At 57.7% G+C, this 57,671-nt stretch carries 50 protein-coding genes (2 of these 50 cut by a window edge); 31 read left to right on the forward strand and 19 right to left on the reverse strand.

The annotated features are described in order from the left end of the window. From ileS to dld, 5 genes are all read left to right on the forward strand, one after another. On the forward strand, window positions 1-1,665 hold the 3' portion of the coding sequence (ileS, locus tag J4P41_RS10615; protein WP_426067109.1) for an isoleucine--tRNA ligase. Its footprint begins 1,182 nt before the window's first position; 1,665 of the gene's 2,847 nt are visible here — the last part of the coding sequence; its start codon lies off the left edge, out of view; its stop codon occupies window positions 1,663-1,665. Then, complete coding sequence (lspA, locus tag J4P41_RS10620) at window positions 1,665-2,177, forward strand: signal peptidase II (protein WP_211569186.1); 513 nt, start codon at window positions 1,665-1,667, stop codon at window positions 2,175-2,177. Before ileS ends, lspA begins: the two co-directional genes overlap by 1 nt. Before the next feature lie 49 nt (window positions 2,178-2,226). Then, complete coding sequence (locus J4P41_RS10625; RefSeq protein WP_426067110.1) at window positions 2,227-2,802, forward strand: DUF3035 domain-containing protein; 576 nt, start codon at window positions 2,227-2,229, stop codon at window positions 2,800-2,802. A gap of 40 nt (window positions 2,803-2,842) precedes the next feature. Then, the gene (gene mutL / locus J4P41_RS10630) at window positions 2,843-4,711 is read left to right on the forward strand and encodes a DNA mismatch repair endonuclease MutL (protein ID WP_426067161.1); all 1,869 of its coding nucleotides are present in this window, start codon (window positions 2,843-2,845) and stop codon (window positions 4,709-4,711) included. A 182-nt stretch (window positions 4,712-4,893) separates the two neighbouring features. Continuing rightward, a complete protein-coding gene (gene dld, locus J4P41_RS10635) occupies window positions 4,894-6,609 on the forward strand; it encodes a D-lactate dehydrogenase (RefSeq protein WP_426067111.1) in 1,716 nt (571 codons plus the stop codon). Window positions 6,610-6,642: 33 nt separating this feature from the next. Here the strand turns inward: dld and J4P41_RS10640 are convergent, their stop codons facing one another. Next, window positions 6,643-8,805: a TonB-dependent receptor gene (locus tag J4P41_RS10640; RefSeq protein WP_426067112.1), complete on the reverse strand. Its 2,163-nt coding sequence runs from the start codon at window positions 8,803-8,805 to the stop codon at window positions 6,643-6,645. 410 nt (window positions 8,806-9,215) lie between these two features. Between J4P41_RS10640 and J4P41_RS10645 the strand changes: the two genes are divergently transcribed. The 7 genes from J4P41_RS10645 to J4P41_RS10675 all read left to right on the forward strand — a co-directional run bounded on the left by J4P41_RS10645 (window position 9,216) and on the right by J4P41_RS10675 (window position 16,376). Next, window positions 9,216-10,253 carry an NAD(P)-dependent alcohol dehydrogenase gene (locus tag J4P41_RS10645; protein WP_023944529.1) on the forward strand — a complete coding sequence of 346 codons (1,038 nt, stop codon included), beginning with the start codon at window positions 9,216-9,218 and terminating at the stop codon, window positions 10,251-10,253. A 14-nt stretch (window positions 10,254-10,267) separates the two neighbouring features. Further along, on the forward strand, window positions 10,268-11,281 hold the full coding sequence (locus J4P41_RS10650) for a helix-turn-helix domain-containing protein (RefSeq protein ID WP_426067113.1): 1,014 nt from the start codon (window positions 10,268-10,270) through the stop codon (window positions 11,279-11,281). 19 nt (window positions 11,282-11,300) lie between these two features. Next, window positions 11,301-12,071: an SDR family NAD(P)-dependent oxidoreductase gene (locus J4P41_RS10655; RefSeq protein ID WP_426067114.1), complete on the forward strand. Its 771-nt coding sequence runs from the start codon at window positions 11,301-11,303 to the stop codon at window positions 12,069-12,071. 99 nt (window positions 12,072-12,170) lie between these two features. Beyond that, a complete protein-coding gene (locus J4P41_RS10660; protein WP_226993286.1) occupies window positions 12,171-13,091 on the forward strand; it encodes a substrate-binding domain-containing protein in 921 nt (306 codons plus the stop codon). A gap of 36 nt (window positions 13,092-13,127) precedes the next feature. After that, the gene (locus J4P41_RS10665; RefSeq protein WP_426067115.1) at window positions 13,128-14,675 is read left to right on the forward strand and encodes a sugar ABC transporter ATP-binding protein; all 1,548 of its coding nucleotides are present in this window, start codon (window positions 13,128-13,130) and stop codon (window positions 14,673-14,675) included. Further along, window positions 14,659-15,624: an ABC transporter permease gene (locus J4P41_RS10670; RefSeq protein WP_426067116.1), complete on the forward strand. Its 966-nt coding sequence runs from the start codon at window positions 14,659-14,661 to the stop codon at window positions 15,622-15,624. The genes J4P41_RS10665 and J4P41_RS10670 overlap by 17 nt, the downstream gene beginning before the upstream one ends. Window positions 15,625-15,647: 23 nt before the next feature. Continuing rightward, complete coding sequence (locus J4P41_RS10675; protein ID WP_211569178.1) at window positions 15,648-16,376, forward strand: SDR family oxidoreductase; 729 nt, start codon at window positions 15,648-15,650, stop codon at window positions 16,374-16,376. A gap of 29 nt (window positions 16,377-16,405) precedes the next feature. On the opposite strand, the gene J4P41_RS10680 is transcribed toward J4P41_RS10675, so the two are convergent. The 3 genes from J4P41_RS10680 to J4P41_RS10690 all read right to left on the reverse strand — a co-directional run bounded on the left by J4P41_RS10680 (window position 16,406) and on the right by J4P41_RS10690 (window position 19,959). Beyond that, window positions 16,406-17,302: an EamA family transporter gene (locus tag J4P41_RS10680; RefSeq protein WP_426067117.1), complete on the reverse strand. Its 897-nt coding sequence runs from the start codon at window positions 17,300-17,302 to the stop codon at window positions 16,406-16,408. Between the two features lie 2 nt (window positions 17,303-17,304). After that, window positions 17,305-19,320: a DNA topoisomerase IV subunit B gene (gene parE, locus J4P41_RS10685; protein ID WP_062017691.1), complete on the reverse strand. Its 2,016-nt coding sequence runs from the start codon at window positions 19,318-19,320 to the stop codon at window positions 17,305-17,307. A gap of 78 nt (window positions 19,321-19,398) precedes the next feature. After that, window positions 19,399-19,959, reverse strand: coding sequence for a hypothetical protein (locus J4P41_RS10690; protein ID WP_426067118.1), 561 nt, complete (start codon window positions 19,957-19,959; stop codon window positions 19,399-19,401). 199 nt (window positions 19,960-20,158) lie between these two features. Between J4P41_RS10690 and J4P41_RS10695 the strand changes: the two genes are divergently transcribed. Beyond that, the gene (locus J4P41_RS10695) at window positions 20,159-20,821 is read left to right on the forward strand and encodes a hypothetical protein (protein WP_426067119.1); all 663 of its coding nucleotides are present in this window, start codon (window positions 20,159-20,161) and stop codon (window positions 20,819-20,821) included. A gap of 130 nt (window positions 20,822-20,951) precedes the next feature. On the opposite strand, the gene J4P41_RS10700 is transcribed toward J4P41_RS10695, so the two are convergent. From J4P41_RS10700 to gltX, 9 genes are all read right to left on the reverse strand, one after another. Next, window positions 20,952-22,100 (reverse strand): OmpA family protein, encoded by a 1,149-nt coding sequence (locus J4P41_RS10700; RefSeq protein WP_010503656.1) that lies wholly within the window; start codon window positions 22,098-22,100, stop codon window positions 20,952-20,954. 141 nt (window positions 22,101-22,241) lie between these two features. After that, on the reverse strand, window positions 22,242-22,580 hold the full coding sequence (locus J4P41_RS10705) for a DUF1491 family protein (protein WP_034880894.1): 339 nt from the start codon (window positions 22,578-22,580) through the stop codon (window positions 22,242-22,244). 28 nt (window positions 22,581-22,608) lie between these two features. Further along, window positions 22,609-24,315 carry a S41 family peptidase gene (locus tag J4P41_RS10710; RefSeq protein WP_426067120.1) on the reverse strand — a complete coding sequence of 569 codons (1,707 nt, stop codon included), beginning with the start codon at window positions 24,313-24,315 and terminating at the stop codon, window positions 22,609-22,611. A gap of 148 nt (window positions 24,316-24,463) precedes the next feature. Next, window positions 24,464-27,169 carry a type I DNA topoisomerase gene (gene topA / locus J4P41_RS10715; RefSeq protein WP_426067121.1) on the reverse strand — a complete coding sequence of 902 codons (2,706 nt, stop codon included), beginning with the start codon at window positions 27,167-27,169 and terminating at the stop codon, window positions 24,464-24,466. A 20-nt stretch (window positions 27,170-27,189) separates the two neighbouring features. After that, window positions 27,190-28,377 carry a DNA-processing protein DprA gene (dprA, locus tag J4P41_RS10720; protein ID WP_426067122.1) on the reverse strand — a complete coding sequence of 396 codons (1,188 nt, stop codon included), beginning with the start codon at window positions 28,375-28,377 and terminating at the stop codon, window positions 27,190-27,192. Between the two features lie 41 nt (window positions 28,378-28,418). After that, the gene (gene plsY, locus J4P41_RS10725) at window positions 28,419-29,048 is read right to left on the reverse strand and encodes a glycerol-3-phosphate 1-O-acyltransferase PlsY (protein ID WP_426067123.1); all 630 of its coding nucleotides are present in this window, start codon (window positions 29,046-29,048) and stop codon (window positions 28,419-28,421) included. Further along, window positions 29,045-30,319, reverse strand: coding sequence for a dihydroorotase (locus J4P41_RS10730; protein ID WP_426067124.1), 1,275 nt, complete (start codon window positions 30,317-30,319; stop codon window positions 29,045-29,047). The genes plsY and J4P41_RS10730 overlap by 4 nt, the downstream gene beginning before the upstream one ends. Then, complete coding sequence (locus J4P41_RS10735) at window positions 30,316-31,257, reverse strand: aspartate carbamoyltransferase catalytic subunit (protein ID WP_426067125.1); 942 nt, start codon at window positions 31,255-31,257, stop codon at window positions 30,316-30,318. Before J4P41_RS10735 ends, J4P41_RS10730 begins: the two co-directional genes overlap by 4 nt. Beyond that, window positions 31,250-32,653, reverse strand: coding sequence for a glutamate--tRNA ligase (gene gltX, locus J4P41_RS10740; protein ID WP_426067126.1), 1,404 nt, complete (start codon window positions 32,651-32,653; stop codon window positions 31,250-31,252). Before gltX ends, J4P41_RS10735 begins: the two co-directional genes overlap by 8 nt. A 212-nt stretch (window positions 32,654-32,865) precedes the next feature. Here gltX and J4P41_RS10745 point away from each other — a divergent pair, with 212 nt between their 5' ends. The 3 genes from J4P41_RS10745 (at window position 32,866) to J4P41_RS10755 (ending at window position 36,415) form a co-directional block, all read left to right on the forward strand. Continuing rightward, window positions 32,866-33,453 (forward strand): cupin, encoded by a 588-nt coding sequence (locus J4P41_RS10745; RefSeq protein WP_426067127.1) that lies wholly within the window; start codon window positions 32,866-32,868, stop codon window positions 33,451-33,453. After that, window positions 33,450-34,175, forward strand: coding sequence for an NADPH-dependent F420 reductase (locus J4P41_RS10750; RefSeq protein WP_426067128.1), 726 nt, complete (start codon window positions 33,450-33,452; stop codon window positions 34,173-34,175). The genes J4P41_RS10745 and J4P41_RS10750 overlap by 4 nt, the downstream gene beginning before the upstream one ends. A gap of 158 nt (window positions 34,176-34,333) precedes the next feature. After that, a complete protein-coding gene (locus J4P41_RS10755) occupies window positions 34,334-36,415 on the forward strand; it encodes a ComEC/Rec2 family competence protein (RefSeq protein WP_426067162.1) in 2,082 nt (693 codons plus the stop codon). Window positions 36,416-36,422: 7 nt separating this feature from the next. Here the strand turns inward: J4P41_RS10755 and nth are convergent, their stop codons facing one another. Continuing rightward, window positions 36,423-37,103 (reverse strand): endonuclease III, encoded by a 681-nt coding sequence (gene nth, locus J4P41_RS10760; protein WP_426067129.1) that lies wholly within the window; start codon window positions 37,101-37,103, stop codon window positions 36,423-36,425. Between the two features lie 121 nt (window positions 37,104-37,224). Here nth and J4P41_RS10765 point away from each other — a divergent pair, with 121 nt between their 5' ends. The 3 genes from J4P41_RS10765 (at window position 37,225) to J4P41_RS10775 (ending at window position 41,289) form a co-directional block, all read left to right on the forward strand. Continuing rightward, on the forward strand, window positions 37,225-39,063 hold the full coding sequence (locus J4P41_RS10765) for an ABC transporter ATP-binding protein (RefSeq protein WP_426067130.1): 1,839 nt from the start codon (window positions 37,225-37,227) through the stop codon (window positions 39,061-39,063). 90 nt (window positions 39,064-39,153) lie between these two features. Beyond that, on the forward strand, window positions 39,154-40,524 hold the full coding sequence (locus tag J4P41_RS10770) for an amidohydrolase family protein (protein WP_426067131.1): 1,371 nt from the start codon (window positions 39,154-39,156) through the stop codon (window positions 40,522-40,524). Between the two features lie 333 nt (window positions 40,525-40,857). Then, on the forward strand, window positions 40,858-41,289 hold the full coding sequence (locus J4P41_RS10775; RefSeq protein WP_426067132.1) for a hypothetical protein: 432 nt from the start codon (window positions 40,858-40,860) through the stop codon (window positions 41,287-41,289). Window positions 41,290-41,297: 8 nt separating this feature from the next. Here J4P41_RS10775 and rdgB read toward each other — a convergent pair whose 3' ends face one another. Together rdgB and rph are read right to left on the reverse strand one after the other, a co-directional pair. Further along, window positions 41,298-41,897 carry an RdgB/HAM1 family non-canonical purine NTP pyrophosphatase gene (rdgB, locus tag J4P41_RS10780; protein WP_426067163.1) on the reverse strand — a complete coding sequence of 200 codons (600 nt, stop codon included), beginning with the start codon at window positions 41,895-41,897 and terminating at the stop codon, window positions 41,298-41,300. Then, window positions 41,897-42,607, reverse strand: a complete 711-nt coding sequence (rph, locus tag J4P41_RS10785; protein ID WP_426067133.1) for a ribonuclease PH — start codon at window positions 42,605-42,607, stop codon at window positions 41,897-41,899. The genes rdgB and rph overlap by 1 nt, the downstream gene beginning before the upstream one ends. Before the next feature lie 83 nt (window positions 42,608-42,690). Here rph and hrcA point away from each other — a divergent pair, with 83 nt between their 5' ends. The 9 genes from hrcA (at window position 42,691) to J4P41_RS10830 (ending at window position 53,074) form a co-directional block, all read left to right on the forward strand. After that, a complete protein-coding gene (gene hrcA / locus J4P41_RS10790; protein ID WP_426067134.1) occupies window positions 42,691-43,761 on the forward strand; it encodes a heat-inducible transcriptional repressor HrcA in 1,071 nt (356 codons plus the stop codon). Between the two features lie 63 nt (window positions 43,762-43,824). Continuing rightward, a complete protein-coding gene (locus J4P41_RS10795) occupies window positions 43,825-44,709 on the forward strand; it encodes an aldo/keto reductase (RefSeq protein WP_426067135.1) in 885 nt (294 codons plus the stop codon). Window positions 44,710-44,800: 91 nt separating this feature from the next. Then, on the forward strand, window positions 44,801-47,431 hold the full coding sequence (locus J4P41_RS10800; protein WP_426067136.1) for a penicillin-binding protein 1A: 2,631 nt from the start codon (window positions 44,801-44,803) through the stop codon (window positions 47,429-47,431). 38 nt (window positions 47,432-47,469) lie between these two features. Further along, a protein-coding gene (prfB, locus tag J4P41_RS10805) for a peptide chain release factor 2 (protein WP_211569159.1) occupies window positions 47,470-48,601 on the forward strand; the annotation gives its coding sequence in 2 pieces (ribosomal slippage) (window positions 47,470-47,538 and window positions 47,540-48,601; 1,131 coding nt in all). A gap of 393 nt (window positions 48,602-48,994) precedes the next feature. Continuing rightward, window positions 48,995-49,663, forward strand: coding sequence for an energy transducer TonB (locus J4P41_RS10810; protein WP_010503623.1), 669 nt, complete (start codon window positions 48,995-48,997; stop codon window positions 49,661-49,663). A 140-nt stretch (window positions 49,664-49,803) separates the two neighbouring features. Next, window positions 49,804-50,889: a MotA/TolQ/ExbB proton channel family protein gene (locus J4P41_RS10815; protein ID WP_211569158.1), complete on the forward strand. Its 1,086-nt coding sequence runs from the start codon at window positions 49,804-49,806 to the stop codon at window positions 50,887-50,889. 4 nt (window positions 50,890-50,893) lie between these two features. Continuing rightward, window positions 50,894-51,319: an ExbD/TolR family protein gene (locus J4P41_RS10820; RefSeq protein ID WP_010503621.1), complete on the forward strand. Its 426-nt coding sequence runs from the start codon at window positions 50,894-50,896 to the stop codon at window positions 51,317-51,319. Window positions 51,320-51,388: 69 nt separating this feature from the next. Next, window positions 51,389-51,823 carry an ExbD/TolR family protein gene (locus J4P41_RS10825; RefSeq protein WP_010503620.1) on the forward strand — a complete coding sequence of 145 codons (435 nt, stop codon included), beginning with the start codon at window positions 51,389-51,391 and terminating at the stop codon, window positions 51,821-51,823. A 3-nt stretch (window positions 51,824-51,826) separates the two neighbouring features. After that, on the forward strand, window positions 51,827-53,074 hold the full coding sequence (locus J4P41_RS10830) for a hypothetical protein (protein WP_426067137.1): 1,248 nt from the start codon (window positions 51,827-51,829) through the stop codon (window positions 53,072-53,074). A 60-nt stretch (window positions 53,075-53,134) separates the two neighbouring features. On the opposite strand, the gene flgH is transcribed toward J4P41_RS10830, so the two are convergent. After that, window positions 53,135-53,881 (reverse strand): flagellar basal body L-ring protein FlgH, encoded by a 747-nt coding sequence (gene flgH, locus J4P41_RS10835; protein WP_426067138.1) that lies wholly within the window; start codon window positions 53,879-53,881, stop codon window positions 53,135-53,137. 284 nt (window positions 53,882-54,165) lie between these two features. Between flgH and J4P41_RS10840 the strand changes: the two genes are divergently transcribed. Together J4P41_RS10840 and J4P41_RS10845 are read left to right on the forward strand one after the other, a co-directional pair. After that, window positions 54,166-54,333 (forward strand): hypothetical protein, encoded by a 168-nt coding sequence (locus J4P41_RS10840; protein ID WP_010503616.1) that lies wholly within the window; start codon window positions 54,166-54,168, stop codon window positions 54,331-54,333. A 205-nt stretch (window positions 54,334-54,538) separates the two neighbouring features. Next, on the forward strand, window positions 54,539-55,444 hold the full coding sequence (locus J4P41_RS10845; RefSeq protein WP_426067139.1) for an NAD-dependent epimerase/dehydratase family protein: 906 nt from the start codon (window positions 54,539-54,541) through the stop codon (window positions 55,442-55,444). A 4-nt stretch (window positions 55,445-55,448) separates the two neighbouring features. Here J4P41_RS10845 and J4P41_RS10850 read toward each other — a convergent pair whose 3' ends face one another. Continuing rightward, window positions 55,449-56,483, reverse strand: a complete 1,035-nt coding sequence (locus tag J4P41_RS10850; RefSeq protein ID WP_426067140.1) for a D-glycero-alpha-D-manno-heptose-1,7-bisphosphate 7-phosphatase — start codon at window positions 56,481-56,483, stop codon at window positions 55,449-55,451. Beyond that, a complete protein-coding gene (locus J4P41_RS10855) occupies window positions 56,480-57,115 on the reverse strand; it encodes a D-sedoheptulose 7-phosphate isomerase (protein WP_062504102.1) in 636 nt (211 codons plus the stop codon). The genes J4P41_RS10850 and J4P41_RS10855 overlap by 4 nt, the downstream gene beginning before the upstream one ends. 203 nt (window positions 57,116-57,318) lie before the next feature. On the opposite strand from J4P41_RS10855, the gene J4P41_RS10860 reads away from it, so the two are divergent. Beyond that, window positions 57,319-57,671 carry the beginning of a glycoside hydrolase family 13 protein gene (locus J4P41_RS10860; protein WP_426067141.1) on the forward strand. Its footprint extends 1,393 nt past the window's final position, so only the first 353 of its 1,746 coding nucleotides appear in the window; its start codon is at window positions 57,319-57,321; its stop codon lies off the right edge, out of view.

Here is a 57,671-nt window from a genome sequence, read left to right on the forward strand (position 1 = left end):
GGTATCCATGTCTTCAAGGCCGCCGATCCGGTCTGCGATCTGCTGACGGAAGCCCGTCAGTCCGCCGAACATGATGACGCCCCTGCGACTGGCCTTATGGCCCGCAGCAAGATCCGTCATTCCTATCCGCATTCCTGGCGCTCCAAAGCTCCGATCATCTTCCGCGCCACGCCCCAGTGGTTCATTGCGATGGATGGCGAAACCAAGCTGCGCGAGAAAGCCCTCAAGGCGCTTGATCCCGTCACCTTCGTCCCGGAAGCCGCTCGTCGCCGTCTGACCTCCATGGTCGAGCAGCGGCCTGACTGGTGCATCTCCCGTCAGCGCGCCTGGGGCGTGCCGATTGCCGTGTTCGTTGAGAAGCGGAGCGGTGAAGTCCTGCGTGACGCCGAGGTCATGGACCGTATCGTCCAGGCCTTCAACGAAAAGGGCGCGGACGTCTGGTATGATACGGACCCCGCTGTTTTCCTTGGCCCGAACCGTGATCCGGCAGATTACGAGCAGGTCTTTGATATCGTGGATGTCTGGTTCGAATCCGGCTCATCACACCAGTTCGCGCTGGGGCAGGAAGGCCTGAACTTCCCGGCAGACCTGTATCTTGAAGGCTCTGATCAGCATCGCGGCTGGTTCCAGTCGTCCCTGCTGGAAAGTGTCGGGACACGCGGCGTCTCTCCTTACAAGGCTGTTGTGACGAACGGCTTCGTGCTGGACGAGCAGGGCCGCAAGATGTCCAAGTCCCTCGGCAACGTCATTGCTCCGGCAGATGTGACGGACTCGCTGGGCGCTGACATTCTGCGGTTGTGGGTTCTGAACTCCGACACCAACGAAGATCTGCGGATCGGTAACGAGATCCTCAAGCAGCAGGGTGAACTCTATCGCCGCCTGCGCAATACGCTTCGTTGGCTGCTGGGCGCGTTGGATGGCTTCACAGAAGAGGAAGCTGTTCCTTACGCCGAAATGCCGCCGCTTGAGCAGTATATCCTGCACCGCCTGTCGGAACTGCGTGGCCTGATCAGCAAGGCAGTTGAGACGCACCAGTGGGTCGGCGTCTACCCGGCGCTGCACGGTTTCTGCACAACAGATCTGTCGGCCTTCTATTTCGACATCCGCAAGGACGCGATCTACTGCGATGCGCCGTCTGACCCAACGCGCCGTGCGGCCCGCACGGTTCTGGACATCCTGCACCGCGCGCTCTGCACATGGCTTGCTCCGGTGCTGGTCTTCACAGCGGAAGAAGCTTGGAACGCCCGTTTCGGCGAAGAAAGCAGTATCCATCTGGAGCAGTTTTTCGAGCCGGACGCTGAGTGGAACAATCCAGAACTCGGCGCCAACTGGGACGAAATCCGCGCCTATCGTCGCCTTGTCACGACAGAGCTGGAAACAGCGCGTCGTGACGGTACGATCGGGGCTTCCCTTGAAGCCAGTGTCACTTTGCCGATCTCGCAGGAAGAAGCCGCGTCTCTCACGGGGATCGACTGGGCCGAACTGCTCATCACCTCCCATGCAGAGATCGAGCTTCTACCCGGCGAAACCGCCCATGGCGGCCCTCAGGTTGAGCGTGCGCCCGGCCACAAATGTGCCCGCTGCTGGAAGGTTCTGCCTGATGTTGGCGAAAATGCCGAGCATCCGGCCCTGTGCCGCCGCTGCGTCAGCGTGGTGAGTGCCTGATGTCCCTCTGGCAGGAAGGTATGAGCCGCATGGGGCGGCTCGTTCTTGGGCTCGCCCTGCTGGTTCTGGTCCTGGTTCTGGATCAGGCCAGCAAGGACTGGATTCTCTACGGCTATAATTTGCCAGAGAAAGGGTCCGTCCAGATTCTGCCATTCCTGAACTTCACCATGGTCTGGAACCATGCCGTGACGTTTGGGATGTTCGGCGGTCTGGGTAGAAAAGGCCCGCTGGTGTTCTGCACGGTTTCGCTGCTGGCCGTTGGATTGCTGGTCTGGACCATGACGAAGACCCGCCGCACGCTGGTAGCCGGAGCCTGTGGCGCCATCGCTGGTGGCGCCATCGGTAACGTCATTGACCGCCTGCGCTATGGCGCGGTTGTGGACTTTCTGCACGCGCATGCGTTTGGCTGGTCCTGGTATGTGTTCAACGTGGCGGATGCCGGTATCGTCTGCGGCGTAGCCGTCTGGCTGATCGACTCCCTTCTTGCTGAACGTAACAGTCAGCCGCGCTGAACAAGCGGAGCTTGCCCCCACGCGGCGTGGACTGTAGGACTATCCCATCATGATCGCGTCCCAGGGTCTCTCAATGCGCCGTAACCGTCTCCCAGTTGCCCGTCTCAGCGTACAGATGGGTGCAATCGCTTCATTTGGCCTGATGCTGTCCGGTTGCTCAGGGAGTGATCTGGAGCGCGCCTTCGGCATGGAACGCTACATGCCGGACGAATACACCGTCACGACGCGTGCACCGCTCTCCATGCCGCCCTCAGAGAAGATGCAGCTTCCGGGCGCTGATGATGCACATCGTCCAGACGAGAGCCCGCGTATGCAGGCGCTGGAAACCCTCTCGCCTGATACGGCTCTCCACCCGATTACAGGTGAGAACAGCAGCGGTCAGTCCGCGCTGGTTGGTCAAGCGGACAAGGCCTCCAATGCGCCGAACAATGCGGAACTCGGAGCAGCCGACGCTGGTTTCGTTGATAACCTGATGTTCTGGAAGGGCGGTCAGGCTGGTTCTGTTGTGGATGGAGACGCCGAAAACCGTCGTATCCGTGAGAACTCGGCTCTGGGGCGCAATCCTGCTACAGGCGCCACACCGACGGTCAAGAAAAAGGCCACGCATTTTCTGGGTGTGCTGTAAGGCAGCACGCTCCTTCTCTTCAGGATCGTGAGACACAGTCCTGTCTGAAAAATCGTCAATTCTTCGTCCTGTTATCCGCCGCCTCTCAGGTCATGTCGTTGACCTGATTGCGGCCGGCGAAGTCATCGAACGTCCTGCGGCAGCGCTCAAGGAGCTTGTCGAAAACGCCATTGATGCCGGGGCCACCCGCCTTGTCGTCGCCTTGCGCGCAGGGGGCACAGACCGCATCGACGTGACCGATAATGGTTGCGGCATGACGCCTGAAGAGCTGGAAATGGCTGTTCAGCGTCACTGTACCTCCAAATTGCAGGACGAACGGCTTGTCCAGATCCGTACGCTCGGGTTCCGTGGAGAAGCACTCCCTTCCATCGGCGCCAGTGCCCGGCTGTCCATAACCTCCCGCACGTCTGAGTCCGATACGGCATGGTGTCTCCGTGTCGATGGCGGCATCATCACGCCACCGCAGCCGTCTTCCGGCCCTGTCGGGACGCGGATCGTGGTGACAGACCTCTTTTTCGCCACACCTGCCCGCCGGAAGTTCCTTAAAAGCGCCCGCGTCGAGAACAGTCACGCCGAATCCGTCATGCGGCGTCTGGCTCTGAGCGCACCGCAGTGCGCCATGCGGGTGACTCTGGACGACAAGCTTCTGTTCGATCTGCCAGAACAAAGCCCGGTTGCCCGGGCCGCTGCGATTCTCGATACAACGCCTGATACACTGATTCCGCTGGACGAAGAGCGGGGCCATATCCGCCTGTCCGGCTTTGCCTGCGGCCCGGCCAAAACCCGTGCGACCGGATCGGGCCAGTTCATTCTCGTGAATCACCGCCCGGTGACAGACCCGATGCTCCGGACGGCGATCCGTGTCGCCTATCGTCCTGTCATTGAGCGTGGCCGCTTTCCCGTGATGGCGCTCCACCTCAAGGTGCCGCTGGAACGGCTGGACGTGAACGTCCATCCCGCCAAAACGGAACTGCGCTTTGCCGACGAAGCGGAAGTGAAGGCGCTGGTGATCGGCGGACTGGGCCGCGCCCTGGGGCATGGTTCCAGCGGGGGCGGTGGTATTCATGCCAGCTTCGGCATCCGTCCTTCGCGTCCGTCCATTTCCTATCCGCCCCGTTTGGACGTGCCGGTCAATCCGCCTGTTCGCGCTGATGCTCCGGCCACACTCCCTTTTGCCGCTCCTTCACTTTCCCGCCCTTCTACTTCACCGCTACCGCAGACTGAGCGTTCAGGGTTTGCAGAGCAGGACGCCGGGTTTACCCCTGCCGCGCGTCCTCCCCAGTCTGTTCCGGAACATCTGGACCCAGCCTTTCCGCTGGGGGCCTCCGTCGCACAGGTTTTCGATACCTACGTCATTGCGGTCGCTCCGGATGGTGATCTTGTTCTTGTGGATCAGCACGCAGCGCATGAACGTCTGACGCATGAGCGCCTGCGGGAACAATACGCCAGTGGAGCGCTTCGTTCGCAGGCGCTCCTTCTGCCGGAAGTCATTGACCTTCCCCGCCGTGAGGCAGAGGCGCTGCTGGCACGTTCCGAAGACCTGTCCCGACTGGGAATGGATCTGGAGTCTTTCGGACCGGGGAGCGTATTGCTGCGCTCCGTTCCCGCCCTTTTAGGGACGAAGGATGTTCAGGGCCTTCTGCGGGATGTCGCGGATGAACTGGCCAATGATCCAGACCTTGAGGCTGGCAATACGGACAGCTTCTCCAACCGGCTGGACGCTATTCTGGCTCGCATGGCGTGTCATGGCAGTATTCGGGCCGGGCGGCGCCTGAAACCTGAAGAAATGGATGCTCTTCTGCGGGAAATGGAGCGCACGCCCCGCGCCAATACCTGTTCTCATGGTCGTCCAACCTGGTTGAAGCTGACGCGGAGCGAAATCGAGCGACTGTTCGGGCGTATCAAATAGCGGCCATAATCCTCTCTTAATCGTGACATGCGTCTTTGACCTGAGGCATGGACGATACGCGTTGCAGAGGCTTGTTTTGTGGCTTTGCCTTTCGACAGATGTTTACCTCTGAACTCAACACGCCCTGACAGCCCTGTGGTTAATTCTACGGGGCTGTCTGTGGCATAAGGAACATTCCAGACATGTCGACCACGTCCAGCGATAACGCGGCTTTCCTCGACACTCTTCGCTCGGTCGTGGGCCGACGCCATGTTCTCACAAAGCCCAACGCGACATACCGTTTTCGCAAAGGTTACCGTTTCGGTCTTGGAGACGTTCTGGCCGTTCTTCAGCCGGGAAATCTTGTCGAACTCTGGAAAGCCTCCAAGCTTTGTGCGGAGAGCGGCAAAATCATCATCATGCAGGCCGCCAATACGGGTCTGACGGGTGGTTCCACGCCGGACGGGAATGATTATGACCGCGAGATCGTCATCATCAGCACAAACCGGCTGGATGGTATCCATCTGATCGGTGAGGGCAGGCAGGTTGTTTGTCTGCCAGGCTCCTCCTTGCACGATCTTGAAGAAAAACTCGCCAAAATCGGTCGTGAACCGCATTCCGTGATCGGGTCTTCCTGCATCGGTGCCTCCGTTCTGGGGGGCGTCAGCAACAATTCCGGTGGCGCCCTTGTCCAGCGTGGGCCGGCTTTCACGGAAATGGCCTTGTTCGGTCAGATGGGAACAGATGGAAAGCTGCATCTCGTCAATCATCTGGGCATCCGGCTTGAGGGTGATCCGGAGCACATTCTGTCTGCCGTACAGAACGGGAAGTTTCCTGAAAATTCCATCGACTGGAACGCGGGCCGCGGTCATGACGCGGGGTATGCCCAGCACGTCCGGGACGTGGATGCCGAAACCCCCGCGCGATTCAATGCGGACCCGAACCGCTGGCATGAAGCCGCAGGCTGTGCAGGCAAGCTGGTGGTCTTTGCTGTTCGCCTCGATACGTTCAAGGCCAACAGAAACCCGGCCGTGTTCTACATCGGCACCAACAGCACGCAGGACCTTGAAGATCTGCGCCGTCATATCCTGACCAGCTTCGATGAATTGCCGATTGCGGGCGAATACATTCATCGCGATGCGTTCAACATCGCCGAGGTGTATGGCAAGGATACAACCGCCATCATTCGCTATATGGGGACGCGATTCCTGCCGACGTTCTTCGGCATGAAATCCCGGTTCGACATTGCCGTGCAGCGTATTCCCGGTATTTCCGGCCATCTGAGCGATCTGCTGCTTCAGGCATTCAGCAAGATCATTCCCAAGCAGCTTCCGGCCCGGATGTGTGAGTTCCGGGACCGCTTCGAGCATCATCTGATGCTCAAGGTCTCTGCTGAACTGGCCGCTCCCGTAAAAGCCTATCTGGAAAACTGGCGCTCACAAACGGGAGGGGATTTCTTCGCCTGTACGCCAGAAGAAGGAAAGCTGGCCTTCCTGCATCGTTTTGCAGCAGCCGGAGCCGCCATCCGCTATCGGGCCATCCATTCAAAGACGGCAGAAGACATTGTGGCGCTTGATGTGGCACTGCGTCGGAATGACCAGGACTGGTTTGAGATGCTGCCTCAGGACATCGAAGACAAAATCATTGTCAAACTCTATTACGGTCACTTTTTCTGCCATGTGATGCATCAGGATTACGTGGTGAAGAAAGGCTACAATGCCATGGCCGTGGAACATTCCATGTTGCCTGGGCTGGACGCGCGCGGGGCACGATATCCAGCCGAGCATAATGTCGGTCACCTCTATGACGCACCGGAAGAGATGATCGAGCATTACCGCAGTCTCGATCCCTGCAACTGCTTCAATCCTGGCATTGGCAAGGCGACCAAAAAGCGGAATTGGGTGGCTGAAAGCGTCTGAGCATAATGCCCCTGTTTCGAAGGCGTAGAGTGCTCAGAAACCGACCTCAATGCCCACACGAACAGTGCGTCCCTGTCCCCATGACACACGCAGGGGCGTTCCTGCCGTGGACACGAAATACGCCTTGTTTGCAAGGTTTACGGCGTTGACCTGTAGGGAGGTGTCATGTCCAAGCAGTCGGCCTGTGTGCCACGAGGCAAAGGCATCCACAGTTGTATAGCCGGGGAGCCAGAATGTATTATTCAGATCACCCGGGCGACGACCAACATAACGCGCACCAGCACCAATGCGCATGGTTGTCCTGAGCCAGGGCAGACCCGTCTCATAGGTCAGATAGCCACCGCCTGTATGCTTGGCGACATTGGCAATCAGTTTGCCTTCATCCGCTGGCGTATCCCGCAGAATACGGGCATAGGTGAAGGCATAATTGGCCAGAATGTTCCAGTGCCTGTTCAATTTCCCTGTCAGGCTGGTTTCCACCCCCTTGGACCCGACCAGACCAGCGAGGCGCTGAAGCGTATTTCCGGTCTCGTCCAGCCCGGCTGATTGTTGAACATTTTTCTTGTGGATATTGTAGAAAGCCACATCAGCCGTCAGGAAGCGATCCTGATAACGTGCTCCAACTTCAAACTGCCGCCCCATGGTGGGTTTGTACGTGCCCTCAAGAACACTGCCGGCATCAAGCTGATTGGGCGTAAAGGATTGAGAGTAATCTCCGTAAAACGAGACATGCTTTCCGGGTTGGTACACCAGCGCCACGAAGGGCAGGGGCTTGGTGTAGGATGCGTCCGTTGTCTGTACATAGGGGCGACGTCCTCCATACGTGATGTGGAAGAACTGATAGCGTAGGCCGGGAGCCAGAATTAGGCCATGCCCCAGATGAATGTTATCCTTCAGGTATCCTGAGGCACTGTTGATGTGCTGGCGCCAGTCGCTGTTGTTCACGTTAACAGGGCCAATCGGCTTGAGCATCCCATACACGGGATCTGACGGGACAAAGCCGCCTAGTCTTGGGCCGTCAATAAAAGCCCCCTGATTTTGCTGGCGGTTTTCGTAGTCTGCGCTAATCACCAGGTCATGCTTCATGCCCAGCAGTCTGTGATCGGAAATGTAATCCAGAGCAGTATAACCATTGGCACGCACTGTTCCGGTATTGCTGCGATAGCGCCGGGTCAGAACACCTGTGATAGCGCTGTAAGCTGACGGGTCAGCCTGTCGATCATGGTAATTGTCCCGGTTCCAGCCCCCTGACAGGCGAATTCGGTCATGGCCTGACAGGCGATACTGGAAGGTGGTGGAAAGCAGATGGCGGGTGCCAAAAGATTTCGCCCAGCTTTCGTCCAGGCGTTTTTCAGGGCCGCTGATGACTTTCCCATTCGAGAAGACCGCACCGCGGTCCAGAGTATTGTCGTATTGCGCCCATTCATAGGAGACATCCGCTGTAAACGCTCCGCGCTCGAAACGCAGGGACGGGGAGACCAGCTTTTGTCTGTTAGAGCCAAAGTTGCGCCAGTAATTCTCGTTTTTGTAAGCTCCTACAAGCCTGAATGTCAGACCACGCGCCAGAGGGCCTCCTACATCCAGATGACCATATCCGCCTCCAAGAGAGGCCCATGTCGTTCCAAGGCTGGCTCCCCATGTCTTGCGGGGCTGCTTGGTAATGACGTTAATCACGCCACCCGGTTCCTGCATGCCGTAGAACAGAGAAGCAGGCCCCTTCAGAACTTCAACCCGATCTGTCGTTGCCAGATCGAAGTTCCGCCCTGTCGGCATACGAACGCCATTTCGCAGGATTGAGCCGTCGTCTGTAGCCCCGAAGCCCCGTTTCATCAGGTTATCCTGTGTGCCACCAAAATTATTACCAATTGAAAGGCCTGGTACATACTTGGCCACATCTTCCATCGTCTGGGGTGTCATGTCTTCAATGACCTGGTGTGTCACAACATTCGTTGTCTGGGTCTGTTGCAGAAATGTGGTTGGAAGCTTGTCCGCAATGCTGCTGGTTGTGGCCGCATAAGAGTTGGGGTCTGCATGAACGCGAATGCGTTCTGTCTTGCGTTGCTGGGTAACGGACTGTGACTTCCGGATTGGGCTTTTGTTATCATTCTCCGGGGACGACGGTGCACCTTCAGCACTATATCCGCTGAAAACAGACAATCCTGCGCATGCAAAAGCTACCGTCCTGAAGAAAGCCATCTGATTTTTCCGCAAATAATAATTACTCTCATTTACGTTTGTTGCATTGGCGATGTCATCGAAAGAGTTATGACAAACGATATCGATGGTTTTCCAAAATCAGATCTCGCAGTTCGCGTCATAGGGGTGGAAGAGGGCCTCTGAGCGATGTGAGACAATCCAGATCATATTTTTGTTATTTATGGCGTAAAATTTTCCGCCTTCTGAAGAAAAGTACCCGTAAATAAAACAGATATAAATCAATTAGTTAATATATAACTTCAAGCAAAAATTGTTCGATTCCGAAACTGAAAAACGGAAAATAGTATCAGTTGTGATAAAAAAATAATCTATTAAGTGTTATATATAACATATAATCCGTACTTCTGATCACATCTGATGATAAAACGTGCGACAGGAGACGGTTGGGTATGGCTCAGGCACTGGTACTTGAAAAGAAAGGTGAGCTCTCTCTGCGGGAGATCAGCCTGCCGTCCGAGCTTGGACCGAACGACGTCCGTATCGCTATTCATACGGTGGGTATCTGCGGCAGCGATGTGCATTACTACACGCATGGTGCCATCGGGCCTTTCGTGGTTCGCGAACCTATGGTTCTGGGGCACGAAGCCTCTGGGACGATTACAGAAATCGGAAAAAATGTCCGATCTCTGAAAGTTGGCGACCGGGTATGCATGGAACCCGGGATTCCAGATCCGCAGTCTCGCGCAACACTGATGGGTCAGTACAATGTCGATCCTGCTGTTCGTTTCTGGGCGACGCCCCCCGTTCACGGCTGTCTGACGCCTTCAGTCGTGCATCCAGCAGCTTTCACATTCAGATTGCCTGACACTGTCAGTTTTGCTGAAGGGGCGATGATTGAGCCGCTCGCCGTTGGCGTGCATGCTTCAGTGAAAGCTGCTCTCAAACCCGGTGATATTTGCCTTGTGACAGGATGTGGTCCCATTGGCATCATGACGGCACTGGCGGCTCTGGCTTCCGGGGCAGGTCAGGTTTTCATCACGGATCTTGCGCCTGCCAAGCTTGCTATCGCAGCACAGTATGACGGCGTTACAGCAATCAATGTTCGCGACGAGAAACCGCGTGATGTGGTGGATGGAACCTGCGGCGCAGACTGGGGCGTAGATGTCGTCTTTGAAGCGAGCGGTTTTGCAGGCGCTTACGATGACGCCCTGTCCTGTGTACGCCCTGGCGGCACCATCGTTTTCGTCGGTATGCCTGTTCAGAGGATTCCATTCGATATCGTGGCGGCCCAGGCCAAGGAAATCCGCATGGAAACGGTATTCCGCTACGCCAATGTTTATGATCGTGCCATCCGTCTTGTTGGTGCAGGGAAAATCGACCTCAAACCATTGGTGTCCGAAACATTCTCTTTCGATCAGGGCATTGCCGCCTTTGAACGCGCTGCCGAAGCACGGCCAGGCGATGTCAAACTCCAGATCGTTCTCTGAGAGGCTGTAACAGAATGTCTGCACCCCAGAAGATACCCAGGCAGGGCCCATTCTCCCCGATTGCCAGCCGACCCTCTGCTCTTGGAATGGTGAGTTCCCTGAAGGCGAAGACGCCTGTTTCTGAAGGGAATACGCGTCCGGTTTACGAGACGATTCATGCGGAGCCAAATGCCAGTTTTCGTTGGCACCAGCATGACTATCCTGGCCCTCTGGCACGCTGGAACCATCATCCGGAATACGAACTGCACCTGATCACGCAGAGTGAAGGGAGAGCGATTATCGGGGATCATATCGGGAGTTTCGGAGCCCGTCAGCTTGTGCTGGTCGGACCTGACCTGCCGCATGGCTGGTTCAGCCCGCTCAAGCCGGGGGAAGTGCTGGTCGGACGAGATGTTGTCCTTCAGTTTAGCGCTAAATGGATCGAAAGCCTGATGGCGCTTTGTCCAGAACTGGTCGGACTGAGAAACCTGCTCCAGGCGTCTTCTCTCGGCGTGGAATTCACCGGCCCTGAAGCGCTCCGCCTGGGAGAGAAGCTCGAAGAGATCGGAACTTTCCATGGTGCGGGGAAGCTGGCCGGATGCCTGGATCTTTTTGCTGACCTGACAGGCGCACCTTTCAGAACGCTCTCCCTGAAAGGCGAGACCAAAGCGCTTAACAGCCCTGAAATGCAGCGGATAAGCGGTGTTATCACATCCCTGATGGCCATGGACCCGTCCGAAATTCGGCACGACCATCTGGCGCAGGATCTGGGGCTGTGCGCCTCAACGTTCTCTCGCCAGTTCCGGGCTGCGACGGGCGACACGTTCATGTCTTTCCTGCATCGGCTGCGGGTGTGTCATGCGTGCCATCTGCTGGCCAGTTCGCCTCTTTCAATCACCGAAATCGGTGCAGCTTCCGGCTTTAACAATCTTTCCAATTTCAACCGCATTTTCCTGCGTTTGCGTGGTTGCACACCACGAGATTACCGCCGCCATGCTCGCGAAATGACAGCTCTTTCGCTGACAGACGCCGCAGATTTTTTGAACTGATCGATAGGGAAAACAGACCATGCCAACACTTCCACAACGCTTTTCCCTCGATGGTCGCAAAGCTCTTGTCACGGGTGCCTCCCGCGGGCTTGGCGTCACGATCTGCGATGTTCTGAGTGCTGCCGGGGCCGATATTGCCGCCGTTGCGCGGTCTGAAGCCGATATGACTGAAACACGCCGGATCGTGGAAGGCCATGGACGTCAATGCCTCACGGTTGTTGCTGATCTCAGTGATCCGACTGTCCCTGACGCTGTCGCCCAGACAGTGGCGGCTGCGTGGGGTGGTGTGGATATTGTCGTCAACAATGCTGGCGTCAGTTTTCCTCGGCCGCTGGTGGAACAGACCGTTGAGGAATGGGACACCGTGCAGGCCATTAATCTGCGTGCGCCATGGCTTCTCGCCCGTGCTTTTGCGCAGGGGATGATCGATCGCAAACACGGCAAAATCATCAACATCAGCTCTCAGGCCAGCTCTGTCGCGCTGATTGACCATGGTGCTTACGTCGCTTCCAAAGCCGGTCTGAATGGTCTCACCAAGGTCATGACGGCGGAGTGGGCGGCTCACAACATCCAGGCCAATGCCATCTGCCCCACAGTCGTCTGGACGCCCATGGGCGAACGCGTCTGGAGCGTCGGCAACAAGCTGGAAAAGCTTCTGGAAAAAATCCCCGCTGGTCGTGTCGCAACACCGGAAGATGTCGCGGATACAGTTCTGTATCTCGCCTCAGATGCTTCGAGCATGGTCAACGGGCAGGAAATATTTGTCGACGGCGGATACACGGCTCTCTAGGTCGCCCCATCCTCAAATAAAGACATGTGATTTTACGGTTTTGACAAGGCCATGTGCAGGAAATGGCCTGCACAGTGCATGCAGATCAACAGGTGTAACATGAAGATCAAGACGCTTCCGCTGGCCCTTCTGTCTCTCGCTCTTGGCGGGACGGCCCTGTCACAGCCGGCTGCCGCAGCCGGAACACCGCTGAAAATTGGCGTTTCCTTTCAGGAAATGAACAATCCGTATTTCGTCACTATGAAGGATGCCTTGCAGGAGGCCGCTGCCACGATCGGCGCCAACGTCATCATCAGCGATGCGCATCATGACGTGTCCAAGCAGGTGAGTGACATTGAGGACATGATCCAGCAGGGCGCGCAGATCATCATCATCAACCCGACCGATACCGTAGGTGTCACGTCCGTCGTAAAGACCGTTCATGACAAGAATATCCCGATTGTCTCGGTAGATGCTCAGGCTGGTGGTCCGCTGGATGCGTTTGTCGGCTCCAAGAACTACGATGCCGGCTTCAAAGCCTGCGAGTATCTCGCCACAACGATCAAGACCGGTAATATCGGTATTATCGACGGCATCCCGGTTGTGCCGATCCTTGAGCGTGTCAAAGGTTGCAAGGACGCTATCGCCAAGCATTCCGACATCAAGATTGTCAGCGTTCAGAACGGCAAGCAGGAGCGCGATCAGGCTCTGACTGTGGCAGAGAACATGCTTCAGGCGAACCCGGATCTTAAGGGCATCTTCAGCGTCAATGACAATGGATCCCTCGGTGTGCTGTCCGCCATTGAATCCAATGGCTCGGACGTGAAGCTGGTCAGCGTTGATGGTAACCCGGAAGCCGTGAAGGCCATCAGCAAGCCGGGCTCGCATTTCATCGCCACGGCAGCGCAGTTCCCCCGGCAGGAAATCCGTTTGGCACTGGCACTCGCCCTTGCCAAGAAATGGGGTGCAGAAGTGCCGAAGGTTCTGCCAGTCGATGTCGAACTGATCGACGCGACGAAAGCCAAGACGTTCAGCTGGTAAATGCCAAGGTCGGCCCCGGATTCCGGAGGGAACATCATGACAGAACCCAGTCAGATATTGTCGGAGCCTATTCTAGAGCTTGAAGGAATCTCCAAGAGCTTTCCAGGAGTTCGGGCGTTACGGAATGTCAGCCTCAGCCTGGAGCGTGGAGAAATCCACGCTCTTCTGGGGGAGAATGGTGCTGGAAAATCTACGATCATCAAGATCATGGGCGGTATTCAGTCTCAGGATGAAGGACAGATCTTTCTCAAAGGAAAAGAATGCCACTTCTCCAGCTACAAGGACGCCATCGGTGCGGGGATCGGAATTGTTTTTCAGGAATTCAGCCTAATTCCTGAACTCGATGCCGTGGATAATATTTTCCTCGGGCGCGAGATGCGGAACGCTCTCGGATTTTCCCGCAAAAACGACATGACGCGCATAGCGCAGGGAATTTTCGAGCGTCTGGGAGTGAAAACGCGGTTTGATGTGCCTGTTGCGCGTCTCAGTGTCGCGGAACAGCAGTTCGTGGAAATTGCGAAAGCCCTGTCGCTGGATGTGCAGGTTCTCATCCTCGACGAACCAACCGCGACCCTGACCCCGACGGAAGCCGAACTACTTTTCAACGTTATGCGACAGCTTCGGGATCAGGGGATCGGAATTTTCTTCGTGTCACATCATCTCGAAGAGATTTTCGAAATCTGCGACCGCATTACGGTGCTGCGTGACGGCGCCCATGTAGGCGTTCTGAAAACTGCCGAATGCACCATGGATCATCTGGTTGAGCGGATGGTCGGCCGAAAAATTGAGAATACGTTCCCGCCCAAGCCCGCCCTTCATACTGCCGAGCGCATTCTGGAAGCTGAAAACATTCGTTTTGCGAGTAACGGGCACCCCAACAGTTTCTACCTGCGAAAAGGTGAAATCCTCGGTTTCGCCGGACTTGTCGGCTCAGGCCGAACGGAAACGGCTCTGGCGTTGATTGGTGCACTGCCATGCCCCGGAAAAACGGTGCGGATTGAGGGCAGGGAAGTGTCGATGGGGAACCCGGCACAGGCTCTGCATCAAGGCATCGGGATTCTGCCGGAAAGCCGGAAAACCGAGGGACTGATCCTCGGCTTCAGCATTCGGGACAACATCTCCATCAACAACCTGCCGCAATATACCCGCCCGACCGGCACGATCGACACCGCGCGTGAGAAGCGGAAGACACAGGAACTGATGTCCGCGGTTCGCATCAAAGCCCCTTCGGACGAAACAACCGTAGTGAGCCTTAGTGGCGGAAATCAGCAGAAGGTTGTGATTGCGCGTTGGCTGAACCGGCGAAGCAAGATCCTGATCTTCGATGAGCCCACCCGCGGCATTGATGTCGGGGCCAAGGCGGAAATCTACACACTCATGCGGAACCTCACGGCAGAGGGATACGCCATCATCATGATCTCATCCGAGCTTCCAGAGGTCGTCGGAATGTGTGACCGCGTGGCCGTGTTCAGCCATGGCGTCATCACGGCAGTTCTGGAAGGGGATGCCATCAGTTCGGAAGAGGTAATGCGCCATGCAACAGCAAGCGTTAAAAAGTCCGCAGTCGATGCACTCTCTGCTTGAGCGTTACAGAGCGTCGAAGGTCGCACGTTCAACGGCGTTTCTCCCGGCGGTCGGACTGTTCGTGGTCGTGGCCTGCATGATCGCGCTCAACAGTCGTTTCCTGTCCTTTGGCAACCTCGAAAACGTCGCCAGACAGGTCTCGATCAACGCCATCATCTCCGTGGGCATGACCTTTGCCATTCTCACAGGCGGTATTGACCTCTCCGTAGGGGCCGTCATGGCCTTGGCGGGGACCATTACGGCTGGTCTTCTGGTGTCAGGACTTAATGCCGGCCTGGCCATTCTCGCCGGGCTGGGTGTCGGGGCGCTCTTTGGCGCAGGAAACGGATTGTGCATTGCCCGTCTCGGAATGCCGCCGATCATCGTCACTCTGGCATCCATGAGTATCGCTCGTGGGTTAGGGCTGATCTACACGAACGGCTATCCCATTTCGGGTCTTCCAGACTGGTTTGCGTTTATCGGCCGCGGGAAGGTTCTGGGAATTCAGACGCCCATTCTCATCATGCTGGTGGTCTATGCGCTGGCCTATCTGTTGCTCCAACGCATGCCGATTGGCCGCTACATTTACGCCATCGGTGGCAATGAAGACGCCGTCCGTCTCTCTGGCATCGATTCCCGAAAACACAAGATCATCGTTTACCTGATCGGCGGTTTTACGGCTGCTCTGGCTGGCGTTGTTCTCTCCTCCCGTCTCATGAGTGGTCAGCCGAATGCAGGCGTCGGCTTCGAGCTTGATGCCATCGCTGCCGTGGTGCTGGGTGGCACCTCAATTTCCGGCGGCCGTGGTTCCATCATCGGGACCCTGATCGGCGCCATGCTGCTGGGCGTCCTGAACAACGGGCTGAACCTGCTTGAAGTCTCCCCTTACGTTCAGAACGTCATCAAAGGCGCGATCATCCTCCTCGCAATTTTCATCAGTCGTCAGCGCGGCACAGCATCTGCACGCTGAGACAGAATCACAAGGTAGAGCATATGACACAGTCTCTTAAGGGCAAGATTGTTGCTATTACGGGGGCGGCTTCGGGCATAGGTCTCGAATGTGCCCGCTATCTCATCGAAGCTGGGGCGGTGGTCTATCTTCTGGACCGTGACGCCAAGGCGCTGGAAGAAAAGACGGCAGAACTCGGCAGCCAGGCTCATGCGATCATTGTCGATCTCTTCGACTACAAAACCGTAGATGCTGCGGTTGCGCAGATCGTTGAGGAGCAGGGCCGGATCGATGTTTTCCACGCCAATGCCGGCGCGTATGTTGGCGGTAATGTGTGGGAAGGCGATCCCGATAGCTGGGACTCGATGCTCCATCTGAACATCAATGCTGCTTTCCGCTCAGTCCGCGCCGTGCTGCCGCAGATGATGAAGCAAGAAAGTGGCGATATCGTTATGACCAGCTCGATTGCAGGCATGATCCCCATCATGGCCGAGCCGATCTACACGGCCTCGAAACACGCCGTACAGGCATTCGTACATACGGTTCGCCGTCAGGTTGCGAAGTACGGAATTCGTGTAGGTGCCATTCAGCCCGGCCCCGTGGTCACGCCTTTGCTGAAAGACTGGGATCAGGCGCGGCTTGAAGCCAACATCAAAGCGGGTGCCCTGATGGAAGCCAAGGAAGTCGCCGAAGCTCTGATCTTTATCCTGACACGTTCAAAAGGTGTCATGGTGCGTGATCTGGTCGTTCTGCCGCATAATTTTGATGCCTGAAGCGAAAGCGGGGTTTGCTGCTCACACCGTTAGTGAGCAGCGACTTTTTTTGCAGTCAGAACATTGCCCAGCGAAGCAATGACAATACACAGGACACCCACCCATCGCGCGGCAGACAAACCTTCTCCCAGGAAAATCCAGCCCGAAATGGCTCCCAGCATAGGCTCCATACTCAGCAGGATGCCAAGGTCTTTTGGTTTCAGACGGCGCATCGCCATCATGTCCAGAATATACGGGACAGCCGAAGACAGAACCGCCACACTCAGCGCCGCTCCACCTTGCCAGGGATGGGTGATGACAGTCGGAATTGTCGGGATGAGGCAGGGCAGTAACAGGATACCTGCTGTAGACATACCAAGAGTCGTGGCTTGTCCGGCATCCAGAACCTTACCCATCTGCGTACCCGTCAGGATGTAGACGATCCACCCGCATCCACTGAACAGTGCTGCACAGATCCCGAACAGATCCAGATGATGCAGAGTCCCCGTTACAGCCGTCGTCTCAGGTCGCAGCAACAGGTACAGACCGGTAATCACAAAGAGCGCCCAGCAGAGGTCCAGCCAGCGGCGTGACCCGGTCAGGGCGAGGGTCAGCGGGCCAGTGAACTCCAATGCTACCACGATGCCCAGCGGAAGCCGAACCAGTGCGACGTAGAAGCAGAAATTCATGACTGCAACGGACGCACCATAAGGCAACAGGAGCTTCCAGGCCGCAGGCGTCAGGGTCATGCGGGTGGGGCGCCAGATTGCCAGAAGGATCAGCGCCGCCATACAGACACGCAGTCCCACCATCCCGGTCGGGCCGAATAACGGGAAAAGCCCCTTGGCCAGGGTAGCCCCGATCTGGAAGGAAGAAATCCCCCCGATCAAAAGACCTACAGCCTTGAGTTGACCGTATTTTTCAACGGATTGCACACCGCTCTTCACATTCAGACGTCGAGATCTTCAACAGAACGGGCATGTTCCTGGATGAAGCGGAAACGAAGTTCCGGTTTGCGTCCCATCAGACTTTCCACGCGTTCGCTGGTGAGCGCCCGATCCTCGGGGGGGGCTATAACGCGCAAAAGAGTCCGGCGGGATGGATCCATCGTGGTTTCCTTGAGATCCTTCACAGGCATCTCACCCAACCCTTTGAATCGGGATACTTCCACCTTGGCGTTGGCCTTGAAATCCGCCTTGATCCGACGATCACGGTCCAGATCATCCATGGCATAAATCGTCTTTGCGCCATGCGTCAGGCGATAGAGCGGCGGTTGCGCCAGATGCAGATGACCATGACGGATCAGTTCCGGCATTTCACGATAGAAAAACGTCATGAGCAGGGAAGCGATATGTGCGCCATCCACGTCAGCATCCGTCATGATGATGACACGACCATAGCGCAGGCGGCTGATGTCGAAGGACGATCCCAGCCCACAACCCAGCGCTTCCGTCAGGTCGCGCAGTTCCTGATTCGCCCGTAGCTTGTCAGCCGTAGCAGACGCCACGTTGAGAATTTTGCCACGGAGCGGAAGAACGGCCTGTGTCTCACGATCACGCGCCTGCCGTGCGGAACCACCTGCGGATTCGCCCTCAACGAGGAACAGTTCTGTCTCGGAGGCATTTTCGCGCGTACAGTCGGTCAGCTTGCCAGGAAGGCGAAGCTTGCGAGTCGCACTCTTTCGGGCCGTTTCCTTGACCTCGCGGCGGCGCAGACGTTCTTCCGCGCGCTCGATCATAAAGGCCAGAAGATTGTCAGCCTGCTGTGGATTTCCACCCAGCCAGTGATCGATTCGATCCCTCAGTGCGCCCTCGACAAGGCGTGAGGCTTCCTGATTGGTCAGCTTGTCCTTGGTCTGTCCCTGAAACTGCGGATCGCGGATGAACACGGATAGTTTGGCCGCAACGGATCCCAGAACGTCCTCAGCCGTGATGGCTGCTGCCCGCTTGACCTTGCGCTGGTCGCCCCATGCCCGAAAGCCTTTGACGAGTGCCGCACGGAAACCCGCTTCATGTGTGCCACCCTGCGGGGTTGGGATGGTGTTGCAGTAAGAGACCAGAGACGCGTTGCCGCTCTCAAGGAAAGCGACTGCCCATTCTACCTTGCCGCCTGTCCGGCCATCAGCAGCAAGGGGAAGTTCTGCTTCACCCGCCCAAAGGGGTGTCAGAAGCGCCGGGTCCGGCCCCAGTTCAGCTGTCAGCGCATCTTCCAGCCCGTTCGGGAACTGGATCAGAGCCTCAGTAGGGGTTTCGTCACCGGTCTTGATAAGGTCCGGTTCACACTTCCACTGAATGGCCACACCACGGAACAATGCCGCCTTGGAGCAGCAGAGCCGATAGAGGCGCGCGGCGGAAAAATGGATAGTCCCGAAAATTTCCGGGTCCGGCGTGAAGCGGACCGTAGTGCCGCGGCGGTTCGGTGCATTGCCGACCTCAGCCAGCGGACCAAGGGGAATACCGCGTGAAAATTCCTGCCGATACAGCAGGCGATCCCGTGCGACTTCAACTTCCAGCTTTTCGGAAAGCGCATTGACAACCGAACTGCCAACACCGTGCAGACCGCCAGACGTGTCGTAGGCTTTGCCGGAGAACTTGCCACCCGCATGAAGCGTCGTGAAAATCACTTCAAGGGCGGATTTCTTGGGAAATTTGGGGTGAGGGTCGGTTGGGATTCCTCGACCATTATCCCGCACCATAAGAGTGCGTGGTCCTTCCAGCCGCATCTCAATGCTGCTGGCATGACCCGCCACGGCTTCATCCATGGCATTATCAAGAATTTCGGAAGCCAGATGATGATAGGCGTTATCATCCGTCCCGCCGATATACATTCCAGGGCGACGGCGTACGGGCTCCAGCCCTTCCAGGACTTCAATGTCCTGTGCGCCATACTCTGTGCCAGCAGCGTCCTTACGGCTTCTGGACGCCCTAGTGTTTCCTGCTTTGCCTGACTCGAACAGATCGCTCATGTCTGCGTTGTCGCCGCCCCGGTCCGGAACGTCAAGCGAACGCTTCCGGATGAGGCAGAACGACGATGTTTTCGCAGATCAGGCGCGATGCGTACGGCGCGTGGTGGTGCTCTTCGTCACACCATGGCGCGAACGGCGATCAACCGTGGCAGGGGCTGCACAGCTCTCATAGGAAGCAGGCTGCGCCACGTCCTTGGCTTCAGCGTAGTGAGCAAGGTCAGCACCCGTCTCAAGCGCATTGATTTCATCGAACATTGCTTCACGCTGCTCACAGAAGACCGTACCGGACTTCAGGCCGCCAAGAGACTGAACGTCGGCCAGCTGCGTGATGTAATCATCGTGCTCAGCCTGAGCGCGGCGCCCATAAGTCGTGCGGAAATAGCCATCCAGACGGCTTTCTGCATCCATCAGGGCCGGACGAAACTTGGCGACGAACGCATTGTAGCGGTCCTGGGCCTTGCAGGAGAGGGCCGTGACCATCAGCTCGGACTTCAGTCCGGCGACATCGAAAGCTTCATGAGCCGGGGAGTTGCCGCATTCTGCAGCAAAGGCTGAGGACGGATGAGCAGTAAGGAAGGTGGTGCAGGCCAGACCAGCACCCGCCAGACGGACGAAAGAACGACGGAAGAACGAAGACATCGACAGACTCCACAAGGCCGGGACATTTGGCCGGAAACAGACAGACAGCATAATCCGGGCTTGCGGCCCGCGGAAGATGAAACTCAATGTGAGAAACATTCAGCAAACCATTTACCTGCAACATAATTTCGTGGCGGAAAATGGGCATGACCGTACTCAACTGTAATTTATTGCTCCACGGGCATAAAAAGCCGTCAAAGTGCTTTTCCTGACGGTTGACAGTCTTTCACCCCGCTTCGTCCTGTTCTACATCCGAACGTCTGTCTTGCCGCGGGAAGCGCGGCATCATCTGTCACGAGCGTTGGAGTTGACCGTGCGCCTGCGAGGTTCCGTCGTTACCCTGGGATCGGCTTTTGCCCTTTCCATGCTTCTTTCCGGTTGTGCCCAGCAGCCGATCGTCCAGCGCTCTGTGGCTCCGAATCCTTTTGGATATCAGAAGGTCTCCGCAGTCTGTCACGTCTCGCCAGTAACCACTGCGGCAGATGGGACGATGAGCGTGAACATGACAGTCCGTAGCGATGACGGCCTGTGCGCAATTTCCGTCCAGAAGCCTGGCACCGGCAGCTATGCCTCCTTTGGCGTGAGCCCCGCACCGGAACACGGCAAGGCTTTCCTCTATAATTATGATGGCCGTACCTACATCAACTACACTCCAGCCACCGCTTATGCCGGTGCGGATACGTTTACGGCAGAACTGATCCCGGGTGGCGGCAAGAAGCGCGAGCATCTTGTGGTGCATGCGACAGTCGATGCAACGGGTGTGGTTGTTGCCAAGCCTGCTGTTGCCGCTCCGACGCCGAAAGCAGCAACCTCCACCAAGAAGACTGCGGTTCGGCACACGACAGCCCGCCGCAAGAAGTAAGACGCCTGACGTCCTGGAAAAGCGAGGGTTCTGCCCTCGCTTTTTTTTGTATCCTGTTTTGAAGACACCATAAAAAAAGCCCTGCCTTTTTACAAAGGCAGGGCTTTTGTCGTCTGGTCTGGCTGGAAATTTACTTGAAGTCGATTTCCACACGGCGGTTCTGCGGTTCACGGGCGTTCGGGCCAGTCGCGACCAGAGGATGCGCCTCACCGTATCCCTGCGTCACGATCAGGCCAGCCGCGACACCGTCACGGATCAATTCTGCCTTCACATTTTCAGCACGACGCTTCGACAGAGCCAGATTATAGGCCTGTCCACGTGGGCCCGGCTGTGCAGCAGAGCTGTCCGTATAACCGTTGACCTCAATATGCGTGATCTGCGTTGCGGTGGAGTTCTTTGCAGCCTCTGCAACAACAGATTTTGCGCGATCGCTCAGAGCCGCCGAATCCCAGTCAAAGAACACGAGATAGGTTCGTGTCGGAGCGGGCGCAGGAGCGGCGATCGGGGCAGGCGCCGGAGGGGCTGGCGGCGGAGCAGGATTGAACTCGTAACGCAGGCCCAGCATCAGGGAATGGTTGAAGTCCGTCCGTGTATTCCGGTTGCCTTCAGAATAGCCGTAAGCCTGCTTGTGATCCCAACCACCATAAACGCCGGTAGCTGTCGCGTGGTGTCCGTTCGGCCCGAGCAGGGAATAGAAACGATACTCCGTCGTGGCGGATAGGCCAACAACCCACGGAACCGGGAAAGACAGACCGAAAATGCCCTGATAGGCGAAGTTGCCCGCCGTGCCGCCAGTATGCTGATCGAATGCGCCGTTCGGTGCCCGGACATAGGTGTTCATGGCCTGCCAGCCGTAACCGATACCTGCACCGAAGTACGGATAAACCCAGGACTGGCCGATATCCATGTCGAACAGCGCGTTGGCCATCACGCCGTACTGCTGCTGACGTCCCCCGACGGAAGACGGGAACAGGCTGCTGCGGAATTGCTGGAGGCGATTGTTGCGGTAATTGCCTTCAACTTCGACACGGAAGCCGTTCCCAAGACCCCAGCCAACACTTCCGATTCCCGTGACGCCTGCCTGATAATGGTCGCGACCGCTCGGGAAAACAGGAGAAAGACGGACCGTCTGATCCTGATTGAAGCTCGCGCCTCCTGCACCTGAAATATACAGGCCCTTAACGGGCTGGGCCTGCGCAGCCCCCATGACCAGCATCGATACGCCAGCAGTGAGCCCGGCCCGGGCAAGCCAGGTTCTGACAACGGATCGCTGCATCATGTCATTTCTCTCCAACCAACCCAATTGAAAGTCTTCTTGCTGAAAGTGCCGGGAATGGCAACGCGCACCAGTTCTTAATGGCTGACGCAGAAGTTTCACAGTGGGCAGGTTCGTTGCTCACTGTGTCTTCCGTCCCACAGTTCAGTGCATGACGTCCAGATCGGCACGGCGCGACCCCAGTGTTCGTTCCAGCGGAGTCTCTACAGTCCGAACTTCAAGCTCGATCAACCAGAGGTCTGGATCATACCGGCGTTGACGTTCCAGATATTCCTCCAGACCGGATTTCTGAACATCGGCGCGAACCCAGTCAGAGCCGTTTTCCCGCAGGACAGCAATATTGTCCTCCCGGTCTCGCAGAACAATCAGAACAGCTCCGGCGTCTTCATCGCCTTTTTTCAGAACCATGGCGGACGTTCCATCCGAGGAAATACGACGGATAACGGCGCGGACCCAAAGTCCTGTTTTCAAACGTGCACCCATGAAAATATCTCGTCCATTCCTGAAAAATTTAATGCAGAGGTGCGGTGTTCTCGTCAGGAACAGCCTCTAGGGCTGCTTTGTATGCCGTTGCAGAAGACAGCAGGAACCGCGCCGTGTCCATGTCTGCATCCGTCCCGATCGCCGCCGGACAATGACGTCTTATGTCAAGAATCCGGGAAACCGGGACCGGATAGCGGGCCGCCCTTGCCATTTGCACGGCAGCCGCCTGAGGAGCCGTTCCTCCCTTAAGGGTAGCAAGCTGTCCGTGCAGATCGTCGCCTCCTCGCGAAGTACACACCTGAGGCATGATGCCCAGCCCCTGAATGGGCCATCCAAGTGGGGCCTGATTCCGGCTCCAGGTAACAAACAGCTCCCCACCATTCGGCATCTGCCCAATGACCTGAACCAGCCCCTTGCCCAGAGTTTCGCTTCCCACCACAACAGCCCGACGGTGATCCGAAAGGGCCGCCGCAAGAATTTCAGCCGCACTGGCCGTTCGCCCATCGACCAGAATGACAATCGGTGCACCGCTGGTCATGTCGCCACCCTGAACCGCCCAGATATGGTTGGCCTGAGGATCTCGTCCATGCGTGGTGACTGCAACACCATGATCAAGGAACAGGGCCGCTGCCGTCACAGCTTGCTGAAGCACCCCACCCCGATCTCCACGCAGATCAATGATGACTCCTGCAGGCCGTTTCAGGGGTGTTTTTGCTCTGGCAGAAGACTGTCCGTCAGGCGTCTCGTCTTCAACCACCTGATCGAGATACTGGCTGATCTCCTCGGCTGTCTGGATCGAAAAAGACGTGATCCGGAGAAGGGTATAGGGACCATCCGTCGAAGCAAAAACCGTCTCAGGTGGAACCTGTGCCCGACGCAGTTTCAACGTCGCAGGACGCTGCCCATGAGAGGCGAGCGCCAGAGAAATGGACGTACGGTCTTCGCCCTCAAGCCAGCTCTGAACAACTTCAGGAGACTGACCTCGGGTAGATCGTCCGTTCACGGCGATCAACCGCTGACCCGTGTCCACGCCTGCTTCCCAGGCTGGTCCATTCGCATTGACAGCCGTCACGATGATCGCATGGCCCTTTGCCCCAAGCGTCAGGCCAACGGTGCCACTCTGGCCGGTCCGTTTGGTGCGGTCAGCAATGGCTGGGGTGGGGCCCAGATACCGCGAATATGGGTCCATATGGTTGAATAATTCATCAAAAAATCCCTGAAGGAGCGCATCAGCCCCTGCATCGCGGATCGTTGATGAGTGTTCCCAGGCTGACTGCATGGCCGCAGTCACAAGATCTGACCAGCCTGACCGGCTTTCATCCGCAGGAAAGATCCGTTTGAAAAGCAGGGTCTGACCCTGCGTAATCGTCAGTGTTTCGGGAATATGCTGCTTGTCATGATCTTCTGCCGGATTGTCCGTTACGGCAATCGTCGGGTCGATTGCTGTCAGGCCATCCAAGCCCCAAATGCAGAATTCGCGCGGCGAATGAGCCTCAAGGGTTCTGGGACCAAGAAAGCCCAAAGCCGCAAAAAGAACGTCCCGGGTCATTCCTGTAGAGAACGCCTGATTTGTGGAAGGTACTATCGCGGATGTCGATGCGGTACCCTGCGCCCAGCCATGATGAAAAGACGTTCCCGCTGCCAGAACTGTCAGACCAAGGACAAGAGTCCTACGCCGCGTCGTTGAACAGAACTGCGACAGAAACAGGGAAAAGTAGCGTGCGGCGTGGCGCAAGAACGGGGTCCTCGAAGGCGGGTCAGCAAAAGCGCTTTTTCAGCCCTTCCATCATGAGACCACGCCACAAACTTTAGCCCCGGTAAAGACACACAGAAGACATTGTTCAGGAGAGTGCAGCCGGGTCACACCCTCCTGAAGAAAGAGGTCAGGCCCCGGAGGCTGGGTCTGCCGCCGTTTTCCGTTTCTTCGTTGCAGAAGTGGTTGTTTTCGTGGCCTTGGAAGTTTTTGTCGTGGCGCGCTTTGTTGTCTTTTTAGGCGCCGCGTCCTCAGAAGTTGCATCTGTCGCAGCAGATTTTTTGCTTCTCGTCGTTTTGGCTGCGGCTTTCTTGGCTGGACTCTTTTTTGCTGCACCTTTCAGGGGCTTTCCCTTTTCGGCCAGCAACGCCACAGCCTCATCCAGAGTCACGTCATCCATACTCTGGTCCTTGGGCAGGTTGGCAATCAATTGGCCATGCTGTGCATAAGGGCCAAAACGGCCCTTGCGGATCATGACCGGTTCGCCATCCTTCGGATGCGCGCCCAGATTGCGAATGGACGCCAGCTTCTTCGCCAGACTGTCCACAGCGCGGTTCAGGCCAACGGTCAGGACATCATCGTCCTTGTCCAGCGTGCCGTAAATCGCACCCATCTTCACATAAGGCCCAAAGCGGCCCAGACCAGCTTCAATCTTCTCGCCGGTCTCCGGATGAAGGCCGACAAACCGGGGAAGGGAAAGCAGTCCCAGAGCCTGTTCCAGCGAGATGGTATTACCATCCAGCCCCTTGGGAATGGTCGTCCGCTTCGGCTTGGCCTTCTTGTCTTCCGGGTTTGGCTCGCCCTTTTGGATATAAAGCCCCCATGGCCCCCGGCGAACAGTGATGTCTTCGCCACTTTCCGGGTCCTGACCCAGAATCTTCGGACCATCGCTGAGACCTTCAGCATCTCCATCGTCCGCAATCAGACGGCGTGTGAACTGACAGGTCGGGTAGTTGGAGCAGCCGATGAAGGCTCCAAACTTGCCAAGACGCAGCCCCAGACGACCCGTACCACAAGATGTGCAGACACGGGGATCCGACCCGTCTTCCTTGGGTGGAAAGAAATGGGCGCCAAGATCTTCGTCCAGAGCGTCAATGACGTCTGAGATCTTGAGATCCTTGGTCTGGGCCACAGCAGCAGAGAAATCCTGCCAGAACGCTGCCATGACATCATGCCAGTCTGCCCGTCCGCCGGAAATGTCATCAAGCTGCTCTTCGAGAGAGGCCGTGAAGCCCGTATCGACGTACCGTTCAAAGAAGGACGTCAGGAACGCTGTCACCAGCCGCCCGCGATCTTCCGGCATGAAACGCTTTGCGTCCATGCGGACGTAATTGCGATCCCGCAGAACCCCCAGAACAGACGCGTAGGTGGACGGACGACCAATCCCGATCTCTTCCATCTTCTTGACGAGAGATGCTTCAGAGTATCGCGGCGGTGGCTGCGTGAAGTGCTGCTCGGCATCCACACCTGTGGTGGAGACGCGATCCCCTTCCTTCATCGGCGGAAGAAGCTTGCCATCCTCTTCTTCGGACTTCGTATCGTCCCGGCCCTCGATGTAAAGCTTCAGGAAGCCATCAAACGCGATTGTCGAGCCTGTAGCGCGTAGCAACGTCTGGCCGCTTGCATCTGCCAGCGTCACGGCGACCTGATCCAACTCCGCAGACTGCATCTGGGAGGCTACAGCGCGCTTCCAGACCAGTTCATAAAGTCGCTTCTGCTCAGGAGAGAGGGCATGAGAAACCTGGGCAGGCGTCCGGAAAACATCCGTCGGGCGCACGGCTTCATGCGCTTCCTGAGCGTTCTTGGCCTTGGTGGAATAGGCACGCGGATAGTCAGGAACGTACTCGTCTCCGAAAGCCTTGCCGATATGTCCTCGGATTGCCCCGATGGCTTCCTTGGCCATCGTGACACCATCGGTTCGCATATAGGTGATGAGACCGATCGTCTCACCGCCCAGATCCACACCTTCATAGAGCTGCTGGGCCGTACGCATTGTTGTCTGGGCGCTCATGCCCAACTTGCGGGAAGCTTCCTGCTGCAACGTGGAGGTTGTGAATGGCGGGGGTGGGTTCCGCTTCGTCCGCTTGCGCTCAACGGATCGGACCGTGAACTGACCGGCCTGCACAATATCGCGGGCTTCAAACGCCAGTGTCTCATTATTGAGATCGAACTGGTCCAGCTTGTTGCCCTTGAGATGCGTTAGCCGCGCCTGAAAGGCCGCCTTGGCGGGTGTGTTGAAGCCACCGGTGACGGTCCAGTATTCCTTGGGACGGAAGACTTCGATCTCCGCTTCACGCTCACAGATCAGCCGCAACGCCACAGACTGCACACGGCCAGCGCTCTTGCTGCCGGGCAGCTTGCGCCACAGAACCGGGGACAGCGTAAAGCCCACAAGGTAGTCCAGCGCGCGGCGAGCCAGATAGGCGTCAATCAGCGGTTGGTCCAGTTCACGCGGACCAGCCATGGCGGCCGTAACGGCGGCTTTCGTGATTTCGTTGAAGGTGACGCGATGGACGTCGATTCCCTTCAAAAGCTTCTTTTCTTCCAGAACGCTGCGGACATGCCAGGAAATGGCTTCTCCTTCGCGATCCGGGTCAGTAGCCAGATAGAGGTTTTTGGCTCCTTTGAGCGCCTTGGCGATGGCCGCGATCTGTTTGGAGCCACGGTCGTCCGTTTGCCAGCTCATGGCAAAGTTCTCGTCCGGGCGGACGCTGCCATCCTTTGGCGGCAGATCCCGCACGTGACCGAAGGAAGCCAGAACGGTAAACCCGCTTCCCAGATACTTGTTGATCGTCTTGGCCTTTGCCGGGCTCTCGACTACCACAACGTCTGTCATTGCCACTCCGGTTTTCCGCGTCACTTCCTGTTCGGCTGTAACGCCACGCGCCCGCCGGGCACGAACTCAACGACGCCTCCAAGCTCAAGCTCGGTAAGCACCGACAGTACTGCCGAAATGGAGAACTGGCAGCGGCGCACCACCTCGTCAACTGTTACCGGTATCACAGAAAGCAGCGGGAGCACTTTTTCAAGGACCAGATCAGGGTCTTCCCATGGCTCTGACGCGTCCATGCCCCACGCGGCATAAGGTTCTGAAAAGCCTTGGAAAAGAGCGGTGTTCTGCTGGTTTTGCCTCCACGGTGGAAGGAGGGGGTCGGGGAGTTCCGAAGGCAGGCACGAAAGAATATCCTGCACATTTTCCGTGAGCGTCGCGCCCTGTCTGAGCAGATCATTCCCTCCACGAGAGCGCGGATCGAGCGGCGAGCCGGGAACAGCGTAGAGTTCACGGCTGTAGGAAATGGCCAGACTGGCCGTAATCAGCGTGCCAGAATGGAGGGCCGCTTCCACCACAACGCACCCCAAAGAAATCCCCGCAATCAGCCGGTTCCGGCGCGGGAAATGTCTGGCCTGGGGGATCGTTCCCAGCGGCGCTTCCGTCACGACGCACCCGCGTTCCGCAATGCCGGCCTGAAGTTTCGCATTTTCCGGGGGATAGACATGATCCAGCCCTCCGGCGACGGCCGCCGTTGTCAGGCCCGGATAAAGCGCCGCCTCATGAGCAGCCGAATCGATGCCGCGTGCCAGACCGGATACAACGCAGATGCCCGAGTCTGCCAGTTCGGCAGCAAGGCTTTCCGCCATGCGAATCCCTGCTGCGGACGCATTTCTTGCGCCAACAATGCCAACTGAACGCAGCGATAGCTTGGCAGGGTCACCCTGAACAAACAGGACAGGCGGCGCATCCTTGATAAAGGACAGCATCAAAGGGTAGTCCGCATCGCCTCGAATCAGAACGTCTCCGCCCATGCGATGCAGGGCTTCGACTTCAGAAGCCATCTGGGCAGCAGAAGGAATAACCGGAAGATCAAGCCGTCCAGCCTGACGCATCCGTTCTGGAAGCGCCTCGACCGCTGCCGTCGGACTGCCATACTGACAAAGCAGTCGGGAAAAATTGATCGGCCCAACGCCAGGCGTCCGGGCAAGCCGCATCGCGTCGAGTCGGTCCTGATCAGACATCCGGAACGGAGGAGCGGAAAACGTCGTCATGTTTTCGCTCCTACCCAATAATCCTTAACGATCCCTTAAAGTCAGGAAGATTTCGTTTTTGCGTTTACGCGCGGTTCATTGCCCGTCAGCAGACGAACAATATTGCTGTAATGGCGAACCCAGATCAGCAGCGCGATGAGAGCTGTTGCAACCGGAATCGGGGCATTTACGCTCTGATTCTTCATCACCACCATCAGGATGGGAGCCACAAGAAAGGCGGACAACGCTCCGGCTGAGGAAATCCGGCTCAGACGCGCCACAACCAGCCAGACAACGCAGCAGGCCACACCGACAGGCCAGCTCAGAACCCAGATCGCTCCAAGGCCAGTCGCCACACCTTTACCCCCCCGGAACCCAAGCCAGACCGGGAAGCAGTGTCCGACCACCACAGCGACAGCCGCCACGGCCATTGCCAGTGAAGGCTGATCGCTGCCGAGTCGGAGAGCCAGAAACACCGCCAGCGCACCTTTGAGGGCATCCAGCAGCAGCGTTGCGGCAGCCAGTCCCTTGCGTCCGGTGCGTAGCACGTTCGTCGCGCCGATATTGCCGGACCCGATCTGGCGGATGTCTCCGCCGCCAGTGGCCGCTGTGAGGATCAGCCCGAAGGGAATACTGCCAAGGCCATAGGCAATCGCAGCGATCAGGAGCAGGCTCGGATAAGGCAGCGTCATGCCAGACCCTCAGCCGTGAAAACCTCAACACCACGACGGAAGGTCCGCAGTACGCGGCCTGTCAGCTTCTGGCCATCGAATGGCGTATTCTGGGCACGCCCCGGTAGTTCGCCAGCACGAACTTCCCAGACTGCTTCCGGATCGAACAGACAGAGATCCGCATCCTGACCAACGGCCAGCGTGCCGGCTGAAATCCGCAGCAGGGAGGCCGGGGCACAGGTAACAAGGCGCAGAGCCTCGATCAAAGGCAGGCCAGCGCCGAGAGTAACACCAAGAAGCGTAACCAGCCCTGTTCCGCCCGCACGAGCCTGTGCAAAGGGGAGGCGCTTGTCGTCCGCATCGGCAGGAGCATGGTCGGAAGCTACCGCATCAATTGTTCCATCCGCCAATGCTGCACACACAGCAGCCCGATCCGATTCGGAGCGAAGAGGCGGAGAGAACTTCGCGTAGGTGCGGAAATCCCCGATGTCTTCTTCTGTCATCGCGAAATAGGGCGGGGCCGTATCGCACGTCACCTTGATGCCGCGTGCCTTGGCGCCCCGGATCAGGTCCAGCCCTTCCGCGGTGGAAACATGGGCGAAATGCAGACGGGCACCCGTCATTTCCGCCAGACGCAGATCACGGGCAATCATGATCGCTTCAGCGGCGGCCGGAACCTGTGGCAGCCCCAGACGAACCGCTAGTGCACTCGCGGTCGCACAGGCGCCCTTTGCAAGAGAAGGCTCTTCCGGATGTTGCACAACCAGCGCATCGAGAAAGCGGGAATAGGACAGCAGATTGCGCATCTGCTTGGCATCCGCGATAGCACGCGTGCCATCCGTGAACGCCACGGCCCCCGCGTCCTGCAACAGACCCAGCTCCGCCATGTCTCCGCCCTCGCAGCCACGCGTCAGCGCCCCGTAAGGGTGGATGGAGACCATGCCCGTCTCTTCACCGCGCACTTTCAGAAGATGCACCAGAGCCGGATTGTCGATTGCCGGAGACGTGTTGGGCAAAACGGCCATGGTGGTGATTCCACCCGCCACAGCAGCCCGCGCGCCTGACTTGACGCTCTCACGGTATTCAAAGCCCGGCTCGCCCAGGGCCACTCGCATATCCACAAGTCCAGGGCACAGAACGGCACCCTGACCATCAATCACGCATGCCCCTTCAGGCGTCTCCGGGCTGTCGATAGCGGCAATACGGCTATCTTCAACCGTCAGGCGTCCTACGCTATCCCGACCGGAGGCAGGGTCAATCAGGCGGACATTCTCAAAAACAGTTATCGTCATAGTGGCATCCGTGCCCGGGACAGGCGATCCAGAACGGCCATACGCACAGCCACACCCATTTCCACCTGCTCGGCAATCACGCTCTGGTCCGAATCGGCAACATCAGAGGCAATCTCGACGCCCCGGTTCATGGGGCCGGGATGCATGACCAGCGCACCGGGGTTCGCCAGTGCCAGACGACGCCGATCCAGCCCGAAGAACCGGAAATACTCTCGGGAACTGGGGACAAGGCCAGCGCCCATACGCTCCTTCTGAAGGCGCAGGGACATCACGACATCTGCGCCTTTCAGGGCCTCATCCATGTCTGAATACAGCGTGACATTGCCAAGTTCTGCCATTGCAGATGGCAACAGCGTCGGTGGTCCAACCAAACGCACCGAGTTTCCCAAAGCAGTCAGAAGGTGGATGTTGGATCGTGCCACACGACTATGACCAACGTCGCCGCAGATCGCGATTGTCAGACCTTCCAGACGCCCGAAATGGCGGCGGATTGTCAGGGCATCCAGCAGGGCCTGCGTAGGATGCTCGTGTGTACCATCGCCAGCATTCACAACGCTGGCTTCGACTTTTTGGGACAGCAGGGCCGGTGCACCGGACTGACCATGACGTACGACCAGAAGATCGCAGCGCATGGCATTCAGCGTGGAGGCCGTATCCAGCAGCGTCTCGCCCTTGTTCACCGAACTGGTGGCGACCGTCATGTTGATGACGTCCGCCCCAAGGCGTTTGCCTGCCAGCTCGAAGCTGGTGCGGGTTCGGGTGCTGTCCTCAAAGAACAGATTGATGACCGTCCGGCCCCGCAGCGCTTCACGCGGTGCGGAACGGGAACGGCTCAGGAGCGCATAGCTCTCCGCCAGATCGAGGAACGGGGTGATCTGCCCCGCTGTCAGCCCCTCGATTCCCAGCAGATGCCGGGGGACGGATGGCCGCTCAGGCACTGAGCACGCTCGCAATACGGGCCAGAACTTCATCACGGCCAAGAGCCGCCAGCGTCAGATCAATGCCCGGAGACGTGGTGGACCCTGTCATGGCCGCCCGGAGCGGCTGGGCTACGGAGCCAAGTTTCAGCTCGTTCTTTTCGGCATAGGCGCGAAGAGCGCCGTCGATGGCTTCCGCCGTAAAGTCTGGCAGTTCGGCCAGATCATGCCCAACACCTTCAAGGACCTTGCGGCCGTTCTCGTCCAGAAGCTTCTCAGCTTTGGGCGTGAAGGTCAGGGGCAGGGTGAAGCCTGCGAAGGCTGCGTTATCCGTCAATTCGACCAGTGTCTTGGCGCGTTCCTTGAGGCCAGACATCATGGCCAGAACCCGGGCACGTGTGCGGTCATCCGCAACAACGCCTTCACGGCCCTGCAGACGCTCCATGACGTCATTGGTCAGACGCTCATCATCCGCCTGACGCATCCAGACGCCATTGAGATGCGCCAGCTTTACATAATCCATGCGGGACGGGGAACGACCGACGCCATCCAGATCGAACAGCTTGATCTGCTCTTCGCGGGACAGGATTTCCGCGTCACCATGACCCCAGCCTAGACGCAGCAGGTAGTTGCACAGGGCTTCTGGCAAATAGCCTTCCTCGCGGAAGTCCACGACGGACTGCGCGCCGTGACGCTTGGACAACTTCGCGCCATCCGGGCCGTGAATCAGCGGCAGATGAGCGAACTGCGGGAGATCCCAGCCCATGGCGCGGTAGATCATGGCCTGACGGAACGTGTTCGTCAGATGGTCGTCACCGCGCATGACGTGGGTGATGTTCATGTCATGGTCGTCACAGACCACGGCGTGCAGATAGGTCGGCGTGCCGTCGGAGCGCAGGATGATCAGATCATCCATTTCTACGTTGGCGACACGAACTTCGCCCTGCACCAGATCCTTGATGACGGTCTCGCCCTCACGCGGCGCCTTCAGGCGCACGACGTAAGGCGCACCTTCCGGCGCTTCGGATGGATCACGGTCACGCCATGTGCCGTCGTAACGGGGCGGACGCTTCTCGGCCATGGCCTTCTCGCGCATGGCGGTCAGTTCTTCGGGCGTGCAGTAGCACTTGTACGCCTGACCCTTGGCCAGCAGTTCCAGTGCCACTTCCGTATGACGGTCCTGTCGGGCGGACTGGAAGACGGGTTCCTCATCCGCTGTGATCCCCATCCAGGCAAGACCATCAAAGATCACGTCCACAGCGCGTTGCGTGGAGCGTTCCTTGTCGGTGTCCTCGATCCGCAGGAGGAACTCACCGCCATGGTGGCGGGCGAAGAGGAAATTGAACAGGGCAGCGCGGGCGTTGCCGACATGCAGCAGGCCCGTGGGCGAGGGTGCAAAGCGCGTACGGATCGTCATGCGGCTCTCATATCACGCTCGTGCGGGAGGGGCTATCCGCATCATTCTGGGATGATTTGTGTCGTTGTTTTTCTGGAGTGTGCAGTCAGGTGTCACAAGGCTGTTACATACAGGACATCCCTGCTTTTCAAGCGGGTGTGATTTCCTGCACCGCTCGTCGGGTCCCTATCCTGAGGGCAGGATTTTCAACAGTGGCCGAGCTGGAGGCGAGCATGGACAGGCGTGATTTCAATGTGATGCTGGCCGGCATGGGCCTGACGATGGGACATGGCCGCATCCGCAAGGCCTCCGCCAGCACAGCCCGTGTTGAAGCTTTCACACTTCACAGCAACGACTGGGTGCCTAACAACTCCCGTCTGCCTGTCATCGTGTATCGCAACGCCCTGGAGGCTGGATCGGGGCGTGAGAGCGTATACGAGGATCTGTTCAACCGGAATGGCTGGCCCTCCCGGTGGCGGAACGGCGTCTATGCCTTCCATCATTATCACAGCCTTGGCCACGAAGTTCTTGGTTTTTCCAATGGCTCGGCCCGACTAATGCTAGGTGGCCCCTCAGGCAGAACCGTGGACGTGCGGGGAGGAGACATCGCGCTTCTTCCGGCTGGGACAGGTCACTGCAATCTAGGCTCCGATGCCGATTTTACCGTGATCGGTGCGTACCCCCCTGAGCAGGACTTTGACATCCTGCGCGCTGCGCCCACGCCCGAACAGCTTGCACGGATCCAGTCCCTGCCATTCCCGATGACAGACCCTGTGCAGGGTAAAAGCGGCGCACTCTCACGCGAGTGGCACCCTTCATGAGAAGCTTCCCGCTCCGAAGACGCCCCTTCCTCGCTGCTGTTGCAGGACTGGCTGCCGTCAGTGGAACGGCAATGGCCGATTCGCCTCGGCCGTTACCGAAAATCGGTATTATTGGCGCTGGTCAGGTTGGGCGGACTCTGGCGACGCTCTGGGTGCAGGCTGGCTATCAGGTCATGGTTTCTGCCAGAACACTGGCAGATTCAACGACACTGGCCGCGTCGCTGGGATCACTGGCCTCCGCAGGGACACCCGCGCAGGCGGCGGCTTTCGGATCAATCGTTGTTTTGGCTGTTCCCTATGGAGCCATTCCGGCTCTGGGGCGTGATCTGAACAGAACACTGACCGACAAGGTCGTGATTGACGTCGCCAACCCTTATATCGGGCGTGATGGATGGATCGCAGATGTGGCATTGCGGGATGGGGCAGGCGTTACAACTCAGCGCTACTTTCCGTCCGCACATATCGTGCGGGCTTTCAACTCCATCGACATGGTCTCGCTGCGTGCCGAAGCGCACCGGCCAGACCCGAAACTGGCCGTTCCCATCGCAGGGGACGATACAGCGGCAGTATTGCAGGTCAAAGACCTTGTTTATGCCGCTGGACTCGATCCAGTTGTGACAGGTGGTCTGGCCACAGCAAAACTGTTCCAGCCGGGCAGCACGGGCTTCGAACTGGAACGTGATGCTGCTGGTCTTCGAAGTGCACTGCACCTTCATCATTAAGAGATGCTGAAAACACGCGCGCCTGACGAACGAAAATCCGTTACGGTCGCGCCGTGCCCAGTCCTATTCACTCTGACGATCCTTTTCTACCTGAGGAAAACACGTTCTTTCCTGTGCCAGAGGGCAGCTATCCGCCTGTCTCTGGGTTTGAGCGGATCATGGCGGAGCAGGGACGACGCCTGTTCGGGTGGCTTCCGGTTGTAATGGCCCTGGGTGCTCTTGCTTTTCTCATTCCCCGTTTCACACCGCCAGCCTGGCCTGCTTTGATCGGCTTCGTGATGGCGGGAGCAGGAGGGTGGTTTTTCCGGACCCAGCCTCTTTTCCGCTTTGGGGCGTTTCTGCTTCTTGCGCTCACAGGTGGGTATCTCGATGCCGCATGGCAGACGAAACGCCAGTCACCAATGCCTGCCCTTCCCACGCACGCTACAATTCTCACGGGGCGCGTTCTTGCTCTGGAAAGTCTCCCTCCCCATTCCGATGACGACGAGGGAGGGCGGCGGATCATTCTGGCTCACGCCACATTCGACACGCCCGTAGATGCCGGAATGGCACCGCTTAAACGAACGCTCAGGCTGAAACTCCGGGACGATGATCCTGCCTCTCCCCAACCCGGAAGCCTCATCCAGATCCGAGCCATGCTCCGGCCTCCATCTTCACCCTCTTTCCCCGGAGGACGCGACCTTCAGCGGGAAGCATGGTTTTCCGGGACCGCAGGAAGCGGATATGCGCTCGGGCAACTGAGTATTCTGAACAGTCAGTCTTCATCCCGTCTGGAAACACTCCGGGAGAAGACCGCAGCCCGAATTGAAGCGATACTTCCCGGTCAGACGGGTGCCATCGCTGCCACTCTGCTTGTCGGCGAAACCGGGCTCATTAATGCCACAACCCGACAGGAATTTTCCGCTTCGGGTCTGGCTCATCTTCTTGCCGTTGCAGGTCTGCATCTGGGGCTGGTCATGGCGGCCGTTGCAGTGTCTGTCCGCGCCCTTTTGACGGCATCCGAACGCCTCGCCCTCTACTGGCCTTGCCGTGAAATCGCGGCTTTGGCAGGGCTGACAGTGGGCGTTGGGTATGTCCTGCTGACTGGCGTGCACCTTCCAAGCGTCCGGGCGCTGGGCATGGCGGTTCTGGTTACGCTGGCCTTGCTGACGGGGCGGCGCGTTCTGTCCATGCGGTCTCTAGCTATCATCGCGCTCGCCATTCTGCTGGTCTCGCCGGTATCGGTGCTGGATGTGTCCTTCCAGATGTCCTTCGCTGCCGTGATGGGTCTGATTGCGGGGTACGAAGCTCTTCGCGAACCCCTCACGAGGCTAAGAGGCGAGGGAGGAGCGGGGCGTGTCATCTTGTCACACCTGACGGCTCTGTCCCTGACAAGTCTGCTCGCAGGGTTGGCAACGCTCCCTGTCAGCATGGCGCATTTCGGGGCCTTCCAGCCGTGGTTCGTTCTGGCAAATCTTCTTGCGGTCCCAATGGCGGCCGTCTGGATCATGCCTGCCGGATTGATCTCCCTGCTGCTCATGCCGATCCATGCCTCCGCGCTCCCATTGACCATCATGGGGTGGGGCATCCAGATCGTTCAACGCATCGCCAGAACCGTCGCCGCGTTTCCGCTGGCGCATGAGCCCGTGCCTCATATGCCCGGCTGGGCACTGCTCACCGTTCTCTTAGGGCTGTGCCTGCTCTGCCTTTGGAAAGGATGCGCGCGCCTCGCCGGACTTGCACCAATTACAATAGGATTGCTCTCAATCTGGCTGGTGCCTCGACCGGACATTTTGGTCTCGTCTGATGCTGGCCTGATCGCTGTTCGGGCAGACGGCGTTCTGCAAGCTGGTCCTTACAGCAGTCTGGAACGCCTGACCTTGCAGGACTGGCAGCAGGCTCTGGCACTTCCGGCGGGGAGCTTGCCTCCAGACTGCCTGAAGAGCCTTTGCCGCATGACTGTCAAAGGACAGACACTTCTTCTGCGGACCAAAGATCCGTCAGACGGAGCAATTCCGCCCTCTGCGCAGGATTGTCAGGGCGTGAGTCTGCTCATCAGTGCATCGCCCGCCCGGACTGCCTGCCCCGGCGTCCCGTTCATCGACCGTTTCTCTGTCTGGAGGAATGGGGCCTATGCCGTGTCTCTCCGCCACGGCGCGCCTGTCCTGATCTCGGATCGAAGCTGGCGGGGAGACCGGCCATGGGTGCCAGCCGTTGGCTCGCATGGAATGCCCAACCTACCACTGGCTCAGGCGGAATAAGTTCAGATCAGGCCGCTTCTTTGGTTCGTGGTGGTGTGAGACGCTTGTCTGGGTACAGGCACCATTGGGTTGCCGGGCAGCGCCAGCATTCAGGCGCGCGAGCCTTACAGACATAACGACCATGCAGGATCAGCCAGTGATGAGCCGAGCGCAGCATATCCTTGGGAATACGTGCTACCAAACCATCCTCCACCTGCCGGGTCGTTTTCCCCGGAGCAAGCCCGGTCCGGTTTCCAATTCGGAAGATATGCGTATCGACCGCCATGGTATCGGCCCCGAACGCAACATTCATCACCACATTGGCCGTCTTCCGCCCCACACCGGCCAGCGCCTCAAGAGACTTGCGATCTGCTGGAACGTCCCCGCCATGCCGCTCCAGAAGCTGCTCGCACAGCAGAGCCACATTATGGGCCTTGGCGCGCCACAGGCCGATCGTCTTGATATACTGCGCGATCCCGGCTTCCCCGAGTTCTGCCATGCTTTTCGGATCGGGCGCGTGTTCAAACAGCCCCTTGGTCGCTTTATTGACGGACTTGTCCGTCGCCTGAGCAGACAACACCACACTTACCAGAAGCTCGAACGTATTGCGGAAGATCAGCTCACTTTCCGCATCCGGATTGGCTTCGGCCAGAGCGGTAATGAAAGCCTTGGCCGCGGCCTTGCTCATGGGTCTAGGGGCGTCTGTCATGGCTGAAACTCCGCGCGGGCTGTTGCGTCTGATCCGGACTGTCCGGCAAGATAGGCCAAATATCTGAAAATTTCATGCCATCAGGCCGTTGTCCTTGAGGGACAAAACGGCGGAGCTCTTCGTGTCCGATACTTCTACGCATCTTACCGGCCAGAAACAGGAAGGCCGGAAAATCGACGTTTCCTTTACAGAAGTCCTGTCCTTTGTCTGCCGCCGCTGGCTGGCACATCCGGTCCTGCTGGCCTGGACACTGTCTGGTGTGGCCCTCGCCACACTGGCAGATGTCGTCACACCGATTCTGGCGGGCCGTCTCGTCTCGGATATTTCCAAACATGCCGCCGGGCCGACGATTCCAAAAACCGATGAGCTTCTGAGCCTGCGCAACGATGCGTTCCTGATGGTTGGTGGGCTGATCGCGCTGGGCCTGATCGGATTGTACGGGCGTCGCTCTTCTTTTGTTGGTATTTCGCACCTCACGCTTGCGATCATGCACAAGGTGCTCAATCAGGCTTTCGAGCGGGTGCAGCGGTTCTCGACGGACTGGCACGCCAACACCTTTGCCGGTTCAACCGTCCGCCGCCTGACCCGTGGCATGTGGGCGATTGATACGCTGGACGATACACTTCTGCTGATGATTGGCCCGGAAGTCATGGTTCTCGGCGGCACAACGGCCGTTCTCATGTTCCGCTCGCCGCTCATGGGCTCCGTTCTGGCGGTGTCGGTCGTTCTGTTCGCATGGCTCTCGATTAATCTCACGCTCCGCTACGTCGCTCCCAGCGCCCGTGCTTCCAATGAATGGGACACGAAGATGGGTGCCGCCATCGCAGACTCCGTGACCTGTAATCCGGTCGTCAAAGCGTTTGGTGCAGAACTCCGCGAAGAAAAGCGGCTGGATACCATCGTTCAGGGTTGGCGCGAGCGCACGCTCCGCACATGGCTCCGGGGTACCAACAGTGCCAACATTCAGGCACTGGCCTCTCTCGTGATGCGGATGCTCATGATCGGTCTGGCCGTCATGCTGTGGTGGCAGGGCAAGGCTGGCCCGGGGGATGTAGCCTATGTGCTGACCATGATGTTCCTCGTGCAGGGCTATCTGCGCGATCTGGGACAGCAGGTCAGTCAGGTGCAGCGTTCCGTCAACGAGATGGAAGAACTCATCGCTATTTTCCGCCGTGATTCCGCCATTCAGGACGCGCCCAATGCGGAAGAGGCTCGCTTCACGCAGGGTGAAATCCACTTTGAGCACGTCATGTTCCAGTATCCGGGACAGGATAAACCGCTCTATCAGGATCTCAACATTGATATTGCACCCGGCTCACGGGTGGCTCTCGTTGGACCCAGCGGATCAGGCAAGACCACTCTGACCAAACTCCTTCAGCGCCTGTACGACGTGAACAGCGGACGCATCACGGTGGATGGTCAGGATATTGCGCAGGTCACGCAGTCTTCCCTGCGGTCTCACATCGCCATCGTGCCGCAGGAGCCGGTCCTGTTTCACCGAACACTCGCGGAAAACATTGCCTATGCTCGCCCTGGCGCGTCTCTGGAGGAGATTAAGGAAGCAGCCCGTCAGGCCAATGCAGCCGCTTTCATTGAACGTCTGCCGGAAGGCTACAACACGATGGTCGGTGAGCGCGGCGTGAAGCTGTCTGGCGGCGAACGTCAGCGCGTCGCCATTGCCCGTGCGTTCCTCGCTGATGCGCCAATCCTGATCTTCGATGAAGCGACCTCCAGTCTTGATTCGGAATCGGAATCTCTTGTGCAGGAGGCCATGCGTCGCCTCATGAAGAACCGCACCGTCATCGTCGTGGCGCATCGTCTTTCAACCGTCATGGAACTGGACCGGATCCTGGTCTTCAGCTGTGGCGAACTGAAAGAAGACGGCACCCACACCGAACTTGTGGCGAAAGACGGCGGTATCTATCGCCGCCTGTTCGAACTTCAGTCGCTCGAAGGCTGAAGTTTCGCTCACATCTGCGAGAGTGTAAGGGTCTTTCTTGCATGACAGAACGTTTCCCCTCAGCTTGACTGCTGCTGAGGGAAACACATCATGACACTTCGTTCCGCCTTTGCCGGATTGCTTCTGACCACGCCAGCCACATTTCTGGCACTCTCAGCTCAGGCCGAACCGGTGGCGTTCGATCATGCCCGCCTGATTGACGGAACGGGCGACCCGGTTCGCGAGAACGTCACGGTTGTCATTAACGACGGGCGCATCGTGTCCGTTGGAAGTCCCGCTCCCGCAGAAGCACAGCATGTCGATCTGAGTGGCAAAACGCTTTTACCCGCTCTCATCAGCGATCACAGTCATGTCGGCATCATCAAGGGAACGTCTGGCGGGAGCGACAACTATACCCGTGAGAACATTCTCGCAGCCCTCAAAAAGTATAGTGACTACGGTGTCCTGACCGTAACGTCCCTCGGTCTGAACCGCTCTCCGCTTTTCGACGATCTGCGCAAAGAGCAGCATGCCGGAAAAAATCCGGGAGCCGATCTGTTCGGCGTGGATCAAGGAATTGGCGCGCCAAATGGTGCTCCTCCGGCAGCAATGGTCAAAGGTCTTGGTCCCGATCAGGTCTATCGCCCTTCAACGCCGCAGGAAGCCCGTCAGGATGTAGACCGCATGGTTGCGGAACATACGGATCTGGTGAAGCTGTGGGTGGATGATTTCCGGAATGGCGTCCCGAACGGCAAGACGCTTCCCAAAATGTCGCCGGATATCTATCGCGCCGTCATTGACGAAGCCCATGAACACAACACCCGCGTCGCAGTGCATATCCACGATCTCGATATTGCCAAGGCCGTCGTTGATGCCGGGGCCAATATTCTGGCCCATGGCGTCCGGGATCAACCAGTCGATCAGGCGCTCATCAGCGCCATGAAGGCAAAAGGTGTCTGGTACATCGCGACGCTGGATCTGGATGAAGCAAACTATCTTTTCGCCGAGCATCCGGACCTGCTCAATATTCCCTTCGTCGCCGCCGCGATTGACCCGGTTCTCATGGCTCAGCTTTCCAATGCCGAATGGCGCCAGAAAACACTGGCCAATCCTCTCACAGCAGCTTCCCACAAGGCTGTTGTCCTGAATCAGAAGAACCTGCTCACCCTTTATCGTGCCGGCGTGAAAATCGGTTTTGGTACGGATTCAGGGGCTGCGCCGACGCGTCTGCCTGGCTTTGCCGAACATCGTGAACTGGCTCTGACCGTCGAAGCGGGTCTGACCCCTCTGGAAGCGATCCATCTTGCAACTGGAAATGCCGCAGAACTTCTGGAACTGGACGATCGTGGTGTGATCCAGCCGGGGCGTCGGGCCGATCTGCTCATCGTGCGAGGCGCGCCAGACAAAACCATTGCCGATATCGATCAGGTGGATCAGGTCTGGCAGCGCGGCGTTCTGGTCAGTCATGGTCCTGTGCATTGAGGGACATTCTGTCCGACTTTGAACGGACCAGAAGCCGCTCTCACATGGATCATCAGGAATAACGATTGCGTAGAAACGTCATTAATCTTCAGTAAGAATCGTTACAGGAGCACCTTTTACGGTAGCAGTGTTCTGTTTTATATCCCTCGTTGCCGTTTCCACTCCGGGACGGCCTCGTTTCTGCGGAGTGGGCAAGACCTGGATGCTGGCTGAGAATGACAGCCTTCCATCGGACAACCTTACCCATGATCTGCAACAGAACTGTCACCGGTCTGAGATTTGCGCACTCGACCGCAAGAAAAAGCCATATCCCCTATGGCTTGGAAAGAGCGCATGCCTGCTGTCGAACACTTAACGCCTGACCCTGACCTCCATCTTCTTCTGGAGGATGGAGCCCTTATTCGTCCTGCCCGCTGGCAGGGACATCATGCTCTGTTCATGCTTCCCGAAGTTCCTCCGCGCCTCTGGATCCTTTCCCGATTGAACAGTGGTTTCAGCCGGTTTGAGGGCCGTGGGGTGCTGATAGGGGACCTTACTTTTTATGATGGGTTTGGTGCCCATCGTCTCACCAAGCATCTCACCTCCTGCCCTGTGGATGGGTGGGGGCCGCAGCAAGGCCCTCTGGCGCGCTGGACCAATGGCAAAGCCCTGCTGAAGTTCGACTGTCCTCCCAGCAGCACAGCCGTCATGATGTCCATGGAGATCTGTTCGGAAGGCCCCTATCGCCTGTGGCCTCATGAAGAACCCCAGTCTCCTGTTACATAGAAGGCGGTTCAGCCTTCCACGCACGCCTTCAGAAACAGTTCAAAAGCGCGGCCACGATGGCTGAGGGCGTTCTTTTCGTTCTCAGCCATCTCGGCAAAAGTCCGCGTTTCGCCTTCTGGTACGAACATGGGATCGTAGCCATGCCCCTGTTCCCCGCGCGGAGGCCAAACCGTCTGGCCATGACACTCACCGACAACCGACTGCGTTTCTCCATCCGGCCATGCAAGACAGAGGGCCGCGACGAAAGACGCACCATGATCGGTCGTATCGCCCACTTCCCGATGCACCCGCTCCATGGCAATGCTCATATCCTTGGTCGGTCCACCCCAGCGCGCTGAATAGACGCCGGGCTGGCCGCCCAATGCGGAAACACAGAAACCGGAATCATCAGCCAATGCGGGCATGCCAGAAGCTCGCGCCGCAGCAAGAGCCTTGATTTCGGAATTACCAACGAACGTATCAGCCGTTTCTTCCGGTTCCGGCAGGTTCAGTTCCCCAGCAGACACGACCGTAATGCCGCTTTCTGCCAGAAGGGTAGAGAATTCACGCAGCTTCCCGGCATTGTGGCTGGCAAGAACGATTTTTGATCCACGGGACAGACGACGCATCATAGGGTCTCCAGTGCTGCATTCTGGGCTTCGAACAGCTTGGCTGTGCCAAGACGTGCGAGGCGCAGCAGTTCAAAAAAATCATGGTCCTGAAAGGGAGACGTTTCCGCCGTACCCTGAATTTCCACGATGCCACCCTCGGCCGTCAGAACAAAATTCGTGTCGGCCTGTGCTGCGCTGTCTTCAATGTAATCCAGATCCAGCACGGCTCCTGCCTCTGTCAGCCCGCAGGAAACAGCGGCGACCTGTGATGTGATGACGGAAGTGAGCTTAGCTTTTCGCAACGCCAGGGAAAGCGCTACCCACGCGCCGGTAATGGACGCACAGCGTGTGCCGCCATCGGCATTCAGGACGTCGCAATCCAGAGTAATCGTCCGTTCGCCCAGCTTCTTGAGATTGACGCACGGGCGCAGGGAACGGGCGATCAGCCGCTGGATTTCCTGTGTGCGGCCTGACTGCTTGCCCTTGGAGGCCTCTCGATGCCCACGTTGATGCGTGGCGCGGGGCAACATGCCATACTCGGCATTGATCCAGCCCTGTCCCTTGTTGCGCAGGAAAGGGGGCACCTTGTTCTCAATTGACGCCGTGCAAAGCACTTCCGTTCCACCAACCCGGATCAGCGCAGACCCTTCCGCATGGCGGGCGAAGCCTGGCTCAATGGATACGGGGCGACCTTCGTCGCGGGCGCGGCCGGACGGACGCTTTGTCATGCGAAAAAATCCTCTCTCAGAAGCGAGCCCTGCCTCTAGCGCGTTTGACGAGAACGCTTCCAGCCCCGACATACAGTTTTACCATGATCAGACCTGACCCCTCCTTCTTCCGCATGTCGAACTCCTTTCCGTCCGGGCTTGGGGACAGGGAAGCTGCGATCCTGCGGGAAATCGTCGAGGAATATGTCGAAACAGGTGCGCCGATCGGCAGCCGAACGCTGGCACAGCGCCTCAATCCAGCCTTGTCCCCTGCGACGATCCGCAACGTCATGGCAGATCTTGCCCGTGCAGGACTGCTCTTCAGCCCTCACGTCTCCGCAGGGCGTCTGCCAACGGAAAAGGGCGTCAAACTCTTCGTGGAGGGACTGCTCCAGTTTGGTGCTCTGACAGAAGAAGATCGCGCCAGTATCGACAGCCGTCTGGAAATTCACGGGCGTTCTTATCAGGACACACTGGCGGAAGCATCTTCCATGCTGTCCGGGCTGTCATCTGCCGCAGGGTTGGTATTGGCCCCCAAGTCCGATGCCACCCTCAAGCATATCGAGTTCGTTGCTCTCGGTCCGGGTCGTGTGCTTGTCGTGCTCGTCAGTTCTGACGGGCAGGTGGAAAACCGGATTATCGAAACACCGCCCGGCCTTCCACATTCCGCCTTGGTTGAAGCGGGAAACTACCTGAACGCCCATCTCGGAGATCTGACGCTCGGCACCCTCAGGGAGCGGGTCAGCAAGGAAATGGATGCCAACCGTCATGAACTTGATGCTCTGACGGCCAGCGTGATTGAGAGCGGCCTCGCCACATGGGACGCGGATGGTGGAACGCTGTTCGTGCGCGGTCAGGGCAAGTTGCTGGCAGACATTACCGAAATCGAGCGTCTGACAACCATCCGGATGTTGTTCGATCATCTGGAAACACAGGAAACCATGCTCCAGGTTCTGCAACTCGCAGACGCGTCGGAAGGGGTGCGGATCTATATCGGCAGCGAGAGTGGCATGTTCGGTATGTCCGGCGTGTCAATGATTGTGGCCCCAGCTCGGAATGAGGCTCAGAAAATCGTGGGCGCCATCGGTGTCATCGGGCCAACACGTCTGAATTACGGGCGGATTGTTCCCGTCGTGGATTACACGGCCCGGATGGTCGGGCGCCTGCTGGGATAGTTGACTGCAACCCTTCCGCCTTTGCGTTGTTGAATCCCGCGTCCATCGGAAAGGAAATAGTCCATGGCTACGATTGACGCAAAGAAGTCCGGTACGTTCCTCATTGGTGGTGACCTCAAGGTTCATCGCCTCGGGTTTGGTGCCATGCGCATTACCGGCAAGGGCATCTGGGACGAACCGCCAGACCACGAGGAAGTGGTTCAGACCCTCGAAAGCCTTCCAAAATTTGGCGTGGATTTTATCGACACGGCGGATTCCTACGGTCCGTTCGTTTCGGAAAACCTGATCCGCGAAGTGCTGTATCCCTACAAGAAGATGGTCATCGCTACGAAAGGCGGCCTGACCCGGCACGGCCCGGATATCTGGAAACCAGTGGGAAATCCCGATTACCTGCGACAGTGTGTCCTTATGTCCATGCGACGACTGGGCGTGGAGCGCATAGATCTCTGGCAGCTTCATCGTATCGGGCCGGACTGTCCGGCAGAAAAGCAATTTGAGGCGATTGCGAAGTTCCGCGAAGAAGGCCTGATCCGGCATGTGGGCCTGTCGGAAGTAAGCGTGAAAGACATCAAACTCGCGCAGAAATATTTTCCGGTCTCCACCGTGCAGAACCGCTTCAACCTTGTGGATCGCAAGTCCGAAGACGTGCTGGATTTCTGCACCAAGGAAAACATCGGTTTTATCCCATGGGCGCCGCTCGCCGCTGGGGATCTCGCCAAACCGGGCACTGACATGGACAAGATCGCTCATCGGCATCGTGCGGATGCGGGCCAGATTGCCCTTGCCTGGCTGCTCAAACGCTCGCCAGTCATTCTGCCTATTCCGGGGACAGGCAGCAGAGCACATCTGGAATCCAATGTCCGGGCAGCGTCCCTGAAACTCAATGATGAAGAGTTCGCTATGCTGGATCGGCAAGGTCAGGACGTCTGGCAGAAAACCGCAGCGTAACCATAATGATCACGAGCCGCTGAAAACCGTCACAAAATGACCCTTTTCAGCGGGGGCGACGAACGGCTCGTTTCAGTGCTATGCAGATTTCATGACGCGCCGTTCCATTCGCTCCCGTAATCCGCAGGACCCCAGGGCCAGTATGCCTCGTGGCCCACGTTTCCGTCGTTTCCGCCAGTCTCTTGCGATTGTTGCCGGCGTTGGGCTGGTTGGCATTGCGGGCGTGGGTGTGCTCGGCTGGACCACATACGCCAAACTTGTGGCTGATCTGCCAAGCGTGGACAGTCTGCGGGCCTACCAACCGCCTACAGTCAGCCGCATCTATGCGTCCGACGAGCGGCTCATGGCCCAGCTTGCCAACGAACGGCGGATTTTCGTTCCGATTGATGCCATTCCCGACAAGGTGAAGCGCGCCTTTCTGTCCACGGAAGATCACAACTTCTACACCCATGGCGGTGTGGACGTGATGGCCATTGCCCGTGCCGGCATGACGGACGTGTTCGCCCGTCACGGACGTCGCCCGCTTGGTGCCTCCACCATTACGCAGCAGGTCGCCAAGGTCATGCTGCTCAACAGCAACGTCCTGACCATTGATCGCAAGATCAAGGAAGCCCTGCTGGCGATGAAGATGGAGCAGGTCCTGTCCAAGGACAAGATTCTCGAAATCTACCTGAACGGCATTTACCTGGGGAATGGTGCCTTCGGTGTTGCAGCTGCCGCCCAGACCTATTTCAACAAGCCGCTCGATCAGCTGGATGATGCGGAAGCCGCCTCTCTGGCTGCTCTTCCCAAATCCCCGACGAACTACAACCCGTTCCTGCACCCGCAAACGGCCCTGATGCGCCGGAACATTGTGCTGGATCTGATGGCCGATAACGGCGTCATCAGCCGCGAGCAGGCGGAGCAGGACAAGAAAGAGCCACTGGTTCCGCAGCAGAAGCAGCGTTTCGGCCCTCTTCCGGATTCCGAATGGTTCGGTGCGGAAGTTCGCCGCCAGTTGATTAGCCAGTATGGCGAAGACAAGGCCCTTCAGGGTGGCCTTGAAGTTCATACAAGTCTGGATCAGCCGCTTCAGGTGTCGGCCACGAAGCTGCTGCATGAAGGGCTGATGAACTATGACCGCAGCCGCAGTGGCTGGCGCGGCCCGGTTCGTCATCTGGACGAAATTGACGCTGAAGGGTGGGAAGACAGCCTGAACAGGGTTTCGCCCCCAGCCGGAATGCTGCGTGAGTGGCGTCTGGGCGTTGTTTTGCCAGGAGGCTCCAAAGTCGGCTGGATCGAAGAGGGCGTCTCAAAGACCGGTCCGGTTCTGGCGACGGATCTCTCATGGGCCAGACGGATGCACCCGCTGCGTGCTGGCGATGTCATCATGATCGAACCGCAGGAAAGTGGTTCCGCTGCCCTGCGTCAGATTCCGCAGGTTGAAGGCGCTGTCGTGACGATGGACGTCCGAACCGGGCGCGTGCTGGCCCTTGTCGGTGGCTGGTCCTTCCACGAAAGTCAATTCAATCGTGCGACACAGGCGCTGCGTCAGCCGGGTTCGTCTTTCAAGCCCTTCGTCTATCTGACGGCCATGGAGCAGGGAATTTCCCCCTCCGAGAAGTTCGACGACTCTCCGGTTTCTTATGGAGACTGGCACCCTAAGAACTACGAGCATGACAACTGGGGCCCCACGACCCTTCATGACGCGCTGCGTGAGAGCCGCAACCTTGTGACGATCCGTGTCGCTGCCCATCTGGGTATGAAGGCTGTGGCGGATACGGCTATCAAGGCAGGTCTCGTGGATCAGATGCCGCATGTGCTCCCCGCTGCTCTGGGCGCGGTCGAAACGACAGTGCTCAAGGAAGCGGCAGCCTATGCCAGCATCGCCAATGGCGGCCATGTCGTGACCCCTACGCTGGTGGACGATATTCAGGACCGTCTCGGCAATATCGTCTGGCGCGCACCCGGTCTGACACTGGGCACAACATTGCAGGCCCCTCCTGCGCCGCCGGTTGACCCGGCATCTCCCACGATCACGCCGACAGCGCCGGATGGCCAGCCTGCGACAGTCCCGCCAACCTCGACCGTGCCTGCACAGCCTGTTCCGGGAAGCGTGTCCGTGCCGTCGCTCACCGATACGCGTCCTGTTCTTGCAAGCGAAGCCAGCACCTATCAGATCACGGCCATGCTTCAGGACGTGATTGCCCGTGGTACGGGCCGCATGGCGGGCGTCGGGATTGATCGCCCCATCGCAGGCAAGACGGGCACCAGTCAGGATTTCCATGACGCATGGTTCGCAGGCTTTTCGCCGGATATCGTGACAGTCGTCTGGGTTGGCTTTGATACGCCACAGACTTTGGGTAAAAATGCAGATGGCGGCCGTATCGCTGGCCCGATCTGGAACAAGATCATGAAAGTCGCGCTGGCCGATCGTCCAAGGCTCGATTTCCGGGTCCCGGCAGATATTACGCTGGCGTCCTATAATACGGGTCGCATCGCGGCAACGGACGGATTCAAGGCGGATCAGGTTCCGGGCGCCTCTGTGGCTCTGCATGGCTTCGGCGCTGGCACGGAAGCGCTGACAGCAGCGGATACGGGAGCTGATGCCGTTATTTCCGATTCCGAGAGCGATATGGGGGATGCTGGTCCGCAGAGTGCTGGTCCGACGTCCAATCCCAAGGCGCAGGCTCAGAAACCTGCTCCCTCTGATGGTGACATTGGTGTAGGTGGTCTGTACTGAGTGCAGCTATATCACCTCGATGGAATGGAGGAATTATTATGTCGGCCGAGACTGAAGCGCTCTCCGAACAGATCAAGCAGTCGGTGGCACTGCTGAGGAGGCATCTTTAACTGGGATGTCGCTACAACACGCCTCGCGGAACTGAACCACCGCGCGGAAGACCCAGATCTTTGGAATGATGCGGATGCTGCCCAGAAGCTGATGCGCGAGCGGACAACGCTTGCCAATCAGATCGAGGGTGTCCAGCAGATTGAACAGGATGTCGAAGGCACTCTGGAACTTGTCGAACTCGCTGAAATGGAGAACGACACGGATCTGGTGCAAGAAGCCATCACAACCCTGCGCGGACTGGCCGCAGAGGTTCAGAAGCGCGAAATCGAAAGCCTTCTCTCTGGCGAGGCAGATTCCAACGACTGCTACGTTGAAGTGAACGCCGGCGCAGGTGGAACGGAAGCCCAGGACTGGGCGGAAATGATCCTGCGCATGTACACGCGCTGGGCCGAACAGCACGGCTACAAGGTCACCTTCATTGAAAGCAGTGAAGGCGAACAGGCAGGAATCAAGTCCGCCACCATCCAGATCAGTGGCCACAACGCCTATGGTTGGATGAAGACGGAAGCTGGTGTGCATCGCCTCGTGCGGATTTCACCGTTTGATGCTGCTGCCCGTCGTCAGACGTCCTTCGCCTCTGTCTGGGTCTATCCGGTGGTCGATGATTCCATTGAAGTGGAGATCAACGACTCGGACCTCCGTGTCGATACCTTCCGGGCCTCTGGCGCGGGCGGTCAGCACGTGAACAAGACCGACTCGGCTATCCGTATTACCCATATTCCCACCGGGATTGTGGTGGCCTGTCAGACGGACCGTTCCCAGCATCGTAACCGTGCCAAGGCAATGGAAATGCTGAGAGCCCGGATGTACGAGGCCGAACTGCAAAAGCGTGAAGCCGCGGCTGCCCAGACAGAAGCTGCCAAGACAGATATCGGCTGGGGCCACCAGATCCGTTCCTACGTCCTTGCCCCGTATCAGCTAGTCAAAGATCTGCGCACAGGTGTGGAGAAAGGCAATCCGGACGCTGTTCTGGATGGCGCGCTGGATGATTTCATGTCAGCGTCCCTCGCCCAGAGAGTAGGGGCCACACGTTCGGAAGCAAGCGCATCGGCCCAGTAAAGGTCTGCGCAATAATATGAAACAAAAGACTGGTGTGGCGTAATGAATGTGCTGCCCAGTCTTTTGTATTATAATTCTGTTACAGGCCTTGAGAATTTTGATTTTTTCAGGGCAAAAAAGAAGCAGAAAAGTGTACTTTTCTGCACCCTCCCGCGCATTGATTAGTGGCAAACGATCGAAAGATGAGAGTTTTTCGTTTCGGGAAGGGCAATAATCAGCTTGACACCATGGCCTGAAGGCTGCCCAATCAGCATATCGGGTATGTTCTCACGACATGCGACGAATCACACGTCCGTGAGGTGAGGGAACTCGATGCAAACACAAGATCGAGATTTCACACTCTTGAGGTGTGGATCGATTGTCGGTGTCAGTGAGGGGTAAGAAGGTTACGACATGAAGAGCTACGCCGCACAGCAGCGCAAGCCGACGGACTACATTGTCGCGATCGTCGTGGCCGTGCTGGCTATGGGCGCGGTAATCTATGCGCTCATGAGCGGTGCTGTGGGCAAACTCGTCCACGAAAAGCCGCCCATCAAGACGGAAGTGATCAAGGAGCAGCCCAAGCCGCCTCCGCCACCTCCGCCGCCGCCACCGCCGCAGATGGAGCAGCCGCCGCCGCCGTATATTCCGCCGCCGAAGATCAGCGTCCCGCCGCCGCCGAAGGCGATCCAGCGGGTCACACACGCCAAGCCACCGCATCCGGTTCCGCCGAGCCCGACGCCTGCACCTGAGCCCGTTCCGGCTCCTCCGCAGGGTCCGCCAGCTCCGGCAGTTCCAGATCACACGGCTGGTGCGTCGCCAATCAACGGTGCAAAGCCGGAATATCCGGAAGAAGCACAGGAAGAGAACCGCGAAGGTAAAGTCACGGCTTCCTGCGATATTCTTCCGAATGGTCACACGGCGAACTGTTCGATCGTCAGCTCAACGGGTGGTCACGAGTTTGTGGAAAGTGCGCTCGACTTCCTTCGTCGGGCCCGGTACCAGCCCGCCGTCGTTAACGGCGCTCCGGTTACCGAGCATCACCACATTCTGCACGTCGACTTTACGATGGGCGACGAGTGATCCGTCAGCCAGTAGTCTAAAATAAGATTGTCCTTCCGGTTTCCCAGGATCCGGAGGGGCTCAGGAAAGGTCCGGTCCCCATATGGCCGGCACCCCAGACAGCTCCGAAAACGGGCATCTCTAACGAGGATATGGAGTTCATGACCAGACTGTTCCGCCTTCCTGCTCTTGCCGTTCCGACGAAGGCGCGCGCCGTCCGGGCCAGCGCCATGGCCCTGACGCTGGCCCTGGCCTCGGGTGCGATCGCTCCGGCTATTGCTTACGCCCAGCCAGCTCCTGCTGATCAGAGCGCACCGGCTGACCCGTCTGCCACGCCGCCGGCTGCTCCTTCAGACCCGTCTGCTGCTCCGGCTGCTTCCGCACCGACCGATGCTGGCGCCCCTGCTGCAACGTCAGGCGACGCTCCGGCTGCTGATTCGTCGGCTCCGGCAACGGCTCCTGCTGACCAGACGCCTGCTGCTGCTGCGACCCCGGGTGAAAGCGCCTCCGCTGCTCCGGAAGCTCCGGCTCCTCAGGGCAACCCTTATGGCCTCGGCGCCCTGTGGGCCAATGGTGACGTGATCGCTCGTGGCGTTCTGATCATCATGGTGATCATGTCCGCTGGTACTTGGATCATCATGGTCATGAAGTTCCTGGAGCAGGGCCGTCTGTTTGCGGCTTCCAAGGAAGCATCCCGTGAATTCTGGACCAAGCCTTCCGTCCAGCAGGGTGCAGCTTCCCTGAAGGCGTCTTCTCCGTTCCGCTACATTGCCGAGACCGGCATTGTTGCTGCTGAACATCACGAAGGTTCCATGCGTGATGCCATCGACCTGCATTCCTGGACCGAAATGTCCATCGGTCGTGCGGTTGATACGATCAACACCCGTCTGCAGGGCGGCCTCGCCTTCCTTGGTACGGTTGGTTCCACGTCTCCGTTTGTCGGTCTGTTCGGTACGGTTTGGGGTATCTACCACGCTCTGACAGCTATCGGCATTGCCGGTCAGGCTTCCATCGACAAGGTTGCTGGCCCGGTTGGTGAGTCCCTCATCATGACGGCTATCGGTCTTGCAACGGCTGTTCCTGCTGTTCTCGGCTATAACCTTCTTGTTCGCCGCAACAAGGGCGCCATGGACCGCGTTCGCAACTTCGCTGCTGACGTCCAGTCCGTTCTGATCGGTGGCTTCCGTCACGGTGTTGCTCCGGAAGATCACACGCCGACCACTATCACCACCAGCCAGCGGGTCTGATACTATGGGAATGAACGTCGGAGGAGGCGGCGGTGACGACGAAGTGGTGTCGGCAATCAACACCACTCCCCTCGTCGACGTCATGCTGGTGCTGCTGATCATCTTCTTGATCACCATCCCGGTTGCCACACACTCAGTGAAGGTCAAGCTGCCGGTTGATGCGAATCAACCGACACAGACCAAGCCGGGGAACGTTGTTCTGGCTGTGACCTCAACAGGTCAGGTTTACTGGAACACCACTCCGGTCAAGACACACGATGATCTGCTGAACCGCCTCGTTGAGGTAGCCAAGCAGAAGCCGCAGCCGCAGGTTCAGATCCGCGGTGACGGCGCTGCCAAGTATCTGGCAGTAGGCCAGGTGGTCGCTACCGCTCAGGAAGCCGGTATCGCCCATGTGGACTTTATCACCGAGCAGCCTCACTCGAACTGAGGTTTTGCCGGTCCGTCTGAAAACGGGCCGGCACCCTCTTTTACGTCACCCTTTTGGAGAACCGCCGTCATGGGCATGAGCGTCGGATCGGACAGCACGCACGAAGACGAAGGTATCGTCGATATCAACACCACGCCGCTGATCGACGTGATGCTGGTGCTGCTGATCATGCTGATCATCACCATCCCGCTGCAGACTCACTCGGTGGCCATTGATCTGCCCCAGGGCAATCCTCCGCCATCCACTGAGCAGCCCAAGCTGGTTACAGTCAGCATTGGCTACGACAACAGCATTTCTTGGAACAGTGAGCCGGTTACGTCCGAAGCAGCACTGCAGGCCCATTTTGAAGCCGCAGCTGCAGAAGGTGACCAGCCTGAAGTCCATATTCACCCTGACCGTCTTGCAGACTACAAAACAGTTGCCCACGTCATGGCTGATGCACAGCGTCTTGGCGTGACCAAACTGGGTATCGTTGGTCTGGATCAGTTCATGGAAGGACAGTAATTCGTGTTTTTGTCCCTTAACCGCCGTCTGGGCGCCCGCTCCCTTCTGCTGGCTGGCGCTATTGGTACCGCTCTCATTGCTGGGCCTGTTGCCCATGCAGACGATGTGCTGGGTCAAGCTGTCGGCAAGGATCTTCAGCAGGCGCAGAGTGCTCTTGCCTCGAAGAGCTACGATAAGGCCATGGCTGCGGTAGATGCTGCAGATGCGGTCAAGGGCAAGACGGATTACGAGTCTTACACGATTGCCCAGATGCGTGCGGCAGTTGCAGCTCAGTCCGGTAATGTGGACGCTGCGACGAAAGCATATGATGTTCTCATCAACAGCGCCCGCACGCCGAAGGCGGCCAAGGGCCAGATGCTGATGGCTCAGGCGACGATGGCCTACAGCGCCAAGAAATACGCCGCTGCCATCCCCCCGACAGAGCGTTACCTGAAAGAACATGGTCCGGATCCCCGCATGCAAACCGTGCTGATCCAGTGCTATTACTTGCAGGGCGACTGGAAGGGCACGGCCAAGGCGGCTCAGGAGCAGGTGGATACCACGATCAAAGCTGGCAAGACGCCTGCTGAGAACCAGCTTCAGATGCTTGCTACGGCCTACACGAATCTGAAGGATGCGGACGCAAAGACGCATGCCTATGTTCTTCTGGCCAAATACTATTCCAAGCCTGATTATTGGGCTGTTCTGATCCATGATCTGGTGGCGAACCCAAATCTGGCCCCCCCGCTCGTGTTCTATGTTGAGCGCCTGCGTCTTGCGACTGGCGTCCTGAAAGATCCGTCCGATTATCAGGATATGGGCGAGCGTGCTGTACAGATGGGTCTTTCCCAACTGGCACTCAACCTGCTCAATCAGGGTTACGCCAACAAGTCTCTGGGGAACGGCCCATCAGCTGCAGCTGATGCCAAATTCCACGCTTTCGTTGCTCAGCGCGCTGCAGCTGATCGCGCTCAGTTGGCGCAGGCTGCCGCTGCGGCGCCTACAGCTCCAACTGCAGGTCCAGCCCTGACGACAGGGTACAATCTCGTGCTGAATGGTCAGGCGGATCAGGGCCTTGCTCTGATGAAGACTGGTCTTGGCAAGAACCCGCGCTATCCGGATCTGGCACAGGTCGAATACGGCATGGCGCAGATGGATGCTGGCCGTAAAGCCGATGCCATTAAGACGTTTGAAAGCGTCTCGGGTAATGGTCCTGCAAAGGACGTGGCAGAGCTTTGGGCCCTTCTGTTGTCTCGTCCTGCTGCTCACTGACGGCAGTTGCGATTTCGAGATCATGGAAAGCGTCGGGAGGAATCCCGGCGCTTTTTTTGTTCAGAATGGCAAGATTGAATCCATGACCTGCTGTCCGTAACGCGGGGTCTGGATCTGGGTGATGGTGCCTCGGCCGCCGTAGGAAATCCGTGCCTCTGCCATGCGGTCATGCGTGACGGTGTTGTCAGCTGTGATGTCCTGTGGGCGCACAATTCCGCTCACGCCGAGTTCCCGCAGTTCGCTGTTTACCCGGACTTCCTGCTTGCCCATCACCACGAAGTTTCCGTTTGGCAGAACCTGCGTAATGGTTCCTGCCAGACGCAATGTGACCGTCTCGTTGCGGATGATCTTGCCTGTCGCACTGCTGTCGCTACTGCTGGCTGTGTTGAGACTGTCGGCACCCGTTACAGCGCTGATAATTTTTCCCTTGATACCAAACAGATTCGGGATTCCAAATTTCTCATCAGCCGCTCGGTTTGCTGTCGTACCATTGTTGAAGGCAGCATTGTCAGTAATGTCCACGATGATGGTGACCAGGTCTCCAACCTGGGAAGCCCGTTGATCCTTGAAGAAGGCGCGGCTTCCGCTACGCCACAGACTTGACGCTTCCGGTGGGGGTGCTCTCAACGGGGGCATGGGCATCGACACAGGGCGATAACTGGCTGCCAGTGTAGGATCGCTGATGGACGTCATTCGGGGTGGTCGGCCTACTTCCGACAATTGAGCCAGAGAATTGCAGGCAGACAGTGCCGGGAGCAGGCTCACTAGCCCCAGACAGCGCATAACACTACGAGATGGAAGCAACATGTGTGGGATAATTCCGCCTGTTCCGAACGAAAATATCCAACCATAAGCTTCGTAAAAAACAGGTTAACCTGAAAGGATTTCGTCCCCTAAGTCGCGTTTTTGGTTATTTGTGGAAATGTATATACCCATATTCAATATCCGTATCGAAAACGATATTCCCCGGAAAAAAATCGTTTCTGAGCGACTGAAGGCAGGCTGTTTGGGGTGCAAAAACTCCAATCGGGAACCGGGAGCATGACAGACCGTTTCTAAGGCTTCAATTCGCTCTGCGGAGGATGACCTACGTGCGTAAATCAATTCTGCTTCTTCTTGCTCTGTCTGTGTCCTGTGTCACGCTGACGGCTTGTGAGCATCACCGGACATTTGGCGAAAAAGTTCGTGACACTGTGGACCCGCCAAAGGGACCGATCGAGAAGGCAGGGCGTTCAGTTGACCGGACGCTTGGAAACTAAGCTCTTCTAATGGGCTGGAGCTTGTCTCTTGCCCATTTGCGGAATGTGGTCGAAAGAAAGGGGTATGGCGGAACGGCCGTGCCCCTTTTTGCTGTCGTCTGGTCGCCCGCAAAGGAGAATGATCCATGCCGTCCGTTCCGAAAAAACCTATTTTGATAACCTGTAGAGCGATCCGTTTTTCTCCTGGGCAAGGATGAAAGCGGTTATGCGTATTCTTCTCACCGGTGGTCATGGGTTCGTCGGGACGCACCTGAAAATACGTCTGAAAGAGCGCCTTCCAGATCATGTGCTGATCGAAGGGCAAATGGATATTCTAGATCGCCAAGCTGTAGAGCGCGTTGTTCAGGATACCCGGCCGGACGCCTGCATCCACTTGGCAGCAGTGTCATCCGTTCTGGAAGCCAGTCAGGATACACGTCATGCCTGGCAGGTGAATCTTGATGGCACTATGAATCTTGCTGAAACATTTCAGCAGCATGCACGGCATATCCGCTTTGTTTTTGTATCTTCCGCCGAAATTTACGGAGCGTCTTTTACAGAGGATAAACCTCTGGATGAGACAGCGACAGTCGCACCTCTGAACACCTATGCCGCAAGCAAAGCAGCGGCTGATATGGCCGTGGGAATGCTCGCGAAGGAAGGTTTGCATGTTGTCCGGATGCGTCCCTTCACCCAGGCAGGGAGTGGGCAGGATGCGAATGCCATTCTTCCATTTCTGGCGGCTCAGGTCGCGCGTATTGAAGCGCATCAACAGTCTGAAATCGTTCTTGGCCATCCAGATGTTGGTTACGACATCCTGAATGTCCGCGATGCTTGCGATGCTTATATTGACGCTCTGATGCTCCCGGAGCCACCGCTTGATGGTACGGTGTTGAATATCTGTAGTGGCCAGACAAGAACTACCAGTTCTATCCTGAGTAATCTGATGGAGCTGGCGGATATAAAAGCGGAAATCCGGATTGACCCGACGCATCCTGTGCCTTCAGGTCTGGAAAACATGCAGGGTAATCCGCGGCAAGCGGAACAGCTTTTAGGGTGGGCGCCTCAGATTTCGTGGAAAAATACACTTGAGGAAGTTCTGAACGACTGGCGGTGGCGCATTCGGTCCTGAAGTATCAGGGCAACAATTCCATCGTCCAGTCGAGAAGAGTTTTTTCCGACGTGACCTGATAGGCCGGCATGCCTGCGGCTGCAGCGGCCTGAAGATCGGTTTCCTGATCGCCGATCAGGAAACAGTTGGCAGGGTGGACATCCCATTTCATCAGCAAATCCTGAATCATTCCCGGGGCAGGTTTTCTCCACTCACTGTCCTGCCGATAGTGTTCAACCGGTGCGGTGGGATGGAAAGGGCAGTAGCGCCAGTCATCGATGGTGGCCCCTTCTGATCGGATAGAGGCAATAGCCCAACTCATCAGGTTTTTGACGTCTTCTTCGCTGTAATATCCCCGTGCCACGCCAGACTGGTTGGTAACGATGAAAATATGGTGCCCACTGCGGGCAATCCGGCGGAGCGCGGAAAACGTGCCGGTAATCCATTCAAAGCGTTCCCGCGTGCCGATATAACCGTGATCGTAGTTCAGCACCCCATCCCGATCCAGAAACACTGCAGGGCGCTGAAGGGGATAGGCGGAGAAGGGAAGGGTGTCCGGTGACAGAACCGGGGACGCTACGGTAATTTTTTCACTGTGTGTGTGGAACAGGCTCATAAGGGAGGGCGAGGCAGGCATAGTTCTCAAGGCCTGTTTGCTCAGAAGCGTCAACGCGGGTGTCCCATTCGGGTCCACGATACTTCGTGGCGTCTCCAGATGTGCGGTCATCAGTGGGAGCAGCGGGAAGACAGCGCCATCGCAAAGACGATCCCCTCGTGCCAGAAAAAACGTCTCCGACAGCAGAGGGGCAACCTGCTGCAAGGCTTCAACCGTGAAGGTTGGAAGGGTGTATGTTGTCAGAGTCCCCTGTAGAGGAAGTTTTTCAGGGAAGCATGGGAGAAAGTCTGACGTTCCCGTCGTTGTGAGCAGTGTAACATCAGTTATGCCGAAGCGCTGATAATCCCGGAGAACGCGAAAGAGAAACGACTGTCCCGCATAAGAGCGCAGGGCTTCTCCAATGTTCGGAAGAAGCAGGACACACTGCGGAACGTGTGAAATCATACGTCAGGCGTTTGAGGGCATAGAGCGCGTTCTACAAGAGCGCAGACGATATGGGCTGCTGCGATATGCATCTGCTGAATCAGAGGTGTCCATCCAGACGGAACACGCAGGACGAAATCGGCATCCGGAAGCTCGACACAGTTTTCGCCGGTGAAGACGACGGTTGTGATGTTCTGTGAACGCGCGGCTTTGAGCGCCTGTACGATATTCGGGGAGCGGCCCGAGGTCGTGATGCCCAGAAAGACGTCGCCTTTCCGCCCTAGCGCCAGAACCTGCCGGGAAAAGACATGATCAAACCCGTAATCATTTCCAATGGCCGTCAGACCGGACGTATCCGTCGTCAAAGCAATGGCAGCAAGCGGGCGACGGTCATACATCAGACGGGCCGTGAATTCGCCAGCAATATGCTGGGCATCTGCTGCGCTGCCACCGTTACCGGCTACCAGAAGTTTTCCATCTTTTTCCAGTGCGGAGGTGATGGTTAAAGCAATGCCCGCCATCATGTCCGCACAGGCTTCATGCTTGGAAAAGGCGACCATGGTTTCAGCAGACTGGCGGAGGTAATCCTGCAGATAGTCCCGCTCGGAGGCTGGGAGACTGTTCAGCAGGTCGGATGTCGGGAACTTGGACATCAGGAATGGAAACTCCGCAAGTCAGGTCAAAAAAATGTGTGGAGACCTTTTTTAGGTCACCTCATGATGAGAGACAGAGGGTTTTGAAGAGCATCTGTCAAGCAAGGCCTTTTATGAAAGTGCATGTTTCTTTCGCGCTCAAGATCGGAACAGTTGCCTGAGGCAGGGCGTTGAACGGGTCTATCCGCCAGGAGACGATCCCGATGTCGCAACACCTTGCCGAAAATTCTCCCAACAGTTCCGTGACGGCTTTGAAAGCGAGTGAAACCAACACCTCGCAGAAGGAAAAATGGTGGAAAGAAGCTGTTGTCTATCAGGTGTACACACGGTCTTTCAGCGACAGTAACGGTGATGGCATAGGCGATCTCCCCGGTTTGATAGACAGGCTGGATTACCTGAAATCCCTTGGGGTGCAGGTCATCTGGCTGGCCCCGCATTATGATACGCCCAATGTCGATAACGGCTATGATATCCGTAATTACAGAGCGATTGATCCTCTCCAAGGCACTATGGAAGATTTCGACCGGCTTGTTGCGGGCCTGCATGAGCGGGGAAT

The organism is Gluconobacter sp. NFX36, from assembly GCF_049887835.1.
GTDB classification, from domain to species: Bacteria; Pseudomonadota; Alphaproteobacteria; order Acetobacterales; family Acetobacteraceae; genus Gluconobacter; species Gluconobacter japonicus_A.

Coding starts and splice junctions, on each gene's coding strand:
- lspA (WP_211569186.1), top strand. CDS start 1,665: ATGTCCCTCTGGCAGGAAGGTATGAGCCGCATGGGGCGGCTCGTTCTT.
- J4P41_RS10625 (WP_426067110.1), top strand. CDS start 2,227: ATGATCGCGTCCCAGGGTCTCTCAATGCGCCGTAACCGTCTCCCAGTT.
- dld (WP_426067111.1), top strand. CDS start 4,894: ATGTCGACCACGTCCAGCGATAACGCGGCTTTCCTCGACACTCTTCGC.
- J4P41_RS10640 (WP_426067112.1), bottom strand. CDS start 8,805: ATGGCTTTCTTCAGGACGGTAGCTTTTGCATGCGCAGGATTGTCTGTT.
- J4P41_RS10645 (WP_023944529.1), top strand. CDS start 9,216: ATGGCTCAGGCACTGGTACTTGAAAAGAAAGGTGAGCTCTCTCTGCGG.
- J4P41_RS10650 (WP_426067113.1), top strand. CDS start 10,268: ATGTCTGCACCCCAGAAGATACCCAGGCAGGGCCCATTCTCCCCGATT.
- J4P41_RS10655 (WP_426067114.1), top strand. CDS start 11,301: ATGCCAACACTTCCACAACGCTTTTCCCTCGATGGTCGCAAAGCTCTT.
- J4P41_RS10660 (WP_226993286.1), top strand. CDS start 12,171: ATGAAGATCAAGACGCTTCCGCTGGCCCTTCTGTCTCTCGCTCTTGGC.
- J4P41_RS10665 (WP_426067115.1), top strand. CDS start 13,128: ATGACAGAACCCAGTCAGATATTGTCGGAGCCTATTCTAGAGCTTGAA.
- J4P41_RS10670 (WP_426067116.1), top strand. CDS start 14,659: ATGCACTCTCTGCTTGAGCGTTACAGAGCGTCGAAGGTCGCACGTTCA.
- J4P41_RS10675 (WP_211569178.1), top strand. CDS start 15,648: ATGACACAGTCTCTTAAGGGCAAGATTGTTGCTATTACGGGGGCGGCT.
- parE (WP_062017691.1), bottom strand. CDS start 19,320: ATGAGCGATCTGTTCGAGTCAGGCAAAGCAGGAAACACTAGGGCGTCC.
- J4P41_RS10690 (WP_426067118.1), bottom strand. CDS start 19,959: ATGTCTTCGTTCTTCCGTCGTTCTTTCGTCCGTCTGGCGGGTGCTGGT.
- J4P41_RS10700 (WP_010503656.1), bottom strand. CDS start 22,100: ATGATGCAGCGATCCGTTGTCAGAACCTGGCTTGCCCGGGCCGGGCTC.
- J4P41_RS10705 (WP_034880894.1), bottom strand. CDS start 22,580: ATGGGTGCACGTTTGAAAACAGGACTTTGGGTCCGCGCCGTTATCCGT.
- topA (WP_426067121.1), bottom strand. CDS start 27,169: ATGACAGACGTTGTGGTAGTCGAGAGCCCGGCAAAGGCCAAGACGATC.
- dprA (WP_426067122.1), bottom strand. CDS start 28,377: ATGACGACGTTTTCCGCTCCTCCGTTCCGGATGTCTGATCAGGACCGA.
- plsY (WP_426067123.1), bottom strand. CDS start 29,048: ATGACGCTGCCTTATCCGAGCCTGCTCCTGATCGCTGCGATTGCCTAT.
- J4P41_RS10730 (WP_426067124.1), bottom strand. CDS start 30,319: ATGACGATAACTGTTTTTGAGAATGTCCGCCTGATTGACCCTGCCTCC.
- gltX (WP_426067126.1), bottom strand. CDS start 32,653: ATGACGATCCGTACGCGCTTTGCACCCTCGCCCACGGGCCTGCTGCAT.
- J4P41_RS10745 (WP_426067127.1), top strand. CDS start 32,866: ATGGACAGGCGTGATTTCAATGTGATGCTGGCCGGCATGGGCCTGACG.
- J4P41_RS10750 (WP_426067128.1), top strand. CDS start 33,450: ATGAGAAGCTTCCCGCTCCGAAGACGCCCCTTCCTCGCTGCTGTTGCA.
- J4P41_RS10755 (WP_426067162.1), top strand. CDS start 34,334: ATGGCGGAGCAGGGACGACGCCTGTTCGGGTGGCTTCCGGTTGTAATG.
- nth (WP_426067129.1), bottom strand. CDS start 37,103: ATGACAGACGCCCCTAGACCCATGAGCAAGGCCGCGGCCAAGGCTTTC.
- J4P41_RS10770 (WP_426067131.1), top strand. CDS start 39,154: ATGACACTTCGTTCCGCCTTTGCCGGATTGCTTCTGACCACGCCAGCC.
- J4P41_RS10775 (WP_426067132.1), top strand. CDS start 40,858: ATGCCTGCTGTCGAACACTTAACGCCTGACCCTGACCTCCATCTTCTT.
- rdgB (WP_426067163.1), bottom strand. CDS start 41,897: ATGCGTCGTCTGTCCCGTGGATCAAAAATCGTTCTTGCCAGCCACAAT.
- rph (WP_426067133.1), bottom strand. CDS start 42,607: ATGACAAAGCGTCCGTCCGGCCGCGCCCGCGACGAAGGTCGCCCCGTA.
- hrcA (WP_426067134.1), top strand. CDS start 42,691: ATGATCAGACCTGACCCCTCCTTCTTCCGCATGTCGAACTCCTTTCCG.
- J4P41_RS10795 (WP_426067135.1), top strand. CDS start 43,825: ATGGCTACGATTGACGCAAAGAAGTCCGGTACGTTCCTCATTGGTGGT.
- J4P41_RS10800 (WP_426067136.1), top strand. CDS start 44,801: ATGACGCGCCGTTCCATTCGCTCCCGTAATCCGCAGGACCCCAGGGCC.
- J4P41_RS10810 (WP_010503623.1), top strand. CDS start 48,995: ATGAAGAGCTACGCCGCACAGCAGCGCAAGCCGACGGACTACATTGTC.
- J4P41_RS10815 (WP_211569158.1), top strand. CDS start 49,804: ATGACCAGACTGTTCCGCCTTCCTGCTCTTGCCGTTCCGACGAAGGCG.
- J4P41_RS10820 (WP_010503621.1), top strand. CDS start 50,894: ATGGGAATGAACGTCGGAGGAGGCGGCGGTGACGACGAAGTGGTGTCG.
- J4P41_RS10825 (WP_010503620.1), top strand. CDS start 51,389: ATGGGCATGAGCGTCGGATCGGACAGCACGCACGAAGACGAAGGTATC.
- flgH (WP_426067138.1), bottom strand. CDS start 53,881: ATGTTGCTTCCATCTCGTAGTGTTATGCGCTGTCTGGGGCTAGTGAGC.
- J4P41_RS10845 (WP_426067139.1), top strand. CDS start 54,539: ATGCGTATTCTTCTCACCGGTGGTCATGGGTTCGTCGGGACGCACCTG.
- J4P41_RS10850 (WP_426067140.1), bottom strand. CDS start 56,483: ATGATTTCACACGTTCCGCAGTGTGTCCTGCTTCTTCCGAACATTGGA.
- J4P41_RS10855 (WP_062504102.1), bottom strand. CDS start 57,115: ATGTCCAAGTTCCCGACATCCGACCTGCTGAACAGTCTCCCAGCCTCC.